This is a genomic window from Facklamia sp. P12955 (assembly GCF_050409565.1).
In the GTDB taxonomy this organism is placed as follows: domain Bacteria; phylum Bacillota; class Bacilli; order Lactobacillales; family Aerococcaceae; genus Facklamia.
Genome location: NZ_JBNUPF010000013.1, coordinates 1 through 57,671 on the forward strand (window position 1 = coordinate 1; position 57,671 = coordinate 57,671).

Genomic DNA, 57,671 nt, shown 5'->3' on the forward strand with positions numbered 1-57,671 from the left:
GAAAAATAGACCAAGGAAAGGTATAAAATATAAACCACCTAAAGAAGAACTTTTTGGATTCTTACTATCGGTGTTGCATTTGATTGGACAATTCGTCAAAAGAAAAAACGCCTAGTTTATAAACTGGGTGTTTTAATCATTTTAAACTATATCAATCGAAACAGGGTAATCAATATTTAAGTCAGGATCTTCTTCGTTCACTAATTTTAGCGTCATTTCTAAATCATCATCTAATTCAGGTGCCTCTTCATCTTCTTCTAAGCTTTGAATTTTAAGATGATTTCGCCTTTAGCGTTTGTTTCAATTTCTTCTGAAAGAAAAACCATTTTTTCATCGATTAAATCATCATCGATAGTAACATCTTCTGCCATGATATTCATGGTTCTATCTGTCTTATTTTCTACTTCAAAGACGAACTCATAATAATACCCTAATTCTTCATCATCTTTTTCATTTACTTCGACATATTTAATGAAGAAGTCTTTGTCATCCGTAATAATATATTCTTCATCTCCACCTGTTAATTCTTTTAACTTGGCTTTCTTGTCTTTCAGCTCCTCTTTGAGAGCTTTAATTTCGATTTTCAATTCTTCAATCTTTTCTTCATCTTGAGCGGAGACAGTCACTCCCCCCAATATCATCATACTTGCCAATAGCACTATATTTTTTTCATCAATGACTCCTCCTTTTGATTTTAACAGTTTTATTTCTTGTCTATATATTAACCATAACATTGAAGAAGAAGGCATTCAATTAGATAGCTTATTGCCTTAGAGAATAATAAATAGAAAACCAAAAGGACTTAAAAACTTTTTGAATTTTTATAACAATATAGTTTTAGAATAATTAAAGATAATTAAAATTTCTAATTGGAACAATTGTAAATAAAGTTAATTTCTTTATCTTTTTCCCTAGAATTTATCTATTAGATGGAGTATGCTTAAAAAGATGTAAAAAAGCTGGAAAAAAATTGTGAATAAAATAAGGTGATCAAATGTATAAGAAAATAGCAGCCAGCCTAGTAGTGTGTTCAATTTTACTGTTAATCATTTATATGACATTTAATGCTAACAATCAGAATGAATCGACCTTTTCAAAAATCGAATTGAGTGCTCGAAAGAACAAATCGCCTGAAGCTTATCGCAAAGAACTATTGGAATTATATGAAACGCAACCCTTAACCGGAGAGGGTGTGGTTGAAGAAAGAGAATTAAGAGATATTAGTCTCAATGAGTATAATACAAAAATAGAGACTATTTTAGCTGAAATAACTGATCAACCACTCAAAGAATCCATCCATTCTTTAGCCGAGAGAGATCGGCCGCTAGTCGAATTAAATCAAGAGGTTCGTAATCTTAAAAAGAATATGGAAAATCCTAACAAATATTCTCCAGGTTTTTTAATTAAAGTGAAAGAAATTGATCGTAAATTAGAAGCAAACAACTTAACAAGAACATACAAAGACTTGAGTCACTGTTATCAAAGTTGGGGAAAGGCAATTTATGAACATTCTATTCCAGTCCCTCGTAAAGTCTATGCTGACCCAGACCTAGGGAAGTTTATAAACATATCAGCCCAGCCAGATGAAAATACTAATACTCAAATGCACTCTGCTAAATTTGCAGTCTTAACGTTTGATGACGGGCCCAACCCAGTCACTACGCCACAAATCCTAGATATTCTTAAAGCACATGATGTGAAAGCAACCTTTTTTGTATTGGGTCAAAATGCAGAAAAGTATCCCGAAATCATTCAACGCATGCATGATGAAGGGCACTTGGTGGGCAACCATTCCTACAGTCATCGAAATTATACAATAATCAGTGATGCTGATGTTCTATATGAACTGAATCACACTAACGAAATTATTGAAAGGGTGACTAATGCCTCTGTCAACTACTATCGAATGCCATATGGAGCAGGTGGCAAACGTGAAATGAATTTAACGGAAATGACTCCTGTTCTATGGAACGTTGATTCGGAAGATTGGAAGAGTCGAAATGAACAAGCCATTATCAACCGTGTAGTAGCAACCCTATTACCTAGTCCAGTAATTTTAATGCACGACATCTATCAAGAATCGGCTAACTCATTAGGAGCAGTCATTGAAAGCGTCCAAGCCAATGGGTATCAGTTTGTGCGACTGGATGAAATGATGTAATTATTCAAACCTCATTATCATAAGTATAAATGCCTAGCTAGAATTCAAGTCTAGTTGGGCATTATTTTTTCTTTTGTTTAATAGTTTTTTACAATTTTAGATTATAACTAATGATCCATAATCTATTTATAAAAATAATATGCTATATAAACTGATTAAGTAATAACCAAGTGTTATAATTAAATCATGAAGCGTTTACACAAAAATTTAGGAGGTATTTTATGAAGAAGTTTTTCGCAAGCATTGTTGCCATGTTATCGGCAGGAATGTTACTGGCTCAACCAGTAGCTGCCTGTACAGGCGTATATGTTGGTAAGGGCCTTACAGAAGATGGGTCAGTTATTTTTGGCCGAACAGAAGACTTAGAACAAAGCCATAATAAGACTTTTGTAGTAATTGAAGCGACGGAAAATGAAGAAGGCGCAAAGTTAGTGGATGAATATACTAAGTTCGAATTTGAACTACCAGCTCAATCTTATAAGTATTTTGCTGTGCCAGATACCACCCCTGAGTGGGGCTTGTATTATGAAGCAGGTTATAATGAGTATGGTGTAGCGATGGATGCGACCACTACTACTTATACTAATGATGAAGTTTTAGCGGTTGACCCTTTAGTTGAAAATGGTCTTTCAGAAGGAATCATGACGACCGTCGTTTTAGGTCACGTTAAAACAGCGCGTGAGGGCGTGGAGTTGTTAGCATCGATTATCGATGAGAAAGGCTCTTCCGAAGGCAACGGATTGATTATTGCTGATAAAAATGAAACTTGGTATATGGAAATTTTATCCGGTCATCAATATGCTGCGATGAAGTTGCCAGATGATATGTTTGCCGTATTCCCCAACTCGTTCTTCTTAGAAACAATCGATGTGAACGATACTGAAAATGTGATTGCCTCTGCCGATTTAATTAACATTGCAGAAGAAGCGGGTACTTATGTCGAGGAAGAGGGGATGATTCGGGTTGCTGATTCTTATGCAGCTGAAATAGATCCCGGGTCTGTGTCTAGGTATTGGTCTGGAGTAAAAACCTTAGATCCAGATGCAGAAGTTTCTTTAGATGATACAGAGTTTCCATTCTTACATTCTACGGATAAAACAATCACATTAGATCAAGTCATGAGCTTACAACGAAATCGTTTAGAAGATACAGATTATATTCCAGCGGATAACATCGCATCTGCTACCGGTGGACAAGTTGTTAAAGAAACTGAAACAACAGAAGGTGAAGAAACCAAAGCAACAGAAAGCGAAGAGGCTGAGGCAACAGAAGGTGAAGAAACCAAAGCAACAGAAACCGAAGAAACCGAAGTAGAAGAAAGCGAAGAAACTGAAGCAACAGAAACCGAAGAAACCGAAGTAGAAGAAAGCGAAGAGGCTGAAGCAACAGAGGGCGAAGAAGCTGAAGCAACAGAAGGCGAAGAAGCTGAAACAACAGAGGGCGAAGAAACTGAAACGACTGAAAAGCAAGAACCAGAAAAGCCTGAGAATGCTTTATATCCCATTGGTAACAAAAATACAATGGAAGCTCATATCTTCCAAATTTATGAAGATATGCCTGAAAAAGTACCAGGTGTGATGTGGTTAGCGATGGGATCACCTACCGTTTCACCTTACTTACCATACTTTGGAAATATCAATGACACACTATCTGCTTACCAAGTGGAAGCCAATGAATATGATCCAGAATCATTCTATTGGGCAGTAGATAATCTACTAACCATTATGTTAGAAGATGAAGAGAACTTAAAACCAGAAATGAGAGAAAAGATCTTAGCCATTGAAAAAGCTGGTAAAGATAAATACGAAGAATTACGTCAAGAACTTATCACGATGTATGCGGAAGATCCCCAAGCAGCTGCAGAATGGATTACTGAACAAACCATGCAATTAGCTCAAGATGCCTTTGACCAAATTAAAGATTTAGAAGCAGAGTATGTAGAGAAATAAGGCTCATTGTTCAATCGGATTGATAATATTTTTCAAGAGATCAAGCAGCATGTTTTTGTTGCTTGATCTTTTTTTCCTGACGTAAAGCGTTATGAAATGACTAAACCACTTGCTCGGAAGTGTGTGTAGTATTGATAGCCATCAGCATATCTGTTGAGAAGTTTAATCTTATGGTTGATTCCTTTAATTGGTTCATTGATTTGAGGAGGGAGGAATAAGTTCTATTTTTAATAATGGTTTGATGCCCATTATATATCGAACAAATAAGGATAGAATAAGTTAGTATTGTTTGATATAGATATTGTTTCAATAATTAACAGCAAAACATTTCACTATGTTGATGTAATAATTTATGATATCAAAAACTATTAATAAATAGGCTCAAGAAGCTAAGAATTATTGCTTAATCTAAGGCTTCTCTTTTGTTACTCTTAATAAGAGGATAAAACTTGATAAAGTTAAAGAGAGTGTTTCCGTGGAAATAAGAGTGTTGAATGAAGCAGATATAAAGGAAGTTATGACCATGAAAGAACTATTCAAGCGGTAAAAAAGCTTTAAAATTATATTCTGAAGATAAAACAGATAATCCCTTAAGAACAAACATTGATTTAGAAGAATTCGGAGGTCAAAATTTATCCATGCCAAGTTTAGCTGGCTCGGCGACAGGGTTTAAAATAGTTTCTGTCTATCCGAATAATATCCATGTTTAAAACAGGGGGACACGCTCAACATCAATTAGAAGCGATGTTATCAGCGCAACCAATTAAAGAAGAGTGTGCCTTTGATAGTGACCAAGAGCGTGCTAGCGCATTCGCTTAAAAAAATGATGGATTTATTCGCTAAAAAGTTTGACGTTGAAATTAAAGCTGTTGCTTCTCCAAAAGAAACAATCGGTGGGGACGACGTTATCACAATTGTTACCACATTACAAAAGCTGTTTTTGATAGTGAAAATCTTAAACCAGGAGCCCATATTAATGGCGTAGGCTCATACAAGCCAGACATGCAAGAACTTCCTGAAGCAATTTTTGCTCAAGCAGGTAAGATCTATTTAGATACCAAAGATGGAGTCTTAAATGAATCAGGCGATTTAATCAATCCGCTCAAAAAAGGTATTATACAAAAAAGTCCATCACAGGTGAATTAGGTCAATTAGATTCAGGTAAAATAGCCGGGCGTCAATCAGAAGACGAACTCACTGTCTTTAAGACGATAGGCTCTGCTGTTTTAGATATTATAGTTGGAAAAGCGATTTATGAAAAAGCTATGGAATTAAACAAGAGCCAAGTGATTGAATTATAAATCTAAGTCACTTCTATGCGAAGTGCTTTTATATAAATAAAGTTAAAATTTAAAGAGAATAAGTAGGGAAAAATGATGAGCTGTTATACTTATTAAACAAAGAAAAAGAAATTAACTTTAGGGAGGTCATCAATGAAGTTACCAACGATTAATTTTGAAGAAGTAAATTTCTTTACCATACTCTTAAGGCCCCTTTTAGCTATGTTGATTAATGGTATGATTGGTTTTGGACGTGGATTGAAAATCATCCAGCCGGTATGCGTACTTATATTTTAGTCTGTGTAACTTCAGCCATGGTAATGATGACCAATCAGTTTGCAGCCGAATTTTTTTGAAGGAGTTGATGCTACACGGATGGGGTCGCAAGTTGTGAGTGGGATTGGCTTTTTAGGTGCCGGTATGATTTTAGTTACTAATCGTGACAAAATTAAAGGGTTAACCACGGCTGCGGGCTTGTAGTCCTCGGCTTGTATTGGCTTAGCAATTGGGATCGGCTTCTACGAAGTAGCAATTGTTGTAGGCTTTATACTCCTAATCACTTTGACCTTCTTACAAAGACTTGAAAGCTCATTAAGGAAGAAAATACCTTGGGTAACGGTTTTTGTGCAAGCAAATGATGTTCAATCTTTTAATGAGGTCCTTCATTTTATTGAAGTGTCATTAGTTACCGTCACTTTTATCAAACCCTTAGTGAATAATAGTGACCAACTTGATTATTTAGTCCGTCTAGTAATTCCTAAAGAAGTTCATCCTGAAAAGTTCTTCCAAGACATCAATCAGCTTGCAGGCGTGAGTATTTATGAATCGGAAGATGAATATAATGAATAAAAAAGCTAGTCAAATGTTATCACCATTGGCTAGCTTTTTGCTTATATATTTTTATAGAATATTCCTCTTGGATGTAATCAATTAGAGGATGATGATCTTGGTAATGGGTTGATTCAAGTGTTTTAATTGGAGTAATCCCCATCAAACAGTTGGTCATAAAACCAGCTTGGAAAGATTGTCTTTCTTGCCAGTCTATGGGGCGAATAGTCACAGGGAAATGGTCAAGCACCCATTGACGCATAATACCTGGAAGAAGACCTGCGCTTGTTGGAGCAGTGATAAGCTCTTGGTCTTTAACAAAAAAGAGATTCGTAAAGCTTCCCTCAGTGATCTGGTCTTTTTCATTTAAAAAGATGCATTCAAAAGCCCCTTTTTCTCTTATCTGCTTTAAATTAATTTTGTTCGCTAAGTACATAGTGGACTTATGTTGCAAGAGTGTGTTAGAGGAATGGCGCTGCCACTTGGCTAATTTTAATGGCTTTGCAGGCAAGAATCTCTTACCATAGGGATCCGATCGTTCTTGTAGAACAAGATTACCTGGTGAGAGGATGATTTTTAAAGCCCCATCCACCATTTCTTTCTCGTTAATAGAGTTGACAATAACGTTTTTGGTTATAGAACTTTTGAAACCTAAAGCTTTGGCTGATTGACACAAACGGCTAAGATGTTGGTCTAAGAAGAGCGCTTGTCCATTGATGACTTTAAGGGTGGTAAAAACACCTTGTCCAAAAAGAAAGCCTTCATCTAATTTGATGTAAGCCATGGTTGGCACTCCTTCATTAGTTGATCCAACATAGAATAATCAATAGTCTGAGCGGCATCGGTCCAGGCCTGGTCGGGATTGTGATGGACTTCGACCATAATCCCCGAAATATCAGCGGCTAAAGCGGCTTTACTTAAAGGGAGGATGAGGTCGCGTCTACCACTGGCATGGCTAGGATCAATAACGACAGGTTGTTTCGTTTTGGCTTGGAGGAGAATAGCACCTGCTAAATCAAGGGTGTTGCGTGTTTCATCTTGAAAGCTACGTATGCCGCGTTCGCAGTATACAACCGAAGCTTTTCCTTCGCTCATTAAATACTGACCGGCCATTTCCCATTCTTTAAGAGTTGCTGAAAAGCCTCTTTTTAATAGGACAGGTTTACCGGCTTGACCTAACAACTTCAGCAGTTGGTAATTATACATATTTCGAGAACCTACTTGAAACATGTCCACAAGATCGATCAGCTTTTCGACATCATATTCACTTAAAACTTCTGTGACCATCGGGAGGTGAACTGAATCAGCGGCGGCTCTTAAGTACTTTACACCTTCAAAGCCTAAACCTTGAAAAGCATGAGGGCTAGTTCTTGGTTTATAAGCACCCGCTCGAATCATGTCGACTCCCGCCGCCTTCAAGGCTTGAGCTTCTTTAAAAATATGTTCTTCAGATTCAATAGAGCAGGGTCCAGCGATAACAATAGCTGGTTGTTTGCCAAAAGTGACTTGCTTTACAGATACAGAATTCATTGTCATTTATATCTTCTCTTTCTATGTGATAGGTGATGGATTATTAGGATTAAAGAGGTAATTTTTGATAAAATCCAGAGCTTGAAGGTAGCCTGCAGGGCCTTGTCCTTCAATTGTTATTAAGGCTAAATCTTGGATATATGAGACTTGTCGGTAACTTTCTCTTTGACTAATAGAACTTAGATGGACTTCTACAAAAGGAATAGCAACGGCTGCTAAAGCATCGCGAATAGCGATGGATGTATGGGTGTAGGCAGCTGGGTTTATTACTATGCCATCCACCTTTTGATAAGCATTTTGAATTTTATCGACTAAGGCTCCTTCGTGGTTGGATTGAAAGATATCAAGGTCTACAGCATATTCATTTGCCCATTTTTTTAAAGAGTTTGTTAAGTCAGAGTATGAGGTTTGACCGTATATTTCTGGTTGACGGATGCCTAATAAGTTAAGGTTGGGTCCGTTGAGGACTAATAATCGCATGTTTGATCAGCCTTTCTTGCATTTCTTGATAGCTAGTTGGGATAGAAGACTTGACGGGAATAATGAGGTCTGCACTCTCTTGGTAGAGTGTTTTTCGTTCATTCCATAAACGCTTAACTTGGTCTAGTGAAGCTGAAAGTGGTCGGCCCTTTCGAGACAGTTCTTCTAAGGGGCGCTCCAATAGAATCAATCGACCATTCTGAGTTAGAGCTTGTCGGTTCCTTGCCCTTAAAATGGCACCTCCGCCCGTGGCAATTACTTGCCCATTTTCCTTAGCCACTTGATGAATGATTTTTTCTTCTAGGTCGCGAAAAGGTTTTTCGCCCACCTTGGAAATATATTCAGAGATCGGTTGATGGATGACAGCTTCGATCAATTGATCGGTGTCTAAAAAGGGGCGGCCTAGTTGATCAGCCAGTTTTTTTCCGAGAGTGGTCTTGCCAACACCTGGCATTCCGATGAAAACTAAGTTTTCGATTCCCTGCCAATAGGATTGGCAAATTTGATGGATGAAGTCTGTCGGATAAGACTTACCGGTAAAAAGTTGACTGGCAAAAAAAGCTTGAGCAATTAACATGTCGAGTCCACCTATAGCTTGAATGCCTTGGCTTTTGGCTTGGAGGACTAAAGAAGAGCGTAAGGGATTATAGATGAGATCAACGACCGCTTCTAGTTGAGGGAATGCGGTCAAGTTTAATCTTAAATCCTGGTTATTAGGGTACATACCAACCGGTGTCGCATTGAAAATAACTTGAGCCGTCTGATTGTCAGCCTTTAATGGTGGGAAAGCTTGGCGAATGCTTAAATGGCTAACTCGTTGACAGTCTTGGTTTTTAGCATAAACAGCGATCATTTTGGCAGAGCCACCGGATCCAAGAATAAGCACATTTTTGCCTGTTAAGGTCAGATGATTATTTTTTAATAAAAAGTCTAAGCCAGCGTAGTCAGTATTATAGCCTTTGAGTTTTCCCTCTTCATTCACAATTGTATTGACCGATCCGATGGTTTTAGCCAAGGGGTCTAGGTTGTCTAAATAAGGTAAGGCCGCTTCTTTATAAGGAATAGTCACATTGAGTCCGAGGAAGTTTTTCTCTAAAAGAAAGTCTTTCAACTGATTGGGTTCTAATTCAATTAAGTGATAGGGATAGTTCCCAATTCGTTGGTGAATAGATTGGGAATAACTATGACCTAATTTACGTCCGATTAAGCCACAAAGAGTGGGTTTTTTATTTTTTTGAGATGTCTGTAACATAAGAACCTACTTTCTAAAGGCGGCAATTAATTTTTTGTTGAAATAGTTGGCCATTGACCGTCCATCATCATTAGGTCTAAAAGGCAAATAGCGGTCATTGCTTCAATAACGGGAACAACCCGAGGGACGATACAAGGATCATGCCGGCCCTCAATCGTCAATTCTTGATTAACTTGTTTATCAAGGTTGACACTTGCTTGGGGTTGACCGATAGAAGAAGTAGGCTTAATTGCTACTCGCATAATCAAGGGCATGCCAGTGGTCAAACCACCGATAATACCGCCGTGATGGTTGGTCAGCGTTTTAACCATCAAGTTATTATCCAAATAATAAGGATCGTTGTGCTGGCTGCCGCGTAAGTTTGCTCCAGCAAAGCCCGTTCCGAATTCTACGCCGCGAGTGGCGGGAATGCCAAACATGGCATGGGCTAATTTAGCTTCACACGAATCATAGAGGGGTTGACCGATACCAACTGGTAAGCCGTCAACGATTACTTCGATTTGCCCTCCTACAGAGTCTTTATCTTCTTTAGCGGCTAGGATAGCTTCCTTCATGGCTTGGCCTTGCAGGGCATCAATTACGGCAAATTCTTTATTAACTAATTCACTTAAGGCTTTAAAATCAGGTTGCGCAAAATCAACTAACCGGTCTTTTATACCAGCGATTGAATGAATGTGGCTATAAATTTGGATGTCGCTTGTTTCTAATAAATAGCGGGCAATACTACCAGCCATTACAATTGGAGCAGTCATGCGCCCTGAAAAGTGTCCGCCCCCACGAATGTCATGGTGTCCCTCATATTTAATGAAAGCAGGATAATCAGCATGTGAGGGGCGAGGGAGATAGTGATGTTGGGCATAATCCTTGGACTGCATGTCTTGATTCCTAATTTCTAAGCAAAGGGGCGCCCCACAGGTTTTACCGTCTACAATACCTGCTTTGACTTCAAATAAATCAGTCTCGTTACGGCTAGTTGACCAAACCTTTTTACCAGGACGACGACGTTCGAGAGCTGTTTGAATGGCTGCATAAGGGAAATCTAAACCGGCAGGAAGGCCATCAATGACTACCCCAATCGCTTTAGCATGGGATTGTCCGTAAACAGTGAGACGAAAATTTTGACCGAGACTAAAGGACATGATAGATACCTCCTAATTTTTGAAAATCATCGAAGAAGTGGGGATAAGATTTAGAAACACAGTCCGCCCCTTTAATAATCACAGGTTCTTGGGCAAAACTACCCGCAATGGCAGCTGTCATTGCAATACGGTGGTCTTGAAAAGTATCCACAATTCCGCCATGAAAGCCTTGCCCTCCTTGCAAGATGAACCCATCAGCTTCAGCTTGTATGTAGACACCTAAAGCTTGCATAAGAGCTACGGTAGATTCTATTCGGTCACTTTCTTTTAAGCGGAGGCGTTGGCCGTTAACGATGCGAGTAATCCCAGCTTTTCTAGCGGCTGCTAGGGTAAGGATAGGAATAGCATCGGGCAATTGACGGGCATCGATTTCCACTATTTGATTACTTGCAGTTGAAGTCTTACTGGGATGATAGTCAGTGGATTGTCTTGCCGACTCGGGGATGGGATAGCCCAATTTATCCAAATAGGACAAAGCCTGACGGTCTGCTTGGAGACTGTCAAAAGTAAGATTTAAGACCTGGACGCCTGCTACTAAGAAGAAAAGGGCGTTGGACCAATCGCCTTCTACTTGGTAGGGCGCTGCTTGTATAGGTCCATCGAGTAAGTGATAGGCTTGAGTTTGATGAGAAAAATCAATCCTTTTACTAAATTCTTTTAAGCTAGCTAAGGTCATGTCGACATAGGCAGCGGATTCCAAAGGCGAAGTTAATTTTATCTGACTTGCTTTATTTAAATGAGCGAGAGCCAAAGCTAATCCTGAAATAAATTGAGAAGAAACATTACCTGGAAGTTGGTAATTTCCTGCTTCTAACTTGCCTGAAAGCCAGATACTAGGGCCTTCTTCTTGCCAATAAATACCTAATTGGTCAAACAAGTCCCAATAAGGTTGGTTGGTTCGATTGATCAAACTCCCTTGGCGAAGGATTTCGACCTGTTGGTTCTTTTCTAACCGACTAGCTAAGATAGGAATTAGAAAGCGTAAGCTTGTTCCTGACTCGCCCACATTGAAGTGGCGCTTCATAGAATGAGCATCTGGCAGGATATGGTATGCTTTTTGATCTGAATCATGGTGAACCAGGCAACCTAGTCCTTCAATACAAGTCAATGTTGCTTCTAAATCTTTTGAAAGACGGTCTAAATAGATGGTAGAGGGACCATTGGCTAAGCTGGCTGCAAAGAGTGCTCGATGAGCGTCTGATTTAGAAGGAATTGCAGAAATACTGCCTTTTAAAGAGTGAGGCATAATTTGAATATCCATCTACAATCGACTCCCTGCTTCAATCCATTGGCCTAATTCATGAATAGGAATGGCTTGTCGGACACAATTTCCTATTTCAACAGGAATAATTAAGTGAATCGTTTGGTCTTGTTTTTTCTTGTCGTGATTAATGGCGTTCAGTAAATCATGGTTATCACAGTAATAAGTCTGGAATAGTCCTTGTTTTTGGTATAAATCTTCAAGAAGAGGAACGAATGATTGGCGGGCCCAACCCAATTTAAAACTAGCACGAGCCATCCATAATAGGCCGATTGCGACTGCTTCACCATGGTTCACTTGGTGGTTGCTAATACTTTCAATGGCATGGGCGAAAGTATGACCTAAATTAAGGAATTGTCTTTTACCTTGATCGTGAAAATCATTAGCAACATAGGCGTGTTTTATTTCTAAAGACCGTTTAATTAGATTCAAGTAGTTGAGTTGACTTTTATCTCGTCTGATGTCCTCCAATAAAGCGGGGTCAGTAAGGATCGCATATTTTATAATTTCTGCTAACCCATTGTTAATTTGTCTGATATCTAAGGTGTCTAAATAGGCAATATCGATATGAACCCAAGCGGGATGATAGAAAGTACCCACTTGATTTTTATAGGCACCAAAATTAATGCCATTTTTACCCCCAATGGCAGAGTCAACCATAGCTAAAAGAGTCGTCGGAACTTGTATAAAGTTGATTCCTCTTAAATATGTGGCGGCTAAAAAGCCCCCTAAGTCACCAATGACGCCACCACCAAAGGCGATTAGGCAATCAGACCGAGTAAGTTTTTCTTCTACCATACGATTCATCACTTCTTGATAACAAGCTAATGACTTTGACGCTTCACCGGCAGGAACAATATGGTAAGAAAAGGATGCTAACTGACCAAGTTGATCAATTTGTTCTTGGTAAAGGGTCGCCACATTTTGATCCGTTAGTAGAAACTTTTTTCCGCTCATTTGGCTTAAGCGTTTTTTTAATTGACTAAAATGATGGTGTTCTAGATAGATTGGATAAGGAAAAACATTCAATTGGATGTCCAAAATGTACCCTCCTAAACAAAAATAGGAGCTCTGAAAAATTCAGAGCTCCGCTAAAGATGGATAATAAAACAGCGGAAGATAAAAGGCATCGCATGATTGTTCATTTCGTTTTACAGCAACTTCCCATCTGTAAATACTTTACGCACCTTTTATACTCTGTTCAAAGTTCTCCTTCATTATAGGTGAATGATAGCACTTGTCAATCATTGACAAGGATTAAATGCTATTCTTTTTAAATTACTTTTCAGGTATTTTTACTAACTACAAATTGTGATAAAATAGGACAATAACCAGTTGCATAGATATCGTTGAAAAAAATGTTAGGAGAAACCATTATGAAGTTTGTTATCATTGATAATTATGATTCCTATACTTATAATCTGTTTCAATTAATAGCCAAAGTGACGCAAGAAGTTCCGTTGGTTATTAAGAATGATCAAATGTCATATGAAGAATTCAAATTGTTAGATTTTGATGCGGTGGTTATTTCACCAGGTCCTGGAAGTCCTGAAAATCCTGAAGATTTTGGTCTTTGCCGTGAAGTAATCGAAAAAGAAGAACGTCCCATATTGGGCATCTGTTTGGGTCAGCAAGGAATTTATTATCTGAATGGAGGAGAAATTATATTGGCTCCTCAGCCTGTTCATGGGCGGCTGAGTGAAATCAGACATAATAATCAAGGACTTTTTAAAGGACTACCGCAAGATTTTAAAGTGACCCGTTACCATTCTTTAGTCTGTAAAGAAGAGAAATTGGAGAACATTCAAGTGGATGCGAGAACGCACGATGGCTTAATTATGGGGATTTCTCATCGTAGCAAACCTCAATACGCCGTTCAGTTTCATCCAGAGTCAATTGCTTCACAAGAAGGTGAACGTCTAATTGAGAATTTTGTAGACTTGATCCACACCTTCCAAATACAGACAAATCCTTTGCGTGTTACAAAAGTTCCTTATCAAGGCAATGCACAAGCGTTGTTTAATCAGCTTTATCAAATTAATAAACAAACGCAATGGTTAGACTCTAGTCAAGTGACAAAAGCTTTGTCTCGTTTTTCTATAATTGGACAAGCGGGTCCTCGCCATGGCCATCGTCTGACCTATGATATTACGGATAATGTGGTTATCAAGACAGATATAAAGGGAAGAGAAGAAAGAATTCATCAAGATATATTCACTTATTTAGAAAAACATCAACCTCAATGGCCAATCCATCAAGATTTACCATGTGATTTCCAATTAGGTTATATTGGTTATTTTGGTTATGAGCTCAAAAGTTTAATGGAAGGGCCTAATCAGCATCAGTCATTGTATCCTGATGTTATATTAGATTATATTGATCGAGCGGCTGTTATCGATCATCACGAAAACCAACTTTATTTACTATCCTATAAAGATGACAAAGACTGGATCAAAGATTTAGATTTTTCACAGGCTTATATTTCAGTAGGTGAAAAAGAAGAGCTTATCATGGAGGCCTTCGATCAACCAACTATTGCTTGGGCTATGGCTCGCAGTGACTATTTGAAAGCTATCCACCAATGTCAAGACTACATTCGAAAAGGAGAGTCCTATGAAATATGTTTGACCAACCGCTTGGATATCAAAGACCAGCTAGATGCCTATATATATTACCAAACCTTACGCCAAGCCAGTCCAGCCCCTTACGCAGCCTTTTTAACTTTTGATCATTTTGCTGTTGCGTGTTCTTCTATGGAAAAATTCTTAACTTTGAATCGTGATGGTAGAGTTCAAACCAAGCCCATCAAAGGAACGGCTAAAAGGGGTCAAAACCCAGCAGAAGATCAAGCGATTATTCATGCTTTAGCAACCGAGGAAAAGACCATGGCTGAAAACTTGATGATCGTAGACCTATTGCGAAATGATTTAGGTAAGGTCTGTCAGATTGGAACAGTAACGGTTCCCAAGTTGATGGCTGTTGAGAGTTATTCAACCCTTCATCAATTAGTGACTACCGTTCAAGGCTTTCTTGCAAAAAATGTTTCAGCTATTGATCTGTTTAAAGCTTGCTTCCCTGGTGGTTCAATGACTGGAGCGCCGAAGTATCGTACCCTCGAATTAATTGATCAATTAGAAGGACGTCCACGAGGTATCTACTCAGGGGCTATTGGCTATATTGCTAATAATGGTTGTATGGATTTAAATATTGTTATACGTACGGCGGTTATTGAAGAAGAAAAGACTAGTCTCGGTCTAGGGGGAGCAATTATTGCCCTTTCAGATCCAGAAGAAGAGTACCAAGAAACTTTAGTCAAAGCCCAAGGAGCTCTTAATGCCTTAAAAGCCTATTACCATCTACCTTCAACTTACGAATTTAAAATTGAAGGGGCCTAAAAGGATTCATTAAAGATAAATGAGTTTGTTAAACGAAGAAAACCAGCAAGCATACCATTATTATGCTTGCTGGTTTTTTTATTATTTAACTTTCCCAAGTGTTCGCAAACTATTAAGAACTGCAAGGATGGTCACACCAACATCGGCGACAATAGCCATCCACATGGATGAGAAGCCTAAAGCGGCGAGGCTTAGGAAGAGTACCTTAATTCCAAGTGCAAAGGCTATATTTTCTTGAGCAATGCGTAAAGTTTTTTGAGCAATTTTAATAGCTTGAGGGAGTTTAGCTAAAGAATCATTCATAATGACAATGTCTGCTGATTCAATAGCTGCGTCAGATCCCATTCCTCCCATGGCAATTCCAATATCTGCACGGGCAAGAGCCGGGGCATCATTGATGCCATCACCGATAAAGGCTACATTAGAGGATTTTTTATTAGACGTTGATTGCTTAACGTTAGCTAAAATTTTCTCCAGTTCGATCATCTTTTCTTGTGGAAGCAAGTCACCTTTTGCTTGATCAATCCCAACAAGTTGAGCGATTTCGTCGACGGTTGCTTGATTGTCACCAGAAAGTAAGATGGCAGAGGAAATACCCAATTGATGTAATTCTGTCAGCGCGGACTGAGAATCTGGTTTGATCTGGTCTTTAATGAGGACATAGCCTTGATATGCTTGATTAATACTGAGATAAACGACAGTGGCAGCAGTCTTTAATTCTGGCACTTCGATCTTGAATTGATCCATCAAGTCCTTGTTTCCAGCAAGTAAACTTTTACCGTCCACAATTCCTTTAAGACCTTTACCGGTGATTGTTTCTACTTCTTGCACACGATGAGGATCTAAGGGCTGATTATAGGCTTCTTGAATGGAGAGTGCAATAGGATGGTGGGATTGGCTCTCCAAGTGAGCCAGTGCTTCTAAAAACTCATTTTTGCTTAAATATAAGGCCTCTACTTTGTCAATCGCAAAGTTACCTTGAGTGATTGTTCCGGTTTTATCTAAAACTAAGGTCTTAATCTTTGTTAGGGTTTCGAGGAAATTTCCGCCTTTAACCATGATACCTTCACGTGCTGCTGCACCAATTCCACCATAAAAACTCATAGGAACAGAGACAACTAAGGCACAAGGACAAGAGATAACTAAAAATTGTAACGCACGGTAAAAGCTTGTTGACCAAGAAATGTCACTAAAAAAGATAGGAGGCAAAGTAGCCAAAAGAACTGCTAAGGCAACTACAACCGGTGTATAAACGCGTGCGAACCGAGTAATAAATTTCTCAGTAGCTGCCTTTTTGGAAGAAGCATTTTCAACTAAGTCGATAATTTGGCTGACCGTTGAATTTTGGAAGGTCTTAGTGACTTTAACTTTCAGTTGAGAACTTAAGTTGATCGAACCTGAGTAGAGGGTGTCGCCTTCTTTTAAACTCTGAGGAAGAGATTCTCCAGTAATAGCTGAGTGGTCTACTTGAGATTGACCTTGGATAATTTGTCCATCTAGAGGGACCTTGTCTCCGACAGCTACGATAAACTCTTGACCTTCAACTAACTCGCGGGGGTCAATTTTGGTTAATGTACCATCAGTTTGTTGAATACGGGCAAAGTCAGGACGAATTGCCATCAAGGATTGAATTGATTGGCGAGATTGGTTAACGGCACGGTCTTGAAACCATTCTCCGATAGAATAGAACAGCATAACGGCAACTGCTTCAGGGTACTCACCAATCACAAAGGCACCTAAGGTAGCAATCGTCATTAAGAAATTTTCTTCTAACCAGTCCTTATTTTTAATTTTATTCCAAGTAGTTTTAAGTACATTCTGACCTATGAACAGATAGGTCAGACCAAAATAACCCACTAGAAGCCATTCAGAAGAAATATAATTTGTTAAAAAGAATCCTAAGATAAATAAAGGAATGGTAATTAAAATACGCCAGCCTTCGCTATCAAGTAAGCCTTGACTGTCCTTATTTTTATCAAGGTTTAGATTTGATTTTTCTTCTAGCTCAAAGAGCGGAACCAATTTTATCCCTTGTTCGACTTCTTGTACATTTTGTTCCAAGCTTTGAATGAGATTAGACTCCATCACTTGGTCCGTGTCGATTGTTAATTGTCCTTGTGCGAAATTAACGGTCGCTTCAACTTGATCCGAATTGTTTAAGCGAGTTTCAATTTTTTGAGCACAGTTAGCACAAGACAAACCCTGCATTTTAAATTTATAAGTCATTATTATCATTTCCTCCTTCTGCTGCATGTTCCAATGCATTGTGATATAAAATACGCACATGGTCATCAGCAATTGAATAATAAACAATACGTCCTTCTTTGCGCTTTTTAACTAAATTTAATTTAAATAGATAAGCGAGTTGATGAGAAGTGGCAGATTTGGACATGCCTATTAGATGGCCTAAATCGCAAACACACAATTCTGTCTTAAGCAAATACCATAAAATTTTTGCTCGAGAGGGTTCTGCTAATGCTTTAAAGAGTTTGATTAGAATTTTAAAATGTTCTGGATTGAGAGGCACTTCTTGAGCTTTCTTAATCGCTTCAGGATGAATTGCATTCTCTTGACAGCTATCCATGGCATGACCTACTTTCTGTTTATAAATAGTAAAAATTATCATTTATAGTTGAACAGCCGTTCAACCTTTACAACTTAAATATACCACGCACTATTATTTTTGTCAAATGAATACTAATGGTTGATAAACGGCTTGCTAAACTATAATAAACTGACCTCTAAATGAATAGAAATCAGGTAGAAAGAGTAAACGATTAAAAAATAATAAGTAAAATAGTATATAGATTGAGGGCCTTTGAGTAGACGTTAGTGAGTTTAATTGACTGTTTTAAAAGGAAATTTAATAAAGTAGAGGTTAGTTTATGAATCTTATTTATCATTTCATTGAAATAAGATTCTTTGACTAAGAGCCGGTTGACTGATAATGATACAAGCCAAATCGCCAAACACCATAAACAGGTATAGCAAAAACTAGACTCAAAAAAGGAAATAGAGCTAATCGCCAATCATTACTCTTACCTACTAAATATAAAAAGGGATAATACTGGACCAAAGCCAGAGGGAGAATAAAGGTTAGAAACTTTAATATCTTCTTTCCATAAATAGAGAAGGGATATTGACCAAATTCACGTCCGCCATCTGTAAAAATATTCATAATCTCTAATCCTTGAATGGTAAAAAAAGAAAGGCTTGCTGAAAGAAAATATAATAAGGAAAATAACAAGCTGGCTGTTAAGATCATTATGAATAAAGTAGCAATCTTATTCCACGACCATACCATCTTGCCTCTTTCAATGACGAAAACTAGTAGTAAGGCTGCTTGGATTAAGCGTCCTATACGTGAAAACTCAAATTTTGATCCAATAACTTGGAGTAAGGGGCTTTGGGGGCGAGTGAGGACACGATCAAATTCACCATTAGCAATCATCTGAGGAAAAGAATCGAATCCCCTGGCTAGCATTTCAGCTAAGGCGGCCGCAAAAGTGAAAATTCCAGCACATAAAAGCACTTCATCTTTTGAAAACCCTTGTACGCTGTGAAATCTTTCTAACATAAAATAAATGCCTAGTACAGAGACAAAGGTTGCTAAGAATTGCCCCATAATTAATAACAACATAGAAACAGGGTATTGCCATTGAGCCTGCCAATTGAGTTTAAAATAAAGACCTAAAATTTTAAACACTGCATTTAACCTCCTTGAATAACGAATTTAGATAGAGCATGTTGCATCAGCCACCAACCGGCCACCAACAGAAGAATCAGCCAAAAAGCTTGAGGAATGATAATATTCCAAGAGCTAATGTCTAGAGAATAGACTCTAAGAGGAATGTTTTGCATATAGGCGAAGGGTGTCCAATGGATAAAGGTTTGTAAAGGCTGGGGTAAAAAGGGTAATGGAATGATTGCTCCGGTTAGAAATTCCCCGATCGTAGCAACAATCACTCGAATTCCCACGTCCGTTAAGAAATAAAAGACACTAATATAGACTAACATTAAGAAGGCAATGATTAATAAAGTAGACAGAATCATCGTCACTATAAAAAGTAGGAGGTGGTTTGGCGGCAAAAGCTTATAAGGTTCTGGCAGAAAGCTTGCTACAATTATCATTGGCAAACACCGTAATAAAGTGCGAGCAATTCGCATGGCAAGGTTAGATATAAACCAATGGGGATAGAGACCGAGAGGACGCGTCAATTGATAGGCAACATTGCCTGAAATGATTTCTTCGAAGATAGTACGGTCATAAATCCATAAAGCAAACAAATTAAGACCGGCTTGTTGGATCCATATATAAGCGCAGACTTGTTCAAAAGTCATAGGTTGACTTTGTGCGTTGGTTTGATAAAAAGATTCGAACATTTTGATGAGAAGTAGGCCCCAAGCAAATTGGGTAAGAATACCTGCTAAAGCAGCCGTTCGATATTGAATGGCTGATTGAAATTGAATGCGAAATATTGCGCTATAAGTTTTCATAATTGATACTCCCGATAAAGCTGGATTACTAGGTGATCAAGGTTAGTAGCATGAGGGCTTATAGATTGTAAATCAAGATTTTGATTTAATAAAGCAATAAATTCATTTTTGGATAGAAGATCCGAATCAAAAGATAATAAAGCTTCTGATTCAGTCGCTTGATAAATTTGAATACCCGGGTGATGAGGTAGTCTTCCTTTATTAAATTCAATGTTCCAAATCTGTTTTTGTTGATTTTTGTTCTTTAATTCCTCCAGGGAACCGTCGAGCAGTATTTTTCCTTGACCAATCAATATAATCCGTGAAGAGAGTGCTTCAATATCTTGCATGTCATGCGTGGTTAAAATAACTGTTGTCTGTTCTTCTTGATTAAGATCGATAATGAATTTTCGAACAGCTAATTTAGAAACTGCATCTAAACCAATAGTAGGTTCATCTAGAAATAGAATGGCTGGCTGATGAATTAAAGCAGCGGCAATTTCACACCGCATTCTTTGGCCTAAACTGAGTTGTCTAACGGGAGTATCCAGTAAGTTTTCGATAGCTAAAGCATATGCTAACTTATCAATTTGTTGATGATAACGCTGTGGATCCACACGGTAAAGGTCACGGATCAGGTCAAAAGAATCCTTAACTGGTAAATCCCACCATAGTTGAGAACGTTGTCCAAAAACGACGCCGATATTTCTAACATGGTCGATCCTGTTTTTCCAAGGCGTTAGGCCCATTATTTGGCACTCACCAGTATCTGGATGGAGGATACCTGATAGGATTTTAAGTGTGGTACTTTTACCAGCTCCGTTTGGGCCAATATAGCCTATCATTTCGCCTTTTTTAACATTAAAAGATACTTGGTCTAATGCCTGATAGTATTCAGTCTCTCTCTTTAAATAAGATAAACCAGGCATTGAGGAGTGTTTTTTTCGTTTGGCTATTTTAAATTGTTTTGAAATGTTTTCAACCTGAATCATCTAATCTCTCCTAAGTTTTTTGATTATTTGAATTATATAGCTAGCGAACTAAAGAAGTAAAATTGAGCCTTTGAATTGTATAACAAGAAGCCTTTCAAGTCAACGAAGAGAAGGTTTTCAATCATAATCTGTTAATAAAGATGATATAATAGGTAAAAGTGGAAAGGGGTGGATCAATGACTTCTGTTTCCATCGAAAAATTGTATACTTATCTTCTGCAAGAAATGGGTCCCAGTGGTTGGTGGCCGGGGGATTCTAAATTAGAAATCATTTTAGGTGCTATTCTGGTTCAAAATACCAACTGGTCGAATGTTGATAAAGCCTTAACTCAATTAAAGCTGGCGACTGGGTTTGATCCGCAAAGGATTCTAAGGTTGGAAAGTAGTCAGTTAGAACAGCTGATTTATTCAGCTGGTTTTTATAAAAATAAAGCCCTAGCTATCCAAGCCGTTTTGAATTGGTTCCAAGAACACCAGTGGAATTATAGCCATATAGTAGAAAAATACGGATCTGATTTAAGAATAGAATTACTTAAGCTTCGAGGTATCGGCCAAGAAACGGCTGATGTCTTCTTAGTCTATATTTTTGACCAAGTCGCCTTTATTTCAGATGCATACGCTCGCAAGTTGTTTTCTTATATCGATCAAAAAGACTATAAAAGCTATCAGCAATTACATGCAGTCGTGCAAATGCCTGAATCATTCACTTATCTTCAAGCTCAAGACCTGCATGGACTGATTGATGAATTTGGTAAAAATTATTTAAAGGATCCTGTTAGGATGGAACGGATAGCTGGAGAGGTGAAGAAATAGTTACTGTATTTTTATGATCGATGCTAAAGCATTTTAGTCGGAGATGAAGGGCTGTTAACTTATAATTTGAAAAAGGAGTGGTTTGATGAAAATTAAAAATTGGTTACTTGTAGGAGCTCCATTGGTCGGTGGAACAATTATTGGTCGTTTAACGGCCGATAATGCCAAAGCAGACTATGAAAAGTACAAACAGCCCCCATTTGCACCTCCCAAAGAGACTTTTGGCATTGTTTGGCCATTATTATATACCATGATGGGGATTGCCCGAATAATCATTGATGAAAGTAAAGAAAAAGACGAAGCCATTATTGCCTATCGAACGCAATTAGGCCTTAATTATCTTTGGTCACTCTTATACTTTAAGTATAAATATCGCGGCACCGCTGTAATTGAAAGCTTTTGTTTATTCACAGCTGTTCTAGTCACAGCCATTAAATTTTATCAAAAGAACACTTGGGCGGTATTACTCTTATTGCCCTATGTAATTTGGTCGGCTTTTGCTTCTTATCTTAATGGAGCTACTTGGTTCTTAAATCGAGATTAAGTGTCTTATTGCAATGAATAAATTAGGAGGGAAACAATGCGTTTATGGCATGAAGATTTGATTCCCTTATTACCTCGACAGCAACTCTTAGGACAACATCGAGAATGTTGTGCCTTAAGAGGGAAGGGGTGGGGCAAGCCACATTCTACTGTAAACTATGTTTTTAGTTATCATCCCTATAAATTATACCAATACCATGTTTTAGTAATGGAAGAAATGATAGCCAGAGGCTATCAGCCGGATAGCCTTTGGCTAGATCCCAAATACCGTGGCAAATCAGCTCCGTCTTATAAGGATTTAGAAGAACGCTCATTAGATTGTCCCATCTATCCAGAACATGATGAAGTTTATCTTCAAGCTTGTTTGATGAATTTAAAGGATAAGGGGATTGCTATTTAAATAAATAATTAATAGGCCCTTCCTCAAAAGAAATTAATTTTCTTTTGAGGATTATTCTATTTAAAGGGTTAAGACCAACTACCCATTAGCAGAAAAACAATCTACAATAATAAAGTGAAAAAAGGAGGTTGGATATGAAAATAGCAGTTTATTGCGGTGCTTCACATGGTAATCGCACAGTTTACACACAAGCGGCAATCGCTTTTGGAGAGTGGATAGCAACAAATAACTACGAATTGATATACGGTGGAGGAAAAGTTGGATTGATGGGAGATATCGCCAATTCAGTCCTTAGTCATGGTGGCAAAGTGACAGGTGTTATGCCTCAATTTTTATTGGATCGTGAGATAGCTCATCAGGGTTTGAGTGATTTAGTTGTTGTGGAAAGCATGGCTCAACGCAAGCAAAAAATGTTGGACTTATCAGATGTTTGTGTGGCGCTTCCAGGTGGACCCGGGACATTGGAGGAAATTGTGGAAGCCATCTCTTGGAGTCGGGTGGGTCAAAACACGAATCCCTGTATATTCATGAATGTTAATGGTTATTACAATGGACTACAAAAAGTTTACCAACAAATGGTTGAAGAAGGATTTCTCTTAACGGAAGATTATAAGCAAATTGAAGGATTCATTAAAAACGAATCACGATTGTAAATAAGTGAAAATCAGCCTCTAGTACAAGTCGCTTAGTAATTGATTCTGGTAGAATAGATATACTATTAAGAAAAGGAGACTAAAATGAAAAACAAACACACTTTTAAATTATCTATCCTATTAATAATGGTTTTAGCTTTGACTGGCTGTCAGGCTATAAGTGAATTTGTTTCTGGCTTTAAACAAGATTTTATTGGTTTGACTATGACCGTCCAAACTTATGATGAGCAAGCCCAGATCATTGATTCTATGACGGGAAAATCAGTTTCAATTGAACGAGATGAAGAGTTCGATTCACAAACAGCTGAAGGCTCAACCAAAGCTGACTCACAGGTTTTAGATATTCAAATTGGTGGGCACACGATGACTCATGTAGGATCATCTTTGATTGCTGCTGAGAAGGGGTTAAATGACTTGACGATGGAGGTAGATAATCGCGTTGAACTTTATGATACGAGATCGAACCTTCCATTCATTTCGCGCTTACAGGACAATTTAGGCCAAACCTTTTTTGGTAAAAAGAAGACGATTATGGTGCGAAGCCAAAACGGAACACCTTTAGCCGTTTATTCAGGGAATAAGGTCTCCTATTTTAAAACGGATGTACCTAAGTCGACAGGACTCATAATAGATGGCAAGTATCTCTTTATTTACCGTTGTGATTACACGATCTATGACAATGAGTTACTCGAAAATAGTTAGTTATTTAAAGCGGTTTTTGAAAATAAAAAAGAGGCGGACGTCAGTCACAGCCTCTTTTTAAACTTTCCATCCTCGGGCATGTTTCATTTCTTGCCCTTGATCATCGTATTTCTTTCTTTTGCTCGAAAGGTGCTCTATTTCGATAGCATAGACTTGAACATAATCGAAAGCTGTGTCAATGGCTTTATCAACTAGTGAATAATGTTTAGGGACATATTTTTTGGCGATCAGACGTAAGGCCTTGAGCAATTCTTTTTCGTTAGTAACTTTGTAAATTTTACCATAGATAATGGCCGATTCAAATTCAGTGGTGAAAACAGTGCGGGCTAGAGTTCCCCATGATTTTGGATCAGCAGCTATCCTTGCGATTTCACTTTCACTATATAAATTAGGAACTTGAACTTTACCGACAAAAGTAACACAGACTTGCATGCTATCTTCAATCAATTCAACCTTTTTACCAGCTTTAGCGCTGTGAAAGTATAAAGTTTGATTGTCACGAACGATTGAAAGGGGGATGGCATAGGGATAAGGTTGATCAGGAAGGCTAAGAACACCATATTGGGAGTGATCGATAACGTGCTCGGCGAAATCTCTGGGCATGGAACGATCGTGGCGACGCATAGCTTGATAAATGTCTGACATCATAAACCTTCTTTCTATAAGTGCCAACAGCTAAAAAATATAAACATCAGGTTCAAGGATCAGATGTTTATATTTTGTATAGCTAGTTTATAAATTTTTGAAAAGGGTGTCAATAATTTTTGGGTTGCTTATATTGTGAATGAGATCTTGCGGATAGTATTTTTCAAAATGATTTTGTACGGCTTCTTTATTGAAGCTAATGCCTTTTAGTGACTCTTCCACTTCATTCAAATCATGAGCACTAAAGAAGTCGCCTTCAAAAACTAAAGATTGAATCACACCTTTTTCAACTTGGCAGTGCATTTTGAGCAAACCGCCAGCTAATACGGCTTCATTGACTAAGGAAAATTGGGGGTTGCGACCGAAGACCCAGTCCCAAGATTCAAACTTTTCCTGTTTGATTTTTTGGACGGCTTTTTCATCTTCTTCACTTAGGTGGAAGTAACTTGGCTGCTCGCCTATAATTTCTTTGACTAAAGCGTCTTTAAAGGTCTTAGCATCCCAATCGTCTGGGCAGTAATTCTTAATATTAGTTGTCCGATCTTTAACAGACTTGATTCCTTTGGAGATAATCTTGTGTTTAGCGGGGTTTAAATAACAGGCCATAGCAGACAAGTCGCTATCAAATAACAAGGAACCATGATGCAGGGTGTAGTCTCCTTTAAAACATTGAGCATTGCCGGAAATTTTTTTACCGTGTATGGCTAAGTCATTGCGACTGTTCATTTCAGCTGGAATCTCTAAATTATTCAAGGAGTGAATGATGGACTGCATGAAGCGTTGAAAATCAATAGCTTCGTGTCGTTTATTTCCTTGAGGTCGAGGTGAAATAAAGCTATATTGCCAGCCACCTTGGTCGGTGAAGATAGTACCGCCCCCTGTATTACGTCGTGTAATAGCGACTTGATCTTTTTCTAGTTCTGGTAAGTTCAGTTCAACATATGCATTCTGGTAATTACCCAGCATGACTGTAAAATCGGTTTGCCAGATCATGAAAAGGTCTTCCTTTAAAGCTTTTTGGGTCATTAAGTATTCTTCTAAGGCAAAGTAATAGTTAGGATCAAGTGAATCAGTCGGTAAATATAACATGGGTCTTTATGCTTCTTCTTTGGCTAATTGAGCCACTAAGCTATTTTCAGCATCAAAGTTATGGTCAACACCGACGGCATCCAAGGATTCATGAGCCTTGTAGGAGCTTCTTACTTGAGGTCCAGAGGCTACGAACTTGAAGCCCTTTTTCATCCCCATTTTATTGTATCTACCAAATTGTTCAAGCGAAATATATTCTTCTAGTTTGTAATGCTTAGGGGAAGGCTGAAGGTATTGTCCAATTGTAAAGAAATCTACGCCTACCGCTAAACTATCATCCATAGCTTGAGCAACCTCTTCTTCAGTTTCACCTAAGCCTAGCATTATCCCTGTCTTTGTATAGATATGGGGTGCTTGTTTTTTAATATATTTTAAAACGTCAAGAGAACGTTCATAGGTAGCGCGGTGACGAATTCTTGGAGATAAACGCTCTACCGTTTCGATATTATGATTAATAATTTCAGGATTGGCTTCAATAACAAGGTCAATACTTTCTTTGTTACCTAGGAAATCTGGTATAAGCACCTCGATCGTTGTGTCTGGGCATTTTTCTTTAACAGCACGAATTGTGCGAGCAAATTGTTCAGCTCCACCATCTTCTAAATCATCACGTGCCACACTGGTCACTACCACATGGCGAAGCCCCAGTGTTTTACAAGCATCGGCTAAGTTTTCAGGCTCCTTGTCATTCACTTCTTCCATATTGCCTGTCAGAATATCACAAAAACGACAAGCTCTTGAGCAATGGCTACCAAGGATCATGAAGGTGGCTGTACCATTTTTGTAGCACTCACCTAGGTTAGGACAGGTAGCTTCGGCACAAACGGTATTAAGTTGTAGGCTAGAAAGTAAGTTATTAACTTGATCGACGGATTCATTGTCAAAACGGATACGTGGTTTTACTTGGGTTGATGAAGAGGCAGTGATTTTCATTTAAGCTTCCTCACTTTCTTCAATGGTCGCAATTAAATCACCAGCAGTCACTTTGTCACCTAGCTCTTGATGGATAGCTATTAGCTTTCCAGAAAAAGGCGACTCAATCTCATGAACAGCTTTATCGGTTTCGACTGAATATAATACTTCACCTTTTTGAATGCTTTGGCCAACCTCTGTGGTCCATTCAATAATGACCCCTGACAATACTTTTGAACTTAATTTTGGAAATACAATTTCTTTTTTCAAAATGACTCCTCCAATCAATTAATTTAAAGTTATTTCCTAGGAAATCTCTACGCTCCATTGTAGACATTCCGCTATAAATGTTCAATACTTTTCACAAAAATTTAATCCAGTTCTTGCCTTCCCACCCAAGTTCATAAAACCTAGCGTACAGGCATTTTTATACCAAATACACTTAAGTTCGTGAAAAAAATAATAAGAAAAGTCCGAAAGATTGTGATAAAAATTCAAGAACTAGGTCTTGATTAATCATCATAAAGAGAGGTAAGAATTTATTTTGTGAATGTCTACTTGTGGAATGGGTAAGAATGTTCTATTCTTAATGGAAGATAGAGTGAAATGAGGAAAGGTGCATATGATAGAAAGCTTAAAACTATATTTTGAAGATCATAAATCTTGGTGGGTATTTGTTTATAATGTTATACTTGCTTTCTTTTTAGCGGTACTTGTTATGTTAATGGATGTGCGCTATTGGGGAGACCTAGATGCGCTACCGAGTGTGTTACTAACCAGTCAAAACTTTGCGCAAATGATATTAAGTTCTTTAGCAGGCTCCCTTTTTGCTGTGGCAACTTTTACTTTTGCTACCATGCTGAGTGTGATGTCCTATTATGCTTCTAGTTTTGGGCCGCGAACAATTGAAAATTTTCTTTTTCGTAAATCGTCTACTCAAACTTTGGGTATTTATTTAGGTGGTTTTGTTTATTGCCTGGTTTCCTTATTTTTCATGCGCGAATCTCAAGGCGAATATTTAGTGATGTCGGGGACAGTGGCTTTAATGTATGGGATTACAAGTGTTTTATACTTTATTCGTTTTGTTTTTGATATCTCACAATCTGTTCAACACAATCAGGTCATTAAAGGACTATTTGAAAGAGCTTCAAAAATTATCTCGGAAAATAAAGCCTTTTTTGAAGCAGCAACATTTGTGGACCAATTGCCTTCTATTAAAGGGGCAGCCAGTCAAAGTTTGCAGTCTTTGAAACAAGGTTATCTAGATTTTGTCGATATTGATCGTTTATTTGATTTAGCAAAAGAATGTAAATGTGTGATTGTTTTGAAGGTTAGAAATGGTGATTTTGTAGGTAAAGGAGCTGTTTTAGCTGAGGCTTATTCTTTGAAGAAACAAAAAGATTGGGAAAAGTTTGAAGAGAAATTGAATCGGTCTTTTATTTTTCAACACGAACCTTCTTCTATGTACAATCCTGATTTTGCTCTTTCGAAGTTAACAGATATCGCTTTGCGGAGTGCCTCACCTTCTATAAATGACCCCAACACCATTAGTCATGTTTTTCGTTACCAGTCCATTTTATTAGGTGAATTAGGGCAAGCTCCGGCCAGGTATGCAGTCTATTTAGAAGAAATAGAATTACCTTCGTCACAAACACTAGAGGTAGGCGTTTGTTATGACTACTGCCCTTTTCAGAAGATTCTATTCCAAAATTTTGGTCAATTGGTTCAGTATATTAATCAAGACGCCTATTTAATTCGTGATCTTTATGAAGCCTTATATTTCATTGGCCTTAATTCTTCTCATAAGCATCAAGAGGTTATTAAAGGGTTTATATCATACTTATCAAATAAAATAACCGACCATTTTGAGTCTGAATATGACCAAAGAATGTTTAACGAAGTGATGGAACCTATTGCTAGGTTAAGGCCTAAAGAAACTGAGAAAAATGAGGAATAAAGGTGTAAAAAATTGCTGTAATTTGTTAGACTATTGGTGTGAGCAAAGATTTTAGTTTTTTAATGAGGCCGATCACAACGAATCAGCTTTATCAGTTTTAATGTGCGATTAAAAGACACCGTTAGTAAATAATGGCACTGTTTATCAAAAAAAAGCATAAAGCCGTTGAAAACGCTTAAATAATCAGCTAATATAGATTCTATAAGAGTAATTATTTGTGATTTATTATATGGAGGGTGACTAATGAGTAAAAAAACAATTATGTTGGTGTGTGGTACTGGAATGTCTACAACCATGTTGGTTAATAAGATGAATAATATTGTAAAGACTGAAGAACTAGATTATGAGATTATTTCATCTTCGATCCATGAAATGGAAGATTATGTAAACAATGAAAATATCGATGTCTTATTATTAGGACCACAAGTTTCTTATTTATCAGAAGGTTTGTCTAAACGCTATGCTCCAAAGCAAATCATTGTTGAAAGCATTGATAAAAATGATTACGGCTTAGCAAACGGTAGAAAAGTCTTGTTGCAAGCCGAATCGCTTTTAGACTAAAATGAAAGTAGAAGAAGTACAAGAAATTGCCATGCTAATGATTGCCAATGGTGGCGATGCGCGCAGTCAATCAATGGAGGCTATCCGCTTTGCTAAAGAAGGCAATTTTGATTTGGCTCAGCAGAAGTTCGCATTAGCCCAGGAGTCAATCTTAACTGCTCATCAATTGCAGACAAAGTTATTGGTAGGCGAAGCTCAAGGGAATAGCTCGGAATTATCTTTATTAATGATTCATGCCCAAGACCACCTGATGAACGCAATGACTGTTAACGATATGGCAAAAGAAATCGTCGATTTATATCAATTAATCCTACCGAATCATAAAAAATTTAAATAAATAATTATTTAAACCTTCTTTTTCTTTAAGAAGGTTTTTCCTTTCCATGGGAGAAGTTCACCAGCCCTATGTTGAAGCTAGCAGCGATAATTGATAAAATAAAGAATATCAAAAATGATAGGAGTGGTTAGATGTTATCTGATTCGATTCAAAGATTAAAAAGACATTATGGCTATTTTATGGGGACTATTCTTATTGCAACTGTAGGATCCTCCGTAATCAATAGAATTCTCAATATGTTCTCTCCGGTTAATGATCAATTGAATACATTTATTACCAGTGTTAATGAAACGATGACACCCGATCAATTAGTTCAATTTAGTCAAGATTTTTTTAAAGCACAATATACAGGTGTAGGAGGCTTAATAGCCTTAATCACTATGATATTATCGGTATTCCTACGCATTATGCAAAGAAGATCCTATTTTCAAAAGCTAAATTTTCCTGAAATGCGAATAGCAGATTCAGCTTTCTTTCATACCTCTCCTGTAAAAATCATTACACTTCCGATCAAGTCATTTTTTGCCAATGTCTTGGGTTGGATCGCCGGGTTCTTACTATTATTTGTTTCTGGCTTGATATTTTTTCAACTAAGCCAATATGGCAATACGGCTAGCTTAGTTTTTGTTTTGATATTTATGCTGTTGGCATTGGCCTTAAGCGTGTTTTTAGTACCTATTTCATATCTAATAGCATATGATGTGGAAGGCAAGTATAATTTCTGGGCAACCTTTACTAAAAGTTTAACGGTAGCTAAAAATAATTTTGGCCGAATCGCAAAAAGCCTAATAGTTATTCTTTTAATCTTTATTGTCTTTTTTATTTTGATAGGTCTTCTAGGCTTCGTTATGATGGATGGAGTTGGAGCGATTGTTACTGTAGGGTTGTTAGGGCTTCTAACAATAATTGGGTTAATTTTTTGGGTAGGTCCTTTAGTTGAAGTGTATATGGCTCAAACTCTAAATCATATTTTTAACAGAGAATATTAATTTCAATTGTTTTTTAAGGAGAAAAAAGATGAACATCGAAAAAATTATGGATATATTTCAAAATGATATGAAAGTCGCTGTGCTAGCAACGGTTGACAATGAAAATAAACCGCATGCTCGACATGTTCATGTTGGTCTAGCAAACGATAAAGGAATCTTTTTCATGACCAATCCTAAAACAAATCTTTATCAACAACTCCAAGACAATAAAGCTGTTGCAATGACAGCTATGAAGGAAGAAGATTATTTGATTCAGGTGATTCGGATTGAAGGGAAAGTACGAGAGTTAGGTAAAGAAAAATTAACAGAAATTTTAGGTAACAATCCTTATGTCGAAATAGTTTACCCTGATCAAGCAGATCAAGTGGGTGCCCAAGTGTTTCAAATATATGAAGGTAAAGGCTTCTACCACTCAATGACTCAAGGTCATAAGTATGAGTTTGAAATTGGTGGAAAATTATCTAAGATGTAATGATAAAGCCCTTTGAAAATGTAGAAGTTACATTTTCAAAGGGCTTCACTAATTGTTCAATTAGAAAGAATGCTGGAGGGATCTTGCTCTCAGTCAAAGATAGGTGGAGCTATACTTTATTAAAGCCAAAATCTCTCAAAGGTAAAGATTTTTTCATATAGCTATTTAGTAATCGAAGTGATTTTATTTAATCGGTTTTTAATCCTAACAAATGTTTTAAAAGGTCCTCTATTACGCTAGCAATTATAAAGGTCACCCAAGAAATTGCCCAAGCGCTACTGATAAACGACCAGAGAAAATAAATAACAGTGACCAATGGCCAGTATATATCATCAAATATTTTATCTGTTTTTTTAAGACGCTCTCGACTGTTGATTTCTTGAGGGCTAACCTGTGATGAAAGGCCAGATTCCAATAACTTTTTATAAGTTGATTGATTTCCTCCTAAATAGATGAAAAGGAAGACTGCGCTAGCAACACAGATCAAGAGTCCGGAAATAGTCAAATCTGCTAGACCAGTTGCTACATTTAGACTGTCAACTATAACGATAGGTATAATGGGTAGAAGAATTAAGGCGATACCAGCAATGAATCCATAAGAGCTAACTTTCTCTTGTTGTTTCAAGTCGTTTTTTAGTTGCCTTTCTAAGTTCTTAGATAAACGATATTCTCCCTTAGCTACTTTTTTTGGTTTGCCATTAAATTGGCTAGCTGTTACATAGAAACCAACAGCAATTACAATTGACACTATGATGATACTAATTCCGAAGCTATCGGCTAAGGTGCTGTTTTCACCTAAGACACTTTCTAAAGTCATGAAGACTGATGAAGAGGCAATTATTAAAAAGGTGCCGAGGGCTGTTAATAAATTTGACTTGGTGCTATTGGTAATAAAAGCATTGATTTCTTCTTCTGTGAGTAAGGGATAGTGTGGCAGTTTGTTTTTATCTTGTGTTTTGAATTGATAAGCATCAATCAGTTCCTCAATACTGCCAAATTCAGTAATCACTTTACCAACGGCTTCATGCTCACTCAGACCTGAATCAATTAAGTCTTGGTATTTGTCTTCCATATTTGCCAAGATTTCTGCCTTCAGTTGAAGCATTTCATCATTGACTTCAATCTTGTTAAACATAGAATCAAGATAGGTTTTTATTACGTCCATAATTAAGCTCCTTTAATAATATTTTCCACGATTGCTTTAACGATTGTCCATTCTTTGACTTTATCTTGTAAGACTTCTTTCCCTTTTTGCGTTAATCGATAGTAGGTTCTTGGACGACCATTTGTTTTCTGGCCGGGATAGTCTTCGATTAAACCATCTTTTTTTAAGCGGTTAAAAATGGAGTAAAGAGTTGTTTCTTTCATGATGTATTTTTCATTGGATAAATGAGAAATTGTTTTGCCAATTTCATAACCATAGGAATCACTCTTATCTAAAATAGCTAGGATGAAAAGGTCGTTATACCCTCTAAAAATATCACTATTTATCAATGAATCACCTCACTCTTTTTACTGTATCTGATGGAGTATTTAAATTATAAAACAATTACTACGGCAGATAAAGTAGTTTTTTAAAAAATCAGACCATAGTCCTAGGAAAATAGGAATAAAACAAGCGTCTCTCGATTGTTTAATCGAGAGACGCTTTGATTTTATTATTTGGCTTAGATTTAAAATAGGAATTAAGCTTTAAATAGTAATTGGTGTAATTTCAATGGTTCAATATATTGGCCGTCTTTATAGACACGCATATTACCACCAGAGATTTCATCAATTAGGACAACTTCATCGTTGTTTTGTAAAGTACCAAATTCAAACTTAATATCATAAAGATCAAGACCATGAGCTTTTAATTCATCAGATACAATGGTTGTAATTTGACGAGTGAGCTCAACGGTGCGGTCTACTTGTTCAGCGGATAAAATATCAAGAACAACTAATCCGTCTTTAGTGATTGGTGGATCTTGACGATCATCATCTTTAATTGTGAACTCCACGTATTGAGGAAGATCACTGCCTTCTTCAATATAATCACCGTAGCGACGGAAGAAAGAACCCACTGCTTTTTGGCGGCAAATCACTTCTAAACCTTTACCAAACACTTTAGCAGGCTTAACCTCCATTGTTTGTTCATCCATGTTTGCATTAACAAAGTGTGTTGAGATTCCAGCTTGATGGATTTTTTCAAAGAAAAATTGAGACATTTCTAAACCAGCACGACCAACGCCTTCGATAGATAGACCAACAGAGTTCGCCCCAGGGTCAAAGACACCGTTTTCTCCAGTGACATCGTCTTTAAATTTTAAGAGGTAGTTTCCATTTTCCAAGGAGTAGACGTCTTTTGTTTTGCCTTTATAAACTAATTGCAATTTCAACACCCTTTCTTATTAACATAAGTTAATTTTAGCACACCCCTATCTTAAGGAGTATAAAAAGTTAGATGAATAAACGAAATTCCAGTTAAACGTTCGGGAAAACATACGAACAAATTTTCTGGTTTAGAAAGTGACCTGTGTTATAATGAGGTGAAGAGTTTTTTTACGGACAGAGAAGAGAGGGATTGTTTTGACTAAAGATAAAATTACCATCAAGGGTGCAAGAACCCACAATTTAAAAAATATAGACATAGAAATACCTCGTGATCAATTAGTTGTAGTGACTGGATTATCGGGGTCTGGCAAGTCATCACTTGCCTTTGATACCCTATATGCAGAAGGCCAAAGAAGGTATGTAGAAAGTTTGTCAGCCTATGCACGTCAATTTTTAGGGCAAATGGATAAACCGGAAGTCGATTCGATTGAGGGTCTGAGTCCCGCCATTTCAATTGATCAAAAGACAACCAGTAAGAACCCGCGCTCAACCGTAGGAACAGCTACTGAAATTAATGATTTTTTACGTTTGCTTTATGCCAGAGTAGGGACTCCCTACTGTCCTCGTCACAACTTACCCATTGTTAGACAATCTGTTGAACAGATGGTGGATCGCTTATTGGAATTACCAGATCGCAGTAAAATTCAAATTCTTTCACCACTTGTAAGGAATCAAAAAGGGCAGCATAAAAGAGTGTTGGAGCAAGTAGCTAAAGAAGGTTATGTTCGTGTAAGAGTAGATGGAGAAATATTTGATTTAACCGAAGTTCCCGAACTTTCAAAAAAAGTCAGTCATACTATTGAAATTGTGGTCGATCGAATTGTGATTAAAGAAGGGATTCGATCTCGACTTTATGACTCCGTTGAAACAGCAGTGAATGCTTCTAAAGGTTATTTAGTTGTAGATGTAATTGATGGAGAGGAACTTTATTTTAATGAGCATTATACTTGTCCATACTGTGATTTTTCTATTGAAGAGTTAGAACCAAGACTTTTTTCTTTTAATGCACCCTTCGGTTCTTGTCCGGCTTGTGATGGTTTGGGTGCTCGTTTAACTCCTGATGAAGATTTAATTATTCCTGATCCAACCTTAACTTTGCGTGAGGGAGCCTTTTTACCTTGGGGCAAAGAAGGTTCGGGCTACTATGCTTCTATGCTAGAACAATTTGCTAAAGCTTACGGTATCCCAATGGACCTTCCTTATGAAGAATTAACCAAGGACCAACAAGAAGCGCTCAAATATGGGCAACCTAACTTTCACTTTAAATTTACCTTTGAACCCATGCACGGTGGTAAGAAGCGAACGGTTGATCAGACATTTGAAGGGATCTTTAATAATGTTGAAAGACGCTATAATCAAACAAGTTCAGATTATATGCGAGATGTTTTGCGTAATTATATGCAAGAGTTAGAGTGTCCAACTTGTAGAGGTCAACGCTTGAACGAAAAAGCTTTAAGTGTAAGAGTGGCTGATAAAAATATTGCTCAAGTGACAGCATTGTCTATTGATATGGCAAAAACACATTTTGAAAATATACAATTTGATGAGCATGACTTGATGATTGCTCAACCGATTATGAAAGAAATCAATGATCGTTTGACTTTTCTAGATAATGTGGGATTGGAGTATTTGACACTCGATCGAATTGCAGGCTCGTTGTCAGGAGGAGAAGCTCAAAGGATTCGTTTAGCTACCCAAATTGGCTCGCGACTAAGCGGCGTGCTTTATATACTGGATGAACCTTCAATTGGCTTGCATCAACGAGACAATGATCGCTTAATTCATTCGTTAATGGAGATGCGTGATTTAGGGAACACCCTAATTGTTGTTGAGCACGATGAAGAGACCATGTTAGCAGCTGACTACCTAATCGATATTGGGCCTGGTGCGGGCGATCAAGGAGGAAAAATTGTAGCTGCTGGAACCCCTCAAGAGGTAATGGGGAACCCTGACTCTCTTACTGGTAAATACCTAAGGGGCGAAAAAGGGATTGTTGTGCCTAAAAAACGTAGACAGGAAGACTTAGGTTGGATTGAGGTCAAGGGTGCTCGTGAAAACAATTTAAAAAATATCGATGTTTCTTTTCCAATTGGTCGCTTAACTTGTGTGACTGGCGTTTCCGGTTCTGGCAAATCGTCCTTAGTGAATCGCATCTTAAAAGTTGCCTTAGCTAAGCGGTTAACCTCTACTCAGGAAAGACCGGGTAAATTCAAAGATATCAGTGGATTTGAAGAGCTAGAAAAAGTGATTGAAATTGATCAAAGTCCAATTGGTCGAACTCCAAGGTCTAACCCGGCAACCTATACTTCTGTTTTTGATGACATTCGTGCATTATTTGCGAATACTAATGATGCTAAAATTCGCGGTTACAATAAAGGAAGATTTTCATTTAATGTCAAGGGAGGACGTTGTGAATCTTGTGGTGGAGCAGGTATTAAGAAAATTGAAATGCATTTTCTCCCAGATGTTTATGTTCCGTGCGATGTCTGTCATGGCGCCCGTTACAATTCAGAGACACTCGAAATTAAATTCAAAGGACAATCGATAAGCGATGTCTTAAATATGACAGTCGATGAAGCAGTGGAATTTTTTGATGCGCATCCAAAGATAGCGCGCAAAATGAAAACGCTGCAAGACGTAGGTTTAGGCTATATCCAGTTAGGACAATCGGCAACCACTTTATCGGGTGGCGAAGCACAGCGAATGAAATTAGCCGCTGAACTTCATCGTGTTTCCAATGGCAAAACGCTTTATATTTTGGATGAACCGACTACTGGATTACATGTTCATGATATTGTTAAATTAATGAATGTTATTAATCGATTAGTAGAGGCTGGCAACACGGTAGTTATTATTGAACACAATCTTGATGTAATTAAAACGGCAGACTATATTATTGATATGGGGCCCGAAGGTGGTAGTCACGGAGGTCAAGTAGTGGCTGTTGGTACTCCAGAAGAAATCGCTAGAAAACGAAAGAGTCATACTGGCAAATTTTTAAAAGATATTTTGAAGCGCGATAAAGATAAGGGTTTTCGATAATAGAGAGCATAGGCTGGGAAATTAAGACGTCCGGCCTATGCTTTTTTAATAATAACCGCTATCCTAATAACAGGAATCAGATAAGGATTTCTTTAAAAACAAATATCAGCCTAGGGACCTATGATTAAAGAGTAATTAACTAGCATAATAGAAGATGAAGAGGGTCAGTATAAATTAGGAGGATTATTATGAACGAGAAAGAAAGAATTATCGAATTAGTTAGACAAAAAATTATATCTATGGATGAAGCCTTAAGATTACTTGAAGCAGGTGGTATGGCAAACGATTCATCAGAACCTACTGAGGATAGCGCTAAGACAAAAGACACTAAAATTGAGAGCAAGACATTGGTAAAAGATGACCTCAACCGCCTGGTTCGTTCAATGGTAGATCAAGCAGTGAATGCAGGGACAAGTGTAGTGAAAGAAGTAGCTCAAGCAAGCAATCAAGTCGTTAAAGAGGTCAATGATTCACTGGAAAACCGTAAAGAAACAAAAGACAGACCTTCTTTTAAAGAACAGACCAGTGATCAAGAAGAACATGCTTCTTATCAAGCAAAGGCTGAAGCTTTTGAAACAAAAGGGCAGGCCATTCAGCAAGAAATTGAAGAGGTTAATGAGCGACTTCATCAATTTAATGAAGAAAAGATTATTATCCAACAGCGGTTAAGAGAACTAGAAATTCTGGCTGAAATTGAAGAACTGACCACTGAGATGAAAGATCAGGTCAAAGATTTTACCTTACAAGAAAGAGCGATTGACAGTGAAATTAAGCATTTAGAACAGCAAGTCGAAGGACTTTATGATCAGCAAGAGGATCTATATGAAGAATGTAAAGAAAATCAACAAGCTGACCCTGAATTTAAACGGTTTATTTCTAATTCCACCCAAGTTCTTACTGAGCAAGCGCACCAATTTAAAGAAGAAGCAAGCAGAGAAGGTAAACGCCTTGGCAAGCAAGTGAAGGATCTGATAAAATCCTCACTCAATAATTTCACCACTAAGGATGTTAATGTATCTTTCAATGTGCCTTGGATTAAGAGTCAAGTATTAGACCATACTTTTTCCTTTGATGGAGCAACTTTAACAGCGATGGATTTTAATGTATTAAATGGTGATTTACAAGTAGAATTCCATGAAGGCGACGACATTTTAGTAGAGGCTGCTATTAAGCTGATGGGTGGACAAGATAAGCTAACGGTTGACTTGTTCAAAGAAAAAGTAACTATAACCACCATTGAAAATAAATTGGTTTTTCATGTGGATGCTATGAATTTAGCTATGGATGCCAAGATCAGCTTGCCTCATAAGCTATATCATTCAGTTGTTTTAAAAACCCTTAATGGAGATATAAGAGTCAAACAAATGGAAGTAAACAATCTAATCATTTCTAGTAAGCGAGGAGACATCCGTCTTGCTGATACCAAGGCAGATGAAGTGAATATTGACACAAAATTAGGAGATGTTAAACTTAAAAACATCTCAACTGATATATTAGGTTTGAATCTAGTCAATGGTGATGTAAAAATTAAAAACTCAACCATCCAAACAACTAGTCTTAAAAATATTAATGGAGACTTCCGAATTGTTGGACCAGTTGGTAATATTAAGGCCAGTACAGTTAATGGAGATTGTTACATTACTAAAAAAGATATCGAACCAGCTAATATTTCACTTTCAGCTGTTCATGGCGACCTTAAAGTCAGCTTACTAAAAGAACAGGCTTTCACCGCAAGAGGTAATCTCTCTGAAGGACAAATTAAGCATCGAATGTCTGGCTTAGACCGACAAGAAATTTTTGATGGTGGTAAATCATTTATATACAATCGTCCCGGTCATCTGGATCAGAAAGAAGTTCAGATTGATGCAAGTATTACCTTTGGAGATTTGTACCTAAAAGATGGAGATTCTGAGACAGGAAAGGAAGGTAAATAATGCAACGATTAACACGCTCATCATCCGATCGCCGCATTTTTGGTGTTTGTGGTGGTATAGCAGAATACTTTAATATTGATTCGACTTTAGTCCGTTTAATTTTTCTGATTGCTATGTTTTCAGCAGGAGTGGGTTTTTTCCCATACATTTTAATGGCGGTTATTATACCCTATGATTATCAAGTTGGCAAACCCTCTTTACGTCGTAAAGGAAAGAAATATTCAGAAACTAATTCTCATCAGGTGATTAAAGATATTACTCCTCAAGATGACGATAACTGGAGTGACTTTTAGAAAAATAAAACGAGCCCTCATCTTATTAGGTGAGGGCTCATTTTTAATGATAGCGCCATTTGCTAGTCAGAAGGCTCTTTCTATGATACCATTTTAGAGAAAAATGAATGGAGGATCGGACCGTGGGAAAATATGTGACAGTCCAAAAATTAACTGAAACTTTAGATGTGGAGATTGTCTATGGTCATGAACATGTCGATAAGAAAATTGTTTCCAGTGAAGTTTCAAGACCAGGACTTATTCTGGCAGACTTCAAAGAATTCTATCCGAGTGATCGGATTCAATTAATCGGTCGAACAGAAACAGCTTATTTAGATACCTTGACTAGCCAAGAACGTATTGAGAAATTCCGCTCTATCTGTCGTGAAGATACGCCTGCTATTGTAGTCGCTCGAAAAATATCTATACCTTCAGAACTTATTTTAATAGCTAAAGAACGTCAGGTGCCACTACTTTCAGCTCGTTCTCGTACTAGCCGGGTCTTGGCAAATCTAACCAATTATTTAGAAGGACAATTAGCAGAGCGTTTTTCAAAGCATGGAGTCTTTCTTGAAGTATTTGGGATGGGAGTCTTGTTAACAGGCACCTCTGGAGTCGGCAAATCAGAAACCGCTTTAGAGTTGATTCAAAGGGGTCACCGTCTAGTAGCCGATGACCGAGTAGAATTTTTTATGGTGGATGAGCTAACCCTAATTGGTGAAGCGCCGGAAATTCTACAAAACTTATTAGAAATTCGTGGCTTGGGAATTGTTGATGTAATGAGTCTTTATGGAGTCTCGGCCATTGTACGTTCTAAAAAGTTAGAATTAATTATCGAGATGGTATTAGATGATGGACAAATTGAATATGATCGTTTAGGGTCTGGTCAACAATACGACCGGATTTTTGATGTTCAAATCCCAAGAACGAGAATACCGGTAAAAACAGGACGGAACTTAGCAGCTATTATTGAAGCAGCCGCTATGAATTTCAGAGCCAACAGTATGGGCTTTGATGCTACAGATGCCTTTAATGCTAAATTAGATGCTTTGATCATGTCTAATCGTGAGGTGACTAATGATTAATTCTTTCGGCTCAATTTTTATGAAGATAGATCGCATCGCCTTTCATATTGGAAGTTGGCCTGTCTATTGGTATGGGCTAATCATTGGTTTCGGAATGTTATTGGCCTATTTCTTATATATAAGGGAAGTTAAACGTAAAGGGGCCGATCCAGATAAGGCCTTTGATCGCCTTTTTTGGGCAATTATCATCGGTTTTATAGGGGCTAGAATTTATTATGTAGCCTTTTCTTGGCAGTCCTATCAAGATAATTTGTTGAGTGTTTTTGCTATTTGGAACGGTGGTATTGCAATCTATGGCGGAATTATTGCGGGCTTTCTAACCTTAATATATTTTATTCGTAAAGATAATTTAAATGCAGCATTAGAAATGGATATGGCAGCACCTGCCTTGATGTTGGCACAAATTGTTGGGCGGTGGGGTAATTTTATTAACCAGGAGGCTTACGGAGGGATTGTGAGTCGCTCCTATTTAGAAAATTTAAGATTACCTACTTTTATCATTGATCAAATGGAAGTCCAAGGGCAATATCGTCAACCCACCTTCTTATTTGAGTCTTTATGGAACTTTATCGGTCTTGTTTTAATTATGACGATAAGAAGGAAGCGTTTCTTAAAAGAAGGAGAAGTCGCAAGCTTTTATGCAGTTTGGTACGGTATAGGTAGAGCTTGGATTGAAGGTTTACGAACAGATAGTCTTTATTGGGGACCTTTTAGAGTCTCACAAGTTTTTTCGTTAATTATCGTTGTAAGTGCTATTTCAATTATGATTTATCGAAGAGTCCACTTGACACTTCCCTTCTATAAGGAATCAGATATTGCAAGATAAGGAGAAAAAAATGAACATTACAATTCTAGGATCAGGTTCGTGGGGGTCTGCTCTAGCAAAAGTCTTATCAGACAATCAACATAGTGTTACTATTTGGAGCATTGATCCTCAGGTGGTTGATGAGATTAATCAACAACATACCAACTCGCATTTTCTTAAAGAATTTGAGCTGAATGAGACTGTTAAAGCAACGCTTGATTTAGTACAAGCCTTAAAGAAAGCAGAAGTCTTGCTTTTTGCAGTACCCACCCAAGCAATTCGTAAGGTTTCTAAAGAAGTAAATAAACTTTTAGTCAAAATGGAGCGACCTCCTTTAATTATTCATGTGTCTAAAGGACTTGAACAAAAAAGTCACTTGCGTATTTCTCAAGTGCTTCAAGAAGAGCTGACCACAGATCTTTACAGAGCTTTAGTCGTCTTATCCGGTCCTAGCCATGCGGAAGAGGTCGCACGCGAAGATCTTACATCCGTTACCGCGGCCAGTGAATCGCTAGAAGCTGCTGAAACTGTTCAAGAGCTCTTTATGAATAATTATTTTCGTGTATACACTAACACGGATGTGATAGGGGTTGAATTAGGCGCTGCCTTGAAAAACATTATTGCTTTAGGCGCAGGAATTCTTAATGGTTTAAACTACGGGGACAATGCTAAGGCCGGTTTAATTACACGGGGCTTGGCTGAAATATCGCGTTTGGGTATACGCTTAGGGGCAGACCCGCTAACTTTTCTTGGTTTAAGTGGAGTTGGAGACCTCATTGTAACTTGTACCAGCATTCATTCACGTAATTGGCAAGCTGGTAATTTGTTGGCTAAAGGCTTAACCGTTGAAGAAGTGACAGAAGAAGTCCAGATGGTGGTTGAGGGTATTTTTACTTGCCTGGCAGCTTATGAGTTGGCACAAGAATATCAAGTCGATATGCCAATTACTAATGGCCTCTATCAAGTTCTTTATCAAGGAGCGGATGTTAAAGAAGTGGTTAGTCAATTAATGAATCGCTCTGGCAAACAAGAAGCCTCTTTAGCCCAACACAATGAAGTGATCACCTCAGAGAAAGGAAGATAAGATGGAAGATACGATTGAAAAGACAATGATTAATGTCGATGTTGTGATAGTAGGCGCTGGCCCTGGAGGAATGACGGCAGCCCTATACGCTTCACGTGCCAATTTAAAAACAATTATTCTTGAGAAGGGTCTACCAGGAGGAGAAGTTAATAATACGGCTGATGTAGAGAACTATCCAGGTTTTTCTAAAATAGCCGGTCCAGAATTAGCTCATAAATTTTTTGAATCTGCTATGGAGTTTGGCGCGCAGCATTCAATGGAAACGGTGGTTGGAATTGACTTACATGACCAAGTAAAACATGTCATTACCAGCAAGAACATCTATGTAGCACCTGTTGTCATTATTGCTACTGGATCTCAGCATAGAAAGTTAGATATTCCAGGGGAAAATCTTTTAAGTGGTAAAGGAGTTTCTTATTGTGCTGTTTGTGATGGCTTCTTTTTCCGTAACCGCCACTTAGTGGTTGTAGGAGGGGGAGATTCGGCTGTCGAAGAAGGAATTTACCTCACTCAGTTTGCTGATAAAGTAACCATTGTTCACCGTCGAGACAGTCTTAGAGCTCAACAGATATTACAAGAGCGTGCTTTCAAAAATGATAAAATTGACTTCATTTGGGATACGACTGTTGAAGAAGTTATAGGTGATCAATCCGTAGAAGGCGTGTTCTTACGAAATAGAAAAACCGGCGAACGCTACACATATCCTTGTGAGGGAGTCTTTATCTACATTGGCTTAGTGCCGAACTCTTCGTTGGTTAGCCATCTAGATATTACGGATGAAGAAGGATGGATTATCACCAACGAAAAAATGGAAACGCGGATTCCGGGCATTTTTGCTGTAGGAGATGTTCGCCAAACACATTTACGTCAAATTGCCACGTCTGTTGGCGACGGGAGTCATGCAGGCCATATGGCTTACCAATATATTCAAACCTTAGCAGACTAATTTTTATAATTAATCAGACTTAGCTATTTTTAAAGGTAAGTCTTTTTAAGAAATAACTAAAAACGTGGGAGATTAGTCAAATTTCTACTATTTTATCCCAATCATGATATAATAAATAACAATGAGAAAGGTGGCGAGAATATGCCTTGGCGTGAATTATATAAAAAATGGAAAAACAAAGAAAATCTTGACCAAGCGGTCAAGAAATCTCTAGAAGAACAAGCTGGCGATGAAACAAAAGATGCTTTTAATAATGTTTTAAGCTTTGGTACGGCAGGGATGCGCGGTATTATAGGAGCGGGCCCGAACCGAATGAATATTTATACAGTTAGACAAGCAACAGAAGGTTTAGCCATGTTAATCAATGAAGCAGGTCAAGAAGCAAAAGAGCGTGGTGTTGTTATTGCCTATGATTCGAGACACTATTCCCCCGAGTTTTCAATGGAAGCCGCTTTAGTCTTAGGTAAGCACGGAATTAAGGTTTATTTATATGAAAGCCTACGTCCAACACCTACCTTGTCCTTCGCTGTGCGTTATTTACATGCTTATGCGGGTATCATGGTAACGGCTAGTCACAATCCGGCAGAATATAATGGTTATAAGGTCTATGGTGAAGATGGCGGTCAAATGCCACCAGAAGATGCGGATAAGTTAACTCGGTTTGTACGGTCCATTGAAGATCCACTAGTCATTGAAGTAGGAAATAAGACGGAATTGTTAGGGTCAGGTAAAGTTGAAATTATTGGTGATCGTGTGGATCAAGCTTATCTAGCTGAGATTGCTAAAGTAACGATTGATTCTAATCTAATTGCTGAGATGGCAGAAGAAGTAAAAATTGTTTTTACTCCACTACACGGTACGGGAATGTATCTAGGGATGCAGGCTTTAGAACAAGCAGGGTTTTCTAACATCCATGTTGTTGAAGAGCAAGCAGAACCAGATGGAGGTTTTCCAACTCTTAAATCCCCTAATCCTGAATCGCCTGAATCATTTGACTTGGCTGAACAAATTGGGCGAAATATTGAAGCTGATATTCTTTTAGCAACAGATCCGGATGCTGATCGTTTAGGTGCGATGATTCGTACTCAAGAAGGAAATTATCAATTGCTATCAGGAAACCAAATCGCCTGCTTAATGTTGAACTATATGTTAAAAGCATACCAAGCCAAAGATCAATTACCTGAAAATGGTGTAATCATAAAATCGATTGTTTCAACAGATCTAGCAGAAGAAATTGCTAAAGCCTATAAGGTTGAGACGGTAGATGTTTTAACAGGTTTTAAATTTATTGCAGAAAAAATTAAACAGTACGAAGAATCAAAAGCGCACACCTTCATTATGGGCTTTGAGGAAAGTTTTGGCTATTTATTGAAGAGCTTTACACGTGATAAAGATGCTATTCAAGCCTTAGTAATGTTGGCTGAAATTACAGCCTTTTATAAAAAACAAAACAAAACCCTCGCACAAGCGCTAATGTCAATTTATGAAGAATATGGTTATTATAAAGAAAAAACTTTATCCATCTCTTTTACATCACTTGATGGAAAGCAAGAAATGGAAGCGTTAATGAATGAAACGCGGGCTAATCGCTTGACGGAGGTAGCTGGTATTCCTGTTGCCGAAGCCTACGATTATTTAAATAGTAATTTGATTTATGCAGATGGTAAACAATCCAGTCTTTCATATCCTAAATCCAATGTTTTAAAATATAAATTGAAAGACGGATCATGGATTGCCTTAAGACCAAGTGGCACAGAGCCAAAAATAAAATTATATATGGGCGCTAAAGCTGAAAGTGAACAGGCTGCAAATGACAAAATAGTGAGTTTAGAGGCCTTTTTGAATCAATTGATTAAGTAAGTTAAATCTCTGCTGAAATCTTTTTCTTTTTAAGAAAGTGGATTTCAGCAGCTTTTTTAGCTAAAAGATTCATAGATAGAGTAGAAATTAATTTGTGATATAATAGAGAGTAATAAATATTCACCAAGAAAAGAGGGAGACCATGTCAAATTTGGAATTAGTCATTATCACTGGGATGAGTGGTGCAGGCAAAACCGTTGCTGTTCAAAGTTTTGAAGACCTTGGATATTACTGCATCGATAATATGCCGCCAAGTCTTTTGCCAACCTTTTGGCAATTGATGCGAGAATCAGGTAAAATCACTAAAATCGCTATGGTAATTGATTTAAGAACACGGGAGTTTTTTGATGAGTTATCGGATATAATCGGTACGATGGATAATAATCAAGATGTTACTTCAAGAATTCTCTTTTTAGAAGCCAATGACCAAGAATTGGTTTCTCGTTATAAGGAGTCACGTAGACATCATCCATTATCACAAGCAAATGAAGTCTCAACATTGAGTGCGATTGCTAAAGAAAAAGAGTTATTACGCGATTTAAGAACGCGTGCTCAAATGATTGTAGACACTTCTGAAATGAAACCCAGACAACTAAGAGCTTATATTATGGAACATTTTGCTGAAAAGGAGCAAGTTACCTTTAGAATAGATGTAGTCTCTTTTGGTTTTAAGTATGGTCTTCCAATAGATGCAGATGTTGTCATGGATGTGCGTTTTTTACCTAACCCTTATTATATTCAAGATTTAAGAGGATTAACTGGAGTGGATAATGCGGTTTATGATTATGTTATGAGTCAACCGGAAAGTCAAATTTTTTATAATAAGCTAATCGACTTATTAAATTATTGTGTTCCTGGCTATAAACGCGAAGGCAAAAGTAGGGCTGTGATAGCGATTGGTTGTACAGGGGGGCAACACCGTTCAGTGGCCCTAGCTGAAAGAATTGGCGAACATTTTACTCGCATGAATTATTGTACAAATGTTAATCACCGTGATATGGCAAAAAACCAAAACCAAGTATTAAAGAAGGTTGCTAGAAATGAATCAGATGCGTCAAGCTCGTTATAAAGTTGCGGTAATCGGTGGGGGAACCGGCTTGCCTGTAATTTTAAGAGGGCTAAAGAAATTAGATGCCAACATTACAGCAATCGTTACTGTTGCCGACGACGGAGGGTCATCTGGCGTTATTCGTGATTATATTAACGTTGTTCCACCGGGAGATATCCGTAACTGTATGTCAGCTCTTTCCGAAGCAGACCCAGTCTTACTTGAACTCTTTCAATATCGCTTTAACACGGATGATGATTTTTTAGCAGGCCATGCCATTGGAAATCTTTTGATTGCCGCTTTAAAGGAAATGAAAGGCTCACTGTCGGAAGCCATTGATATCTTATCGCAATTTATGAATATTAATGGTCAAATCCTACCAGCAGCTCCTGAACCATTAATTTTGCAAGCTTTATTTGAAGACGGAACGATTGCTGTTGGCGAGTCGAAAATAGCTCACCATCGTAAACGCATTCAAGAAGTTAATGTAATGACTATTGAAGGAAAACCTGCCGTTAAGGCTTCTTCAAGGGTTGTGGAAGCAATCATGGAAGCAGACTTAATTGTATTAGGTCCAGGCAGTTTGTATACTTCTATTTTGCCCAATTTAATGATTGATGAGATTGGACAAGCGATATCAAAAACCAATGCTCAGGTAGTTTATATTTGTAATATTATGACTCAATTAGGAGAAACAGAAAACTTTACGGATGCAGATCATATTGAAGTATTACATAATCATTTGGGAGTTCGATTTGTCGATACCGTTTTGGTTAATACTACAGAAGTTCCCAAAGAATATATTATCAATCAACCAAACAAAGAGTATCTGCTTCAAGTAAAACACGATTTCAATGGTTTGCGTCGTTTAGGATGTCGGGTTATATCTAGTGAGTTTTTAAGTATGAAAGAAGGCGGCGCTTATCATGATACGGATAAGGTTGTTGAAGAATTAGGGCACTTATTGAATAGTGTGCGTTTGCTTGATAAAAATAGTTCTGATTCAAATAAGCACTCAGTTTTATAAATGGACTAAATGTTGGTTAAGGAGAGAGTAGGATGACATTTGCAGCAGAAGTAAAAAAAGAATGTACATTATTAGAAGTTCACAAAGAGCATGCCAAAGCAGAATTAGCGGCATTGATCCGCATGAATGGTGCGGTTTCTATTTATCAACAAAAGCTAATTTTAAATGTACAAAGTGAAAATGCTGCAATCGCAAGAAGGTTATATACCTTACTCAAGGACTACTTTGATGCTGAAAGCGAACTGATTGTTCGGCGCAAAATGAAATTAAAAAAGAACAATGTCTATATTGTGCGCTGTCGTTATCATGTACAAGAAATTTTAGAAGATTTAGAAATTTTTGATCAATTAAGCCTCATCTCAAGAGTGGCTCCCGAAATAATGCAAAACGACCCAAAGAAGCGCTCTTATTTGCGAGGAGCCTTTTTAGCGGGAGGCTCGGTGAATAATCCGGAGTCAAACTCTTATCATTTAGAAATATACTCGAGTTATGAGGATCATAATGAAGATCTTTGTAAAATGATGAATGATTTTCATTTAAATGCAAAAACAATTGCTCGTAGAAACGGATATATCACCTACTTAAAAGAGGCAGAGAAAATCGCTGACTTTTTAGTAATTATTGGAGCCAATCGAGCAGTCTTAAAATTTGAAGATGTGCGGATTGTTAGGGATATGAGGAATTCAGTTAATCGCTTAGTTAATTGTGAAAACGCTAATCTTAATAAAGTAATTGATGCTTCGCAAAAACAAATTGCAGCTATTAAACGAATTGAAGCCAAAAAAGGATTGTCCTCTTTACCGGAAAAATTAGAAGAAATGGCACGTTTTCGTATTGAAAATCCAGATATGAGCTTAAGAGAGTTGGGAGAGCAAATTCCTAACGGACCTATTTCGAAATCGGGAGTTAATCATCGGTTGAGAAAAATTGTTGAATTGGCCGAAAAAATCTAAATAATATATTTGCTTAGCACTTTTAAACTTCTTTTTTGGTATTTAATATTAACACCATTAAGGAGGAATTATATGAATCAAGTAACTTTTGTTGGTAGATTATGTCGAGACATACAGTTAAAAGAGGTTGGCGATTCAGCGGCTGTTACTAATAATGTCATTGCAATCAAACGTCCTTTTCGCGATCGTAATGGTGAATCAGTGACTGACTTTATTCCTTTCGTCGCTTGGAACGGTTTGGCAAAATTGATTCACAAGTATGCATGCAAGGGGCAACGCATTGCTTTATCAGGAATGATGCAAAGTCGCAGCTATCTCAACGCTGAAAAAGAAGAAATTTATGTTATTGAATGTAATGCCAGCGAAATTACTCTCTTGGATAAGCCGAAATCTAAGGCGGTTTCTAATCAAGAGATGGAGATGAAGGCGGAAGATATGCAGGTGTCCCAAGAAACGATTCAGCAAGTGTTAAATGATATTTCAAATTGATTAGCTGTTTTAAAAAAGTTGCCGAGCAAATACTTGCTCGGTTTTTTGTTTTTATAAAATAATAAGCCCAAAAACTATAATTGTTATATACTACCTTGGACTGAGTGGAGAAGACCTAGTGTCTCTTATAATAAGATTTGTGTATAATAGAAAAAACAGTAGGTTCTTAAAAAGGGGGAAGCTAAATGAAAATATTAATGATTGAGGATAATGAATCCGTTTGTGAAATGATGGGGATGTTCTTTGAAAAAGAAAATTTTGAAGCAAGCTTTCATGGTGATGGAAAAGAAGGATTTGAAGCCTATCGGACGCAACCTAACATTTGGGACATTGTTATTCTGGATTTAAATCTACCTTCTATGGATGGAATGACCATTTGTCGCAAAATTAGACAGATTTCTAAAGAGACGCCTATTATTATGCTAACTGCTCAAGATTCTGAAAGCGACCAAGTGATTGGTTTAGAAATGGGCGCGGATGATTATGTAACCAAACCCTTCAGTCCCTTGACGTTATTAGCGAGGATGAAAGCTCTGCATCGAAGAGCTCAAGTAGTTTCAGCTGATGCAGCTGTTAAAGAAGAAAATGAGTTTGATATTGAAACAAAAACTGTCAAAATCAATACTTCTACACGTGAAGCTTACTATCACGATAAAAAAATAGAGAGTTTAACACCTAAGGAATTTGATTTATTTGTAATGTTTGCTCAGCATCCTAAGCGAGTGTTTACCAGAGAGCAATTACTCAAGAGTATTTGGGAAGATCCCTTTTTTGGTGATGAAAGAACAGTAGATGCACACATAAAAAAATTAAGACAAAAAATAGAGCGTTATGGTTCCCAGTTGATTCAAACAGTTTGGGGAGTTGGTTATAAATTTGAAGAACTAGGTGATTAATTATGAAGTTCTTATGGCAGCAAATAATTGTTTTCTTAATAGTATTATTGACTGCCCTAACGGTTTCTGCATACCGTATTTCCGATTATATGGAAAAGAAGATCTATGAGGATCGTGAATTGCAGCTCTTGCGTTATGGTGAAAATATAGTTGATAATTATTTTTCGAGAGAAGATTTGGTTCGTGCATCCCAGTTACTGTCAAGTGAAAAAATAATTATCCAAGTGAATTTGTCCGATGGACGAATAATTTATCCTACTTATGATCAGCGCTTTGGTTCGAAGTTGAGTAAAGAAGATCTGGAACAGATTGCTAAGGGTGGAAATGTTGGTTTACGCTACTCACAAAGATACGTAGACCCAGACACGCAGTTACAAATGGCAACGGTCTACATTCCTTTGAAAGAAAATCAAGTAGCAGGTTTTCCTCCAGGTTTTATTAGTTTAGGGGCACCACTAGAAGATTTAGAAGAAAAAGTGACGGCCATGCAAGAAAAAGTATTATTTGCTTATTTATTAGCAGGTATTGCAGGCTTAGGGATGAGTGTTCTCTTTTCAATCTATCAGACTAATAAGTTAAAACAGCTGCGAAAAGCCAGTCAAGAAATTGCTTCTGGAAATTATGAAATTAAGGTGAATACCAAAGGTCAGGATGAATTTGCTGATTTATCTAAAGATTTTCAAAAGATGGCAGATTCTCTTGTTCAATATGAGTCGGAAGTTGAAAGACAAGAGACATTAAGGAAACAATTCATGATGGATGTGGCTCACGAAATGCGAACCCCTCTAACAACCATGAGTGGATTATTAGAAGGTTTACGTTACGATATGATTCCTGAAAATCAAGTGGATCGCAGTTTGGAACTCATCCACTCTGAAACGCAGCGCTTGACACGTTTAGTTAATGAAAATTTAGATTATGAACGAATACGTAACAAACAAATCAGCCTAAATAAAGTTTCTATCAATACCGAAGTTTTATTTGAAAATATAAAAACCCAATTACAAGTAAAAGCTAAAGAAAAGAATGATCAATTAGTTAGTCAAATTGCACCAGATTTCACTTTATGGGCAGACTATGATCGTATTACTCAAGTTTTGATTAATTTAGTAACCAATGCCATTCAATTTTCGCAAGATAGTGAGATTGTTTTAGAAGCTAAAATGGTAGACGCAGGTTCTCAAATAAAAGTGATCGATCATGGTATTGGGATTGACACCGATCAGATTCGTTCCATATGGGAAAGGTTTTATAAAGTTGATGTTTCAAGAAAAAACACAAAGTTTGGGGAATCTGGCATCGGTTTGGCTGTTGTCAAATCCTTGGTTGAAGCTCATAATGGGAAAATAGAAGTTGAGAGCGAACTCAATAAAGGGTCAGTTTTTATAATAACGTTGCCACGTCAAAACAAATAAGCTATAATGTACCCTTGTTAATGATAACTAACAAAACTGACATGATAAGGAGGACTATCGAGTGGGGAAAACTTTAAAAGGCATAATATCTATTGCTCTTATTTTAGGTTTAGTAGGAGTCATTACTTTGAACGCTTACGTAAATTCAAATTCAAAAGCTAATCTTGTTCAAAAGCCTAACCAAGAATTCACCAACATTTTGGACGATATTCAATCTCAAATTGATGAGCTATATTATGATGAAAACCAAGATTTCTTAAAAGAATCATTCCAAGTGGAAATGATAGACCCAATTAAAAAGAATATTAATAAGTTGAATGAATCAACGACTGTTAAGAATCAATATCTTGATCAGTTGAAAGAAATTGAAAAACGTTTCCAAGCACAAAATGAGGTCAATGACTTCTTTGCAGGAACCAAAGATGCTATCCGTGGAAATGAAGTGAATGAAGATTTAATGATCCGCGAAGGGCTCACTAAAGAAAAAGTGCTCAAGGTAAAAGAAGAATATTACTATGAAGAAATTGGAATTGATGAGCAGACTTCGGATTCAAATCAAGAAGTAGAATTAGATGCTTTTCAAAAGGCGATTAATCTTCTGATTGATCAAGTGGAAGAAAGTGTTGTTGAAGGTGATGAACTTTTAGAACTTTTCAAAGATGTAGAAAAAATTGATATCGTTGATGGTAATATTGGTAAAATAGCACAAGCTATGCGCAAATTCGATCAGCGATTATTAGAAGTCAAAAATTCACTTCCTTCTCTATTTAAAACAATGAATAAAAAAGCGGATACTTATACCCATAAAGTGATTAAGGAAGTGGCAAAAATAGCTAAAGATGTGCCACAATACTATCAACTCTTAGTTAGCTCTTTGGAACCATCTGAGCGTTTAAGTCAAGCTCTTGAAGATAATAAGGAACTTTTCGAAGGATCAGAGGAAACAACGGTTGAAGTAGTTGAAACAACTCAAAAGATAGCTGAAACTGTTGAGACTTCTAACGATTATTATTACGAGGAACCAGAAAACTCATGGACTAATCCAGAGCCAACACCTCCAAGTACAACTGTTCGACCAGGAACATCTGAACCAGTTGAATCGACACAAGTAATCGAGACATCTGAAGTTAATGACGATAATTATTACTAATATGCCTTTGATTTTTAATTAAGAAAAGCACTTCACCTTCAATTCATGCCTTTTATTAAAAGGTTATTTATTGGAAGTTGGAGTGCTTTTGTTAAAATAATTGGATATAAGAAATAAGGAGGAAAGATATGGATGTTTTATGCTTTATCGCCCATGATCAGCTAGCAAATTCTTCTAGCCAGCAATTTTTATTAGCTAGTGGCCAAGCGCTCACCCAAACAGACTACGTTGATTTAACGGCTGAGTGGCAAGACAAAGGTTTTTTTGATTCCAAACAAGAGCTTTTAAGAATGGCTGATTATGAGCGTATTTTATTTCAATTTCCTCTGTATTGGTATCAAGCACCGGCTATCTTAAAGGTTTGGATGGACCAAGTGTTTAATGATCAATTAAACTTTAAACAGACAGTGAAAATTTTACAAGATAAAGAATTTGGAATTGTATTAACGGTAGGTTCTAGACTCGAAAGTTTTCAACCAGGTGAACGAGCGGGAGTTAGTTTAGCGGACTTAATGTCACCTTATTATGCTTGGGCAAACGATTTTGCTATGAAGTATCGTCCACCTTTTATTATTTCACAATTTCATTATTTAACAGAAGAAGAAAAATATCATTTAATGATTGATTACGTGACTTATTTAAAAACAGGTCGACTTTATTTACTAAAAGATAAGGTGAATGTTTTGTTAGAAGAACTTGATCGACTAAAATTAAATTTAGACCCGCTTGATCAGCATATATATGACCAATTTATTCAGAAATTAATTGACCAAGCAGACGAGCTAAAAGAATTAGAACTTTTTGATGAGGAGTAGTAAAGATAATATGCAAAAAGCAAAGATGTTCCAAGTTCCTATTGAAAAATGGGTAGAAAGTTGCAAAGATTATCCAAGTCGTGCTGTTTTAAAGGTAGCTTTAGCTGTTTTGAAAGAGCAAGAGAAGAGAATTGAACAAAATAGAGACCAATTAGATGCTAATGCATGGAGTCCCAAAGCTTGGTCTTAGATAGGCTTGCAAGATAGTAGAATAGACTTTATACTAAAACGAAAGAACGAGTGGGAGTGAATGTGATGTCAATAATTGAAGATTTAAAGTGGCGAGGCGCTATCAATCAACAAACAGATGCAGAGGGTTTAGAGAAGTTATTATCTAAAAAAACGATTGCCTTATACTGCGGAGTAGATCCAACGGGGGATTCTATGCATATTGGGCATTTAATTCCTTTTATGGTTTTAAAGCGGTTTCAATTAGCCGGTCACCAACCGATTGTCTTGATTGGAGGGGCAACAGGATCGATTGGCGATCCTTCAGGTCGAACCAGTGAAAGAAGCTTACAAACAATGGAAGTAGTCCAAAAAAATGCTCAGAAGCTGACACAACAAATGGAAAAACTGTTCTTAAAAGGGGATTCGGCTGATAATACTTTCAAAATAATGAATAATTATGATTGGTTAAGTAAGCTCTCTTTATTAGAATTTCTGAGAGATTATGGTAAACACTTTAATGTTAATACGATGTTGGCTAAGGATGTTGTAGCCAGTCGACTTGAGAATGGAATTTCATTTACTGAATTTTCCTACCAAATTCTTCAATCCGTTGATTTTCATTACCTCTTCCAAACACAAAATGTTCAATTACAAGTCGGTGGTGGTGACCAGTGGGGAAATATTACAGCAGGTTTAGATTTTATCCGTCGTATGGAAGGAACAGAAGCAGAGGCCTATGGTTTAACTATTCCTTTAATGCTTAAGTCAGACGGTACTAAATTTGGCAAATCAGCAGGAGGAGAAACTGTTTGGTTAGATCCAGAAAAGACGACTCCTTATGAATTTTATCAATTCTGGCTTAATCAAGCAGATGATGATGTTGTTAAATATTTAAAATATTTCACTTTCCTCGAGCAATCAGAAATTGAAGCTTTAGAAAAAGAAGTGGCTGAACAACCGCATTTAAGAAAGGGACAACGTCGTTTAGCCGAGGAAATCACACGGTTTGTGCATGGTCAAGAAGCATTAGAAGAAGCCGAAAAAATTACTCACGCTCTGTTTACCGGTAATGTGGGTAATCTAACTACTCAACAAATTGAAGCAGGATTTAAAAATATGCCGCATGCACTAGCGAATAAAGAAGCAATGAATATTGTAATCTGGCTAGTGGAGACAGGGATCGTTCAGTCCAGAAGACAAGCCAGAGAATTTGTTAGCAACGGTGCTATATTAATTAATGGCACAAAAGTAACTGATTTGGATTATGAAATCAGTCAAAAAGATGCCATTGGAGACCTTTATATTATTGTCAGACGCGGGAAAAAACACTATACACTGGTCACTTTAAAATAGCGGTTGGTTCAAAACATCCTTAGAAAATTTCTAAGGATGTTTTTATCTGTTCAAATGTTTCAATAAGGTTACAAGTCTTATACGATTCAACGAAAACGCCCTTTTTTGATGTTTAATGTGTTAATATCATTCTTGTTAAGAGAAAAGTATCAATAGATATATTTAAATAAAAGTTCAAAGAGGAGCTAATAAGAATGAAAATCAAATTTTCTAAGAAGCTATTAACGACATTATTAACTTCATCAATTATACTTTCATCAGTTAGTAGTTTACCAATCTATGCTCAAGATATTGAGGGTATTAATGCAAACATTGATTATCAAGTAAATAATTTAAATGCTGAACAAACTCAGCTATATGCTCAGTTAGTAAATTCATACAATCAAATTGAAACAATTAAAGAAGAGGCTGAGCAACTTCAAAATTCGATTTCAGACGATAACCAAACAATTGAATTATTAAACCAAGAAATTGAAGAACTACAAGAAATGATTGACAAGCGTCAAGAGTTAATTGCTGAACAAGCGGTTGCTATTCAAGAAAAAGGTGGAACTACCAACTACCTAAATATTTTAGCATCTTCAGAATCACTTTCTGATTTCGTTGGACGAATGGATGTAATTATCAAGCTGGTTTCTTCTAATAAGGATTTATTAAATAGTCAAAAAGAAGACATGGCAAGTGTTGAAGCTAAAAAAGTAGCGACTGAAAAAGCTAAAGCAACAAAAGTTGATAAAATGATCAGCTTAGAAGCATTAAAAGGTGATTTAGAAGTTGAAACAGCTTCAGCAGAATTAGCTTACGCAGAATTAACTAGACAAGCAGAATTAGCTGAAGAAAACCGTCTAGCTCTAGAAGCAGAAGCAGCGGCCTTTGAAGCGGCAACTCAAGTAGCAATTATTGAGAACACACAAGCAGTTGAAGAAGCAGTTGTTGAATCTAGTGAAGATGTTGTAACTTCAGAAGTAGCACCATTAGAAACAATTGAAACAACTCAAGAGACTACACAAACAGCAGAAGTTTCATATGAAGTAGTTGCTTCACTAGAGACAATTGAAAGTGAAGAAGCAGTTGTTACAACTCAAGCAGTAGAAACAAGTTTAGAGCCTATTGAGACAACACAAGCTATCGAAACCACTGTTGCGCCAGTTGAAACAACACAAGTTGTTGAAACGAGTCTTGAGCCATTAGAAACAACAGCGGTTGAAGTGATTGCAACCACTGCAGAAGTAATCGAAGAAGTCCAAGCGCCAGACTTGTCTTATAATACTGGATCATTAATCGGAAATGCTGAAAAATATATTGGTATCCCTTATGTATGGGGAGGTAAATCTCCAGCAGGATTTGACTGTTCAGGGTTTGTTCAATATGTTTTCAAAGAGACCTATGGTATGGAAATTGGTGGATGGACTGGTGCTCAAGAAAATGCGGGCACTAGAATTTCAATAGACCAAGCACAAGCAGGTGACTTATACTTCTGGGGTAGTCCTGGAGGAACTTACCACGTTGCTTTAGCAACTGGTGGAGGAAATTATATTCATGCTTCTCAACCAGGCACACCTTTAGGTTACTCAAACATTTCAACATTTACCCCATCGTTTGCGGTAAGAGTCTTATAAAAATTAATGAGAGTCAGGAAACTGACTCTTTTTTTATACAATCATTTAATTAAGCAAAAGACTGCTTCTAATCTATGATATAATATGAGAGATAATTTATTTGAAAGGGGCACTCATCCGTGACCGAACAAAAAACTTTTTATATTTCAACACCGATTTATTATCCCAGTGGTAAATTGCATATAGGAAATGCTTATTCCACTCTAGCTGCTGATACCATGTCACGCTATAAGCGTTTAATGGGTTACGATGTTTTCTTTGTAACTGGAACTGATGAACATGGTCAAAAGATTGAACAAAAAGCTGAGGAATTAAATTTAGAGCCCAAAGCATATGTTGATGAAATGGCTGAAGAAATTCAAAAGCTTTGGCAAAAACTAGAAATAACTAATGATCATTTTATTCGTACTACTGACGACTATCATGTTCAAGCGGTTCAAAAGATTTTTGACCAATTATTAGAACAAGGCGATATTTATTTGGGTGAATATTCAGGATGGTATTCAGTCAGTGATGAGGAGTATTTTACCGAAACGCAGCTAGCGGAAGTCTTTAAAGATGAAAAGGGTAATGTCGTGGGAGGAATTGCTCCTTCCGGCCATGAAGTAGAGCTAGTAAAAGAAGAATCTTATTTCTTTAAATTAGCCAAATATACGGATCGGTTAATTGAATATTACGAATCCGATGATCAAGTGATTTTACCTGAATTTCGAAAAAATGAAATGATTAATAACTTTATCAAACCTGGTTTAGAAGACTTAGCAGTATCAAGGACCTCCTTCAGTTGGGGAATCCCAGTGAAGACAAATCCTAAACATGTTGTTTATGTATGGATTGATGCACTATCTAATTATATCACCTCTTTAGGTTATGGTAGCGATAATGATGAAGCTTTTAAAAAGTTTTGGCCTGCGGATATTCACGTCTTAGGCAAAGATATTTCGCGCTTCCATATGATTTATTGGCCCGCCTTATTAATGGCTTTAGATCTTCCTTTACCGAAACGTATTTATGCCCATGGTTGGATTGTCATGAAAGATGGCAAGATGTCTAAATCCAAAGGGAATGTGATTTACCCAGAGATTTTGATTGAACGATATGGTCTTGATGCGACTCGTTACTATCTTTTAAGAGGGATGAGTTTGGGGAGTGATTCTGTATTTACACCAGAAGACTTCGTTAAAAGCATCAATACTGAATTAGCCAATGACTTAGGAAACTTGCTCAACCGTACTGTTGCGATGATTAATAAATACTTCCAAGGTGCCGTACCTAACAAGCAAGTTTTGCAGTCACAAAATGATTTGGATAAAGAGTTCACTAATTATTTAACAGATCATTTAGAAGCATACCATGAAAAAATGGAATTAATGGCTTTTGATAAAGCGATTGACGCCTTAATGGCGATTGTTTCTAGATCTAACAAGTATATTGATCAAACTGAACCTTGGAATTTAGCAAAAGACTCACAATTAACAGATCGTTTAGCCATTGTAATGTTCCATTTGGCAGAAAGCTTACGCATCATCGGTCATTTATTAAGACCTTTTATGACACAGGCTCCATTGGAAATCTTCAAACAATTGGGTGTTGAGGAAGAAATAAACGCTAATTTAAGCGATCTAGTTTTTGGTCAATTTGCAGAAAATGCGCAGGTAATTAAAAAAGGTGTTCCTATCTTTCCTCGTTTGGAAGTGGAAGAAGAGATTACTTATTTACAAGAAGCCATGTCTCTTGAAAGTCAAAAGGATATTTCTTCAGCTAATTTAACAGTATCTGATCCTGACTGGGACCCGGAAGCAATTCAGTTAAGCTATGCTGAAACGGCAGAAGTAGCATTTGATGATTTTATTCAAACTGAAATTAAAGTAGCAGAAGTTATTGATGTCGACGAAGTAGAAGGCTCCAATAAGTTGTTACGCTTTAGACTGGATGCAGGTGACCAAGGTCATCGTCAAATCTTATCGGGTATTAAAAAATACTATCCGGATTTCAAAGAGTTAATTGGCAGAAAAGTCTTGGTTGTGGCAAATCTTAAACCGAGAAAGATGATGGGTCATATTAGTCAAGGTATGATTTTATCTGCTGAAAGTGGCAAAGATTTACATTTAGTTTTTGCCCCAGATCAAGCCAAAAATGGTTCACTGATTGGGTAAAAAGAATAAAAAGGACAAGTATTCGCACTTGTCCTTTTTATGTTTAATGAGCCTATCTGTTTGAAAAGAACGAGTTATGTTAAAATAACAAAAGATTGGAGAGAAAAAAATGAAATTATTTGATACACACACTCATCTAAATGTCTCCCAATTTCATGGGAAAGAAGAAGAATATTTACAAAGAGCTAAAGAAGCAGGCGTCGGTTTTTTAGCAGTTGTTGGTTTTGATCGTCCTACCATCGATCGCAGTCTAACGCTTAGCCAAGAGCATAAGCATTTGATTAGTGTGGTAGGTTGTCATCCCACCGAAACCATTTATTATGATCAAACTTTTGAAGACGATTTACATAAGTGGTTAGAATT

59 protein-coding genes and 1 riboswitch (1 of these 60 running past the window's edge) are annotated in these 57,671 nt (G+C 37.2%); of the genes, 39 read left to right on the plus strand and 20 right to left on the minus strand.

Annotation, left to right across the window (positions count from 1 at the left end; translation table 11 throughout):
• Window positions 1-257 precede the first annotated feature (257 nt).
• On the minus strand, window positions 258-734 hold the full coding sequence (locus ACQV2G_RS04860; RefSeq protein WP_428876265.1) for a hypothetical protein: 477 nt from the start codon (window positions 732-734) through the stop codon (window positions 258-260).
• A gap of 260 nt (window positions 735-994) precedes the next feature.
• Between ACQV2G_RS04860 and ACQV2G_RS04865 the strand changes: the two genes are divergently transcribed.
• From ACQV2G_RS04865 to ACQV2G_RS04895, 7 genes are all read left to right on the plus strand, one after another.
• Window positions 995-2,161 (plus strand): polysaccharide deacetylase family protein, encoded by a 1,167-nt coding sequence (locus ACQV2G_RS04865; RefSeq protein ID WP_428876266.1) that lies wholly within the window; start codon window positions 995-997, stop codon window positions 2,159-2,161.
• 221 nt (window positions 2,162-2,382) lie between these two features.
• Complete coding sequence (locus tag ACQV2G_RS04870) at window positions 2,383-4,110, plus strand: C69 family dipeptidase (protein WP_428876267.1); 1,728 nt, start codon at window positions 2,383-2,385, stop codon at window positions 4,108-4,110.
• Between the two features lie 1,002 nt (window positions 4,111-5,112).
• Window positions 5,113-5,256 (plus strand): hypothetical protein, encoded by a 144-nt coding sequence (locus ACQV2G_RS04875; RefSeq protein ID WP_428876268.1) that lies wholly within the window; start codon window positions 5,113-5,115, stop codon window positions 5,254-5,256.
• Window positions 5,257-5,276: 20 nt separating this feature from the next.
• Window positions 5,277-5,411 (plus strand): hypothetical protein, encoded by a 135-nt coding sequence (locus tag ACQV2G_RS04880; RefSeq protein ID WP_428875185.1) that lies wholly within the window; start codon window positions 5,277-5,279, stop codon window positions 5,409-5,411.
• A gap of 132 nt (window positions 5,412-5,543) precedes the next feature.
• Window positions 5,544-5,687 carry a hypothetical protein gene (locus ACQV2G_RS04885; protein ID WP_428876269.1) on the plus strand — a complete coding sequence of 48 codons (144 nt, stop codon included), beginning with the start codon at window positions 5,544-5,546 and terminating at the stop codon, window positions 5,685-5,687.
• Window positions 5,688-5,726: 39 nt separating this feature from the next.
• A complete protein-coding gene (locus ACQV2G_RS04890) occupies window positions 5,727-5,870 on the plus strand; it encodes an MgtC/SapB family protein (RefSeq protein WP_428876270.1) in 144 nt (47 codons plus the stop codon).
• 144 nt (window positions 5,871-6,014) lie between these two features.
• A complete protein-coding gene (locus tag ACQV2G_RS04895; RefSeq protein WP_428876271.1) occupies window positions 6,015-6,239 on the plus strand; it encodes a hypothetical protein in 225 nt (74 codons plus the stop codon).
• Between the two features lie 19 nt (window positions 6,240-6,258).
• On the opposite strand, the gene ACQV2G_RS04900 is transcribed toward ACQV2G_RS04895, so the two are convergent.
• From ACQV2G_RS04900 to aroB, 7 genes are read right to left on the minus strand one after another with little or no spacing between them, the layout of a single operon-like run.
• Complete coding sequence (locus tag ACQV2G_RS04900; protein ID WP_428874361.1) at window positions 6,259-7,002, minus strand: aminotransferase class IV; 744 nt, start codon at window positions 7,000-7,002, stop codon at window positions 6,259-6,261.
• Window positions 6,984-7,754 carry a 3-deoxy-7-phosphoheptulonate synthase gene (aroF, locus tag ACQV2G_RS04905; RefSeq protein WP_428874360.1) on the minus strand — a complete coding sequence of 257 codons (771 nt, stop codon included), beginning with the start codon at window positions 7,752-7,754 and terminating at the stop codon, window positions 6,984-6,986. The genes ACQV2G_RS04900 and aroF overlap by 19 nt, the downstream gene beginning before the upstream one ends.
• Before the next feature lie 15 nt (window positions 7,755-7,769).
• A complete protein-coding gene (gene aroQ / locus ACQV2G_RS04910; protein WP_428874359.1) occupies window positions 7,770-8,228 on the minus strand; it encodes a type II 3-dehydroquinate dehydratase in 459 nt (152 codons plus the stop codon).
• Entirely contained in the window at window positions 8,194-9,480 is a 1,287-nt protein-coding gene (locus ACQV2G_RS04915; protein ID WP_428876272.1) for a shikimate kinase, read from the minus strand. The genes aroQ and ACQV2G_RS04915 overlap by 35 nt, the downstream gene beginning before the upstream one ends.
• A 26-nt stretch (window positions 9,481-9,506) precedes the next feature.
• On the minus strand, window positions 9,507-10,619 hold the full coding sequence (aroC, locus tag ACQV2G_RS04920; protein ID WP_428876273.1) for a chorismate synthase: 1,113 nt from the start codon (window positions 10,617-10,619) through the stop codon (window positions 9,507-9,509).
• Window positions 10,609-11,880: a 3-phosphoshikimate 1-carboxyvinyltransferase gene (locus ACQV2G_RS04925; RefSeq protein WP_428876274.1), complete on the minus strand. Its 1,272-nt coding sequence runs from the start codon at window positions 11,878-11,880 to the stop codon at window positions 10,609-10,611. The genes aroC and ACQV2G_RS04925 overlap by 11 nt, the downstream gene beginning before the upstream one ends.
• Entirely contained in the window at window positions 11,881-12,921 is a 1,041-nt protein-coding gene (gene aroB / locus ACQV2G_RS04930; RefSeq protein ID WP_428874355.1) for a 3-dehydroquinate synthase, read from the minus strand.
• Window positions 12,922-12,988: 67 nt separating this feature from the next.
• Window positions 12,989-13,082: riboswitch (THF riboswitch) on the minus strand.
• Window positions 13,083-13,256: 174 nt separating this feature from the next.
• Here aroB and pabB point away from each other — a divergent pair.
• Window positions 13,257-15,275 carry an aminodeoxychorismate synthase component I gene (gene pabB, locus ACQV2G_RS04935; protein ID WP_428876275.1) on the plus strand — a complete coding sequence of 673 codons (2,019 nt, stop codon included), beginning with the start codon at window positions 13,257-13,259 and terminating at the stop codon, window positions 15,273-15,275.
• An 81-nt stretch (window positions 15,276-15,356) separates the two neighbouring features.
• On the opposite strand, the gene ACQV2G_RS04940 is transcribed toward pabB, so the two are convergent.
• The 5 genes from ACQV2G_RS04940 to ACQV2G_RS04960 all read right to left on the minus strand — a co-directional run bounded on the left by ACQV2G_RS04940 (window position 15,357) and on the right by ACQV2G_RS04960 (window position 20,743).
• Entirely contained in the window at window positions 15,357-17,501 is a 2,145-nt protein-coding gene (locus ACQV2G_RS04940; RefSeq protein WP_428874353.1) for a heavy metal translocating P-type ATPase, read from the minus strand.
• Window positions 17,491-17,859 carry an ArsR/SmtB family transcription factor gene (locus ACQV2G_RS04945; RefSeq protein ID WP_428875159.1) on the minus strand — a complete coding sequence of 123 codons (369 nt, stop codon included), beginning with the start codon at window positions 17,857-17,859 and terminating at the stop codon, window positions 17,491-17,493. The genes ACQV2G_RS04940 and ACQV2G_RS04945 overlap by 11 nt, the downstream gene beginning before the upstream one ends.
• Window positions 17,860-18,201: 342 nt before the next feature.
• A complete protein-coding gene (locus ACQV2G_RS04950; RefSeq protein ID WP_428874351.1) occupies window positions 18,202-18,981 on the minus strand; it encodes an ABC transporter permease in 780 nt (259 codons plus the stop codon).
• A 5-nt stretch (window positions 18,982-18,986) separates the two neighbouring features.
• Window positions 18,987-19,772 (minus strand): ABC transporter permease, encoded by a 786-nt coding sequence (locus tag ACQV2G_RS04955; protein ID WP_428876276.1) that lies wholly within the window; start codon window positions 19,770-19,772, stop codon window positions 18,987-18,989.
• Window positions 19,769-20,743 carry an ABC transporter ATP-binding protein gene (locus ACQV2G_RS04960; RefSeq protein ID WP_428874349.1) on the minus strand — a complete coding sequence of 325 codons (975 nt, stop codon included), beginning with the start codon at window positions 20,741-20,743 and terminating at the stop codon, window positions 19,769-19,771. The genes ACQV2G_RS04955 and ACQV2G_RS04960 overlap by 4 nt, the downstream gene beginning before the upstream one ends.
• A gap of 176 nt (window positions 20,744-20,919) precedes the next feature.
• Here ACQV2G_RS04960 and ACQV2G_RS04965 point away from each other — a divergent pair, with 176 nt between their 5' ends.
• From ACQV2G_RS04965 to ACQV2G_RS04985, 5 genes are all read left to right on the plus strand, one after another.
• Window positions 20,920-21,555 carry an endonuclease III domain-containing protein gene (locus ACQV2G_RS04965; RefSeq protein WP_428875161.1) on the plus strand — a complete coding sequence of 212 codons (636 nt, stop codon included), beginning with the start codon at window positions 20,920-20,922 and terminating at the stop codon, window positions 21,553-21,555.
• Between the two features lie 85 nt (window positions 21,556-21,640).
• Window positions 21,641-22,099, plus strand: a complete 459-nt coding sequence (locus tag ACQV2G_RS04970; protein ID WP_428876277.1) for a TspO/MBR family protein — start codon at window positions 21,641-21,643, stop codon at window positions 22,097-22,099.
• Between the two features lie 36 nt (window positions 22,100-22,135).
• Window positions 22,136-22,498 (plus strand): TIGR02328 family protein, encoded by a 363-nt coding sequence (locus ACQV2G_RS04975; RefSeq protein ID WP_428876278.1) that lies wholly within the window; start codon window positions 22,136-22,138, stop codon window positions 22,496-22,498.
• Window positions 22,499-22,632: 134 nt separating this feature from the next.
• Window positions 22,633-23,151, plus strand: coding sequence for a TIGR00730 family Rossman fold protein (locus tag ACQV2G_RS04980; protein WP_428876279.1), 519 nt, complete (start codon window positions 22,633-22,635; stop codon window positions 23,149-23,151).
• Between the two features lie 84 nt (window positions 23,152-23,235).
• Complete coding sequence (locus tag ACQV2G_RS04985) at window positions 23,236-23,853, plus strand: DUF5052 family protein (protein WP_428875165.1); 618 nt, start codon at window positions 23,236-23,238, stop codon at window positions 23,851-23,853.
• Between the two features lie 57 nt (window positions 23,854-23,910).
• Here ACQV2G_RS04985 and ACQV2G_RS04990 read toward each other — a convergent pair whose 3' ends face one another.
• The 4 genes from ACQV2G_RS04990 to ACQV2G_RS05005 form a co-directional block, all read right to left on the minus strand.
• A complete protein-coding gene (locus tag ACQV2G_RS04990; RefSeq protein WP_428876280.1) occupies window positions 23,911-24,498 on the minus strand; it encodes a pyridoxamine 5'-phosphate oxidase family protein in 588 nt (195 codons plus the stop codon).
• Window positions 24,499-24,585: 87 nt separating this feature from the next.
• Window positions 24,586-25,587 carry a lipoate--protein ligase gene (locus ACQV2G_RS04995; protein WP_428876281.1) on the minus strand — a complete coding sequence of 334 codons (1,002 nt, stop codon included), beginning with the start codon at window positions 25,585-25,587 and terminating at the stop codon, window positions 24,586-24,588.
• A 6-nt stretch (window positions 25,588-25,593) separates the two neighbouring features.
• A complete protein-coding gene (lipA, locus tag ACQV2G_RS05000; RefSeq protein ID WP_428873170.1) occupies window positions 25,594-26,520 on the minus strand; it encodes a lipoyl synthase in 927 nt (308 codons plus the stop codon).
• Window positions 26,521-26,769, minus strand: a complete 249-nt coding sequence (locus ACQV2G_RS05005) for a biotin/lipoyl-containing protein (RefSeq protein ID WP_428873171.1) — start codon at window positions 26,767-26,769, stop codon at window positions 26,521-26,523.
• A 352-nt stretch (window positions 26,770-27,121) separates the two neighbouring features.
• On the opposite strand from ACQV2G_RS05005, the gene ACQV2G_RS05010 reads away from it, so the two are divergent.
• The 5 genes from ACQV2G_RS05010 to ACQV2G_RS05030 all read left to right on the plus strand — a co-directional run bounded on the left by ACQV2G_RS05010 (window position 27,122) and on the right by ACQV2G_RS05030 (window position 30,815).
• Complete coding sequence (locus ACQV2G_RS05010; protein WP_428876282.1) at window positions 27,122-28,456, plus strand: DUF2254 domain-containing protein; 1,335 nt, start codon at window positions 27,122-27,124, stop codon at window positions 28,454-28,456.
• Window positions 28,457-28,699: 243 nt separating this feature from the next.
• Window positions 28,700-29,017, plus strand: a complete 318-nt coding sequence (locus ACQV2G_RS05015) for a PTS sugar transporter subunit IIB (protein ID WP_428873173.1) — start codon at window positions 28,700-28,702, stop codon at window positions 29,015-29,017.
• Between the two features lies 1 nt (window position 29,018).
• Complete coding sequence (locus ACQV2G_RS05020) at window positions 29,019-29,354, plus strand: PTS lactose/cellobiose transporter subunit IIA (protein ID WP_428875170.1); 336 nt, start codon at window positions 29,019-29,021, stop codon at window positions 29,352-29,354.
• Window positions 29,355-29,485: 131 nt separating this feature from the next.
• Entirely contained in the window at window positions 29,486-30,343 is an 858-nt protein-coding gene (locus tag ACQV2G_RS05025) for a hypothetical protein (protein WP_428875171.1), read from the plus strand.
• A 28-nt stretch (window positions 30,344-30,371) separates the two neighbouring features.
• A complete protein-coding gene (locus tag ACQV2G_RS05030; RefSeq protein WP_428875172.1) occupies window positions 30,372-30,815 on the plus strand; it encodes a pyridoxamine 5'-phosphate oxidase family protein in 444 nt (147 codons plus the stop codon).
• Between the two features lie 187 nt (window positions 30,816-31,002).
• On the opposite strand, the gene ACQV2G_RS05035 is transcribed toward ACQV2G_RS05030, so the two are convergent.
• From ACQV2G_RS05035 to ACQV2G_RS05045, 3 genes are all read right to left on the minus strand, one after another.
• Window positions 31,003-31,980 carry a permease prefix domain 1-containing protein gene (locus ACQV2G_RS05035; RefSeq protein WP_428876283.1) on the minus strand — a complete coding sequence of 326 codons (978 nt, stop codon included), beginning with the start codon at window positions 31,978-31,980 and terminating at the stop codon, window positions 31,003-31,005.
• 2 nt (window positions 31,981-31,982) lie between these two features.
• Window positions 31,983-32,309, minus strand: coding sequence for a PadR family transcriptional regulator (locus ACQV2G_RS05040; protein WP_428873178.1), 327 nt, complete (start codon window positions 32,307-32,309; stop codon window positions 31,983-31,985).
• 191 nt (window positions 32,310-32,500) lie between these two features.
• A complete protein-coding gene (locus tag ACQV2G_RS05045) occupies window positions 32,501-33,187 on the minus strand; it encodes a phosphoribosylaminoimidazolesuccinocarboxamide synthase (protein ID WP_428875174.1) in 687 nt (228 codons plus the stop codon).
• A 196-nt stretch (window positions 33,188-33,383) separates the two neighbouring features.
• Here ACQV2G_RS05045 and uvrA point away from each other — a divergent pair, with 196 nt between their 5' ends.
• The 21 genes from uvrA to ACQV2G_RS05150 form a co-directional block, all read left to right on the plus strand.
• Window positions 33,384-36,230, plus strand: coding sequence for an excinuclease ABC subunit UvrA (uvrA, locus tag ACQV2G_RS05050; RefSeq protein WP_428876284.1), 2,847 nt, complete (start codon window positions 33,384-33,386; stop codon window positions 36,228-36,230).
• 188 nt (window positions 36,231-36,418) lie between these two features.
• Window positions 36,419-38,164, plus strand: coding sequence for a DUF4097 family beta strand repeat-containing protein (locus ACQV2G_RS05055; protein WP_428876285.1), 1,746 nt, complete (start codon window positions 36,419-36,421; stop codon window positions 38,162-38,164).
• On the plus strand, window positions 38,164-38,457 hold the full coding sequence (locus tag ACQV2G_RS05060; RefSeq protein ID WP_428873182.1) for a PspC domain-containing protein: 294 nt from the start codon (window positions 38,164-38,166) through the stop codon (window positions 38,455-38,457). Before ACQV2G_RS05055 ends, ACQV2G_RS05060 begins: the two co-directional genes overlap by 1 nt.
• 122 nt (window positions 38,458-38,579) lie before the next feature.
• A complete protein-coding gene (gene hprK, locus ACQV2G_RS05065; RefSeq protein ID WP_428873183.1) occupies window positions 38,580-39,521 on the plus strand; it encodes an HPr(Ser) kinase/phosphatase in 942 nt (313 codons plus the stop codon).
• Window positions 39,514-40,347, plus strand: a complete 834-nt coding sequence (gene lgt / locus ACQV2G_RS05070; protein WP_428875177.1) for a prolipoprotein diacylglyceryl transferase — start codon at window positions 39,514-39,516, stop codon at window positions 40,345-40,347. The genes hprK and lgt overlap by 8 nt, the downstream gene beginning before the upstream one ends.
• Window positions 40,348-40,357: 10 nt before the next feature.
• Window positions 40,358-41,410 carry an NAD(P)H-dependent glycerol-3-phosphate dehydrogenase gene (locus ACQV2G_RS05075; RefSeq protein ID WP_428873185.1) on the plus strand — a complete coding sequence of 351 codons (1,053 nt, stop codon included), beginning with the start codon at window positions 40,358-40,360 and terminating at the stop codon, window positions 41,408-41,410.
• A gap of 1 nt (window position 41,411) precedes the next feature.
• The gene (trxB, locus tag ACQV2G_RS05080) at window positions 41,412-42,356 is read left to right on the plus strand and encodes a thioredoxin-disulfide reductase (protein ID WP_428873186.1); all 945 of its coding nucleotides are present in this window, start codon (window positions 41,412-41,414) and stop codon (window positions 42,354-42,356) included.
• Window positions 42,357-42,497: 141 nt separating this feature from the next.
• Window positions 42,498-44,216, plus strand: a complete 1,719-nt coding sequence (locus ACQV2G_RS05085; protein ID WP_428875180.1) for a phospho-sugar mutase — start codon at window positions 42,498-42,500, stop codon at window positions 44,214-44,216.
• A 142-nt stretch (window positions 44,217-44,358) separates the two neighbouring features.
• A complete protein-coding gene (gene rapZ / locus ACQV2G_RS05090) occupies window positions 44,359-45,285 on the plus strand; it encodes an RNase adapter RapZ (protein ID WP_428873188.1) in 927 nt (308 codons plus the stop codon).
• Window positions 45,257-46,291, plus strand: coding sequence for a gluconeogenesis factor YvcK family protein (locus tag ACQV2G_RS05095; RefSeq protein WP_428873189.1), 1,035 nt, complete (start codon window positions 45,257-45,259; stop codon window positions 46,289-46,291). Before rapZ ends, ACQV2G_RS05095 begins: the two co-directional genes overlap by 29 nt.
• 32 nt (window positions 46,292-46,323) lie before the next feature.
• Complete coding sequence (gene whiA, locus ACQV2G_RS05100; RefSeq protein WP_428873190.1) at window positions 46,324-47,244, plus strand: DNA-binding protein WhiA; 921 nt, start codon at window positions 46,324-46,326, stop codon at window positions 47,242-47,244.
• 72 nt (window positions 47,245-47,316) lie between these two features.
• The gene (locus tag ACQV2G_RS05105; protein WP_428873191.1) at window positions 47,317-47,733 is read left to right on the plus strand and encodes a single-stranded DNA-binding protein; all 417 of its coding nucleotides are present in this window, start codon (window positions 47,317-47,319) and stop codon (window positions 47,731-47,733) included.
• A gap of 185 nt (window positions 47,734-47,918) precedes the next feature.
• A complete protein-coding gene (locus ACQV2G_RS05110) occupies window positions 47,919-48,629 on the plus strand; it encodes a response regulator transcription factor (protein ID WP_428873193.1) in 711 nt (236 codons plus the stop codon).
• A 2-nt stretch (window positions 48,630-48,631) separates the two neighbouring features.
• A complete protein-coding gene (locus ACQV2G_RS05115; RefSeq protein ID WP_428873194.1) occupies window positions 48,632-50,044 on the plus strand; it encodes an ATP-binding protein in 1,413 nt (470 codons plus the stop codon).
• Window positions 50,045-50,105: 61 nt separating this feature from the next.
• Complete coding sequence (locus ACQV2G_RS05120) at window positions 50,106-51,194, plus strand: hypothetical protein (RefSeq protein WP_428876286.1); 1,089 nt, start codon at window positions 50,106-50,108, stop codon at window positions 51,192-51,194.
• A gap of 128 nt (window positions 51,195-51,322) precedes the next feature.
• Window positions 51,323-52,009 carry an NAD(P)H-dependent oxidoreductase gene (locus ACQV2G_RS05125; RefSeq protein ID WP_428876287.1) on the plus strand — a complete coding sequence of 229 codons (687 nt, stop codon included), beginning with the start codon at window positions 51,323-51,325 and terminating at the stop codon, window positions 52,007-52,009.
• 10 nt (window positions 52,010-52,019) lie between these two features.
• Window positions 52,020-52,199 (plus strand): hypothetical protein, encoded by a 180-nt coding sequence (locus ACQV2G_RS05130; protein ID WP_428875182.1) that lies wholly within the window; start codon window positions 52,020-52,022, stop codon window positions 52,197-52,199.
• A 65-nt stretch (window positions 52,200-52,264) separates the two neighbouring features.
• Window positions 52,265-53,533 carry a tyrosine--tRNA ligase gene (gene tyrS, locus ACQV2G_RS05135; RefSeq protein ID WP_428873200.1) on the plus strand — a complete coding sequence of 423 codons (1,269 nt, stop codon included), beginning with the start codon at window positions 52,265-52,267 and terminating at the stop codon, window positions 53,531-53,533.
• A gap of 194 nt (window positions 53,534-53,727) precedes the next feature.
• Window positions 53,728-55,152, plus strand: coding sequence for an NlpC/P60 family protein (locus ACQV2G_RS05140; protein WP_428876288.1), 1,425 nt, complete (start codon window positions 53,728-53,730; stop codon window positions 55,150-55,152).
• A gap of 119 nt (window positions 55,153-55,271) precedes the next feature.
• A complete protein-coding gene (gene metG, locus ACQV2G_RS05145; RefSeq protein ID WP_428875184.1) occupies window positions 55,272-57,308 on the plus strand; it encodes a methionine--tRNA ligase in 2,037 nt (678 codons plus the stop codon).
• Between the two features lie 109 nt (window positions 57,309-57,417).
• Window positions 57,418-57,671: the 5' end (the start) of a TatD family hydrolase gene (locus tag ACQV2G_RS05150; RefSeq protein ID WP_428876289.1), read on the plus strand. Its footprint extends 532 nt past the window's final position; the window shows 254 of its 786 coding nt (coding positions 1-254); its start codon is at window positions 57,418-57,420; its stop codon lies off the right edge, out of view.

What these genes read in the sequence shown, in the direction of transcription:
- ACQV2G_RS04860 (WP_428876265.1), bottom strand. Translation starts at nt 734, where the DNA reads ATGTTATGGTTAATATATAGACAAGAAATAAAACTGTTAAAATCAAAA.
- ACQV2G_RS04865 (WP_428876266.1), top strand. Translation starts at nt 995, where the DNA reads ATGTATAAGAAAATAGCAGCCAGCCTAGTAGTGTGTTCAATTTTACTG.
- ACQV2G_RS04925 (WP_428876274.1), bottom strand. Translation starts at nt 11,880, where the DNA reads ATGGATATTCAAATTATGCCTCACTCTTTAAAAGGCAGTATTTCTGCA.
- ACQV2G_RS05015 (WP_428873173.1), top strand. Translation starts at nt 28,700, where the DNA reads ATGAGTAAAAAAACAATTATGTTGGTGTGTGGTACTGGAATGTCTACA.
- ACQV2G_RS04975 (WP_428876278.1), top strand. Translation starts at nt 22,136, where the DNA reads ATGCGTTTATGGCATGAAGATTTGATTCCCTTATTACCTCGACAGCAA.
- tyrS (WP_428873200.1), top strand. Translation starts at nt 52,265, where the DNA reads ATGTCAATAATTGAAGATTTAAAGTGGCGAGGCGCTATCAATCAACAA.
- ACQV2G_RS05010 (WP_428876282.1), top strand. Translation starts at nt 27,122, where the DNA reads ATGATAGAAAGCTTAAAACTATATTTTGAAGATCATAAATCTTGGTGG.
- ACQV2G_RS05030 (WP_428875172.1), top strand. Translation starts at nt 30,372, where the DNA reads ATGAACATCGAAAAAATTATGGATATATTTCAAAATGATATGAAAGTC.
- ACQV2G_RS04940 (WP_428874353.1), bottom strand. Translation starts at nt 17,501, where the DNA reads ATGACTTATAAATTTAAAATGCAGGGTTTGTCTTGTGCTAACTGTGCT.
- ACQV2G_RS05125 (WP_428876287.1), top strand. Translation starts at nt 51,323, where the DNA reads ATGGATGTTTTATGCTTTATCGCCCATGATCAGCTAGCAAATTCTTCT.
- ACQV2G_RS05130 (WP_428875182.1), top strand. Translation starts at nt 52,020, where the DNA reads ATGCAAAAAGCAAAGATGTTCCAAGTTCCTATTGAAAAATGGGTAGAA.
- ACQV2G_RS05085 (WP_428875180.1), top strand. Translation starts at nt 42,498, where the DNA reads ATGCCTTGGCGTGAATTATATAAAAAATGGAAAAACAAAGAAAATCTT.
- ACQV2G_RS05115 (WP_428873194.1), top strand. Translation starts at nt 48,632, where the DNA reads ATGAAGTTCTTATGGCAGCAAATAATTGTTTTCTTAATAGTATTATTG.
- ACQV2G_RS04960 (WP_428874349.1), bottom strand. Translation starts at nt 20,743, where the DNA reads ATGATTCAGGTTGAAAACATTTCAAAACAATTTAAAATAGCCAAACGA.
- pabB (WP_428876275.1), top strand. Translation starts at nt 13,257, where the DNA reads ATGAAGTTTGTTATCATTGATAATTATGATTCCTATACTTATAATCTG.
- ACQV2G_RS04990 (WP_428876280.1), bottom strand. Translation starts at nt 24,498, where the DNA reads ATGTCAGACATTTATCAAGCTATGCGTCGCCACGATCGTTCCATGCCC.
- aroQ (WP_428874359.1), bottom strand. Translation starts at nt 8,228, where the DNA reads ATGCGATTATTAGTCCTCAACGGACCCAACCTTAACTTATTAGGCATC.
- lgt (WP_428875177.1), top strand. Translation starts at nt 39,514, where the DNA reads ATGATTAATTCTTTCGGCTCAATTTTTATGAAGATAGATCGCATCGCC.
- aroF (WP_428874360.1), bottom strand. Translation starts at nt 7,754, where the DNA reads ATGACAATGAATTCTGTATCTGTAAAGCAAGTCACTTTTGGCAAACAA.
- ACQV2G_RS04915 (WP_428876272.1), bottom strand. Translation starts at nt 9,480, where the DNA reads ATGTTACAGACATCTCAAAAAAATAAAAAACCCACTCTTTGTGGCTTA.
- ACQV2G_RS05140 (WP_428876288.1), top strand. Translation starts at nt 53,728, where the DNA reads ATGAAAATCAAATTTTCTAAGAAGCTATTAACGACATTATTAACTTCA.
- ACQV2G_RS05055 (WP_428876285.1), top strand. Translation starts at nt 36,419, where the DNA reads ATGAACGAGAAAGAAAGAATTATCGAATTAGTTAGACAAAAAATTATA.
- ACQV2G_RS04995 (WP_428876281.1), bottom strand. Translation starts at nt 25,587, where the DNA reads ATGTTATATTTACCGACTGATTCACTTGATCCTAACTATTACTTTGCC.
- ACQV2G_RS04980 (WP_428876279.1), top strand. Translation starts at nt 22,633, where the DNA reads ATGAAAATAGCAGTTTATTGCGGTGCTTCACATGGTAATCGCACAGTT.
- rapZ (WP_428873188.1), top strand. Translation starts at nt 44,359, where the DNA reads ATGTCAAATTTGGAATTAGTCATTATCACTGGGATGAGTGGTGCAGGC.
- ACQV2G_RS04870 (WP_428876267.1), top strand. Translation starts at nt 2,383, where the DNA reads ATGAAGAAGTTTTTCGCAAGCATTGTTGCCATGTTATCGGCAGGAATG.
- whiA (WP_428873190.1), top strand. Translation starts at nt 46,324, where the DNA reads ATGACATTTGCAGCAGAAGTAAAAAAAGAATGTACATTATTAGAAGTT.
- ACQV2G_RS04900 (WP_428874361.1), bottom strand. Translation starts at nt 7,002, where the DNA reads ATGGCTTACATCAAATTAGATGAAGGCTTTCTTTTTGGACAAGGTGTT.
- ACQV2G_RS05110 (WP_428873193.1), top strand. Translation starts at nt 47,919, where the DNA reads ATGAAAATATTAATGATTGAGGATAATGAATCCGTTTGTGAAATGATG.
- ACQV2G_RS04885 (WP_428876269.1), top strand. Translation starts at nt 5,544, where the DNA reads ATGAAGTTACCAACGATTAATTTTGAAGAAGTAAATTTCTTTACCATA.
- lipA (WP_428873170.1), bottom strand. Translation starts at nt 26,520, where the DNA reads ATGAAAATCACTGCCTCTTCATCAACCCAAGTAAAACCACGTATCCGT.
- ACQV2G_RS04945 (WP_428875159.1), bottom strand. Translation starts at nt 17,859, where the DNA reads ATGGATAGCTGTCAAGAGAATGCAATTCATCCTGAAGCGATTAAGAAA.
- ACQV2G_RS04970 (WP_428876277.1), top strand. Translation starts at nt 21,641, where the DNA reads ATGAAAATTAAAAATTGGTTACTTGTAGGAGCTCCATTGGTCGGTGGA.
- ACQV2G_RS04985 (WP_428875165.1), top strand. Translation starts at nt 23,236, where the DNA reads ATGAAAAACAAACACACTTTTAAATTATCTATCCTATTAATAATGGTT.
- ACQV2G_RS05025 (WP_428875171.1), top strand. Translation starts at nt 29,486, where the DNA reads ATGTTATCTGATTCGATTCAAAGATTAAAAAGACATTATGGCTATTTT.
- ACQV2G_RS05060 (WP_428873182.1), top strand. Translation starts at nt 38,164, where the DNA reads ATGCAACGATTAACACGCTCATCATCCGATCGCCGCATTTTTGGTGTT.
- aroC (WP_428876273.1), bottom strand. Translation starts at nt 10,619, where the DNA reads ATGTCCTTTAGTCTCGGTCAAAATTTTCGTCTCACTGTTTACGGACAA.
- ACQV2G_RS04965 (WP_428875161.1), top strand. Translation starts at nt 20,920, where the DNA reads ATGACTTCTGTTTCCATCGAAAAATTGTATACTTATCTTCTGCAAGAA.
- trxB (WP_428873186.1), top strand. Translation starts at nt 41,412, where the DNA reads ATGGAAGATACGATTGAAAAGACAATGATTAATGTCGATGTTGTGATA.
- ACQV2G_RS05105 (WP_428873191.1), top strand. Translation starts at nt 47,317, where the DNA reads ATGAATCAAGTAACTTTTGTTGGTAGATTATGTCGAGACATACAGTTA.
- ACQV2G_RS04875 (WP_428876268.1), top strand. Translation starts at nt 5,113, where the DNA reads ATGCAAGAACTTCCTGAAGCAATTTTTGCTCAAGCAGGTAAGATCTAT.
- ACQV2G_RS04955 (WP_428876276.1), bottom strand. Translation starts at nt 19,772, where the DNA reads ATGAAAACTTATAGCGCAATATTTCGCATTCAATTTCAATCAGCCATT.
- ACQV2G_RS05095 (WP_428873189.1), top strand. Translation starts at nt 45,257, where the DNA reads ATGAATCAGATGCGTCAAGCTCGTTATAAAGTTGCGGTAATCGGTGGG.
- ACQV2G_RS05020 (WP_428875170.1), top strand. Translation starts at nt 29,019, where the DNA reads ATGAAAGTAGAAGAAGTACAAGAAATTGCCATGCTAATGATTGCCAAT.
- ACQV2G_RS05035 (WP_428876283.1), bottom strand. Translation starts at nt 31,980, where the DNA reads ATGGACGTAATAAAAACCTATCTTGATTCTATGTTTAACAAGATTGAA.
- ACQV2G_RS05075 (WP_428873185.1), top strand. Translation starts at nt 40,358, where the DNA reads ATGAACATTACAATTCTAGGATCAGGTTCGTGGGGGTCTGCTCTAGCA.